Raw genomic sequence first — 56,821 nt, 5'->3', positions numbered from 1 at the left:
ACCGGCGAGCCGCCGAATCGGCGAATCGACGCCAGCCGGCGACGAATCAACAGCCGGGTTCGCGAATGTCGGAAAGGAGAAAGCCCGGTGCACTTGCGCCGGGCAAAGAAAAAGCCCGGTGCGGGTGCACCGGGCTTTCGGGAGGCGAGAGCCTGAGGATCAGGCGGCGCGCTTGGCGGCGCGGGTCGCGGTCTGCGTGGCCTTGACGGCTTGGCTGGTCGCGGCCTGGAAGTTGGACTCGGCCACTTCAACGGCTTGCTTGGTGGCCTTCTGGACCGACTCGAAAGCGTTGTTGGCGGCAGCGACAGCCGACTTCACCAGGGCGACGGCGTTCTCGGTGCCGGCCGGGGCGTTCTTGGCGGCGTTGTCGACAACAGCGGTGAAGCTCTTCTGCACGTCGGCGAACTTGGCTTCTGCAGCCTTGGCGACTTCGGCGCCGGTGGCGGAGGCGATGTCGTAGATGTGGCGGCTGTAGGAGGCGGCCTTCTCGGCGGTCGGCTGCAGCAGGGCGGCTTGCAGGGACAGCAGCTCTTGTGCGTCCTTGACGGACAGGGCGGCGGCGGTGGTGTCAGCGGCTTCGCTCAGCGCGGTGCGAGCGACTTGCAGGTTCAGCTCGACGAGCTTTTCGACGCCTTCGAACGCCTTGTTCGTCAGGCCGAAGAGGGTTTCGACATTGGCCTTGTGGGCGGCGAGGACTTGTTCAGCGGTCAGCATGGTGAGACTCCGATTTCAGGTGGTTGAACCGTTTGCTGTGCTTCTTTTGCTGCACTGCAACATGAACTGAATGATAGGGGCCGGGCGCCAGATTGCAAGGACTATTTTGTGCAGTGCAGCAAACTAGGGGTGTCGGGGTGTGACAAAGGTCCACGGCTATCGTGGCGGCCATGCAGGCCTTCCATTCCGATGCCCACAGCCTGGCCCTGCCGCCGGGGCACCGCTTCCCGCAATCTAAGTACCGCTTGTTACGGGAGCATTTCGAGCGCGAGCCGGGGTTGCTGCGCATGCAGCCGGCGCCGGCCGCCAGCGAGGGTGAACTGGCCCTGGCCCATACGCCGGACTATGTGGATGCGGTCCTGCTCGGCCACCTCAGCGCCGCCCAGCAGCGCGAGATCGGCTTCCCGTGGAGCCCGTCCATGGCCGAGCGTTCGCGGCGCTCGGTGGGCGCCAGCATCGCGGCCGCCCGGGCGGCCCTGGTCGAGGGCGTCGCGGCCAATATGGCGGGTGGCACCCACCATGCCTATGCCGACAAGGGCTCCGGCTATTGCGTCTTCAACGACGTTGCCGTCGCTGCGCGCTTGATGCAGGCCGAGTGGGCAAGAAGCCACCGCAGCCTGTTGCGCGTCCTCGTCATCGACCTGGACGTGCACCAGGGCAATGGCACTGCGGCCATCTTCCGCGACGACGACACGGTGTTCACCTTCTCCATGCACGGCGCGCGCAACTTCCCGTTTCGCAAGGAGGCGAGCGATCTGGACGTGGATCTGGCCGACGGCTGCGGCGATGCGGACTACCTGGCTGCGCTGGACGCGGCACTCGGCGAGGTCTGGCGTCGCATTGATCCGGGCCTGGTGTTCTATCTTGCCGGCGCCGACCCCCACGAAGGCGACCGCCTGGGTCGGTTGAAGTTGACCTATGAAGGTCTGGCCGAACGCGATCGGCGCGTACTGGCGGGCTTAAGCGAACGCCGCATCCCCGTGGTGCTGAGCATGGCCGGCGGCTACGGTCACGACCTGGCAACGACGGTCGCCGTGCAGATCAACACGCTGAATCTGGCCGCCCAGTCCTGGGCCGCCTGGGCCGCTATCGCACGCGGAACTGGCTGACCACCTGGGCCAGTCGCTGCGCCTGCTCGCGCAGCGACTCGGCCGCCGCGGCGCTTTCCTCGACGAGGGCGGCGTTCTGCTGCGTCATGTCGTCGACCTTGGTGACGGCGCTGGTGACATCGTCGATGCCGCGGCTCTGGGCGGCGGCGCTGGTGCTGATCTCGCCAATGATGTCGGTCACGCGCTGCACGGCGCCGACGATGTCGGTCATCGTCGAGCCGGCGTCCTGCACCAGGCGGGCGCCGGATTGCACGCGCTCGACGCTCGCGCCGATCAGGGTCTTGATTTCCTTGGCCGCCGCGGCGCTGCGCCCCGCGAGGCTGCGGACCTCACCGGCCACGACGGCAAAGCCGCGGCCCTGCTCGCCGGCGCGGGCGGCTTCCACCGCCGCGTTCAGCGCCAGGATGTTGGTCTGGAAGGCGATGTCGTCGATGACGCCGATGATGTCAGCGATGCGCTTGCTGGACGCGGTGATGTCATTCATCGTGTCCACCACCTGCTGTACGACGCTGCCGCCGCGGTGGGCCACGGTGGCGGCGCTGGTGGCGAGCTGGTTGGCCGTCTGCGCGCTGTCGGCGCTCTGGCGCACGATGCCGGTCAGCTGCGCCATGGACGAGCTGGTGATCTCCAGGCTCGAGGCCGTCTGCTCGGTACGCTGGCTCAGGTCCTGATTGCCCGAGGCAATCTCGGACGACGCGGTGCGGATGGAGTCGGCCACCGTCATGACTTCGCCCACCGTCTGGCCGAGTTGCTCGCACATCTGGTTCAGCGCCCGCATCAGGCCGGCCAGTTCGTCCTGCCCCTGCGGGTTGGCGCGCTGGGTCAGATCACCCGCGGCGACCGATTCGGCCAGCGACAGCGAGGCGTTGACGTCGGCTGCGATCTTGCGCTGGTTGGCGAGCAGCAGGCCCATGCCGGCGCCAGCGGTCAGCAGAGAGATCAGGGCGAAGACCCAGGCGCGCTGGCGGGCCGTGGCCTGCTGGGATTCCGACGCGGCTTGCTGATCGGCCCCCATGCTCTGCACGATCTTGCCCATCAGCGTCGCGACTTCCTTGTAGCGGGCCTCGGCGTCCTGCATCGCGGCAACGCCGGTGTTGGGGTCGACCGAGGCCAGGTCGACGGCGGCGTCGGCCTTGGCCAGGTAGGCTTTCAGCAGCGGCAGGGTCGCGTTGATGTGGGCGTCGGTCTCGGCGGGCGTGGCCTCCATCTCGGCCAACGTGGTCAGTGTGCGCGTGAGGCCCTCAACCTGGGTCTTCAACTGCCCCCGCAGGGCCTTTACCTTGGCGTCGTCCAGCGAGCCGATCAAAGCGATGGTGCGATAGACGCCGCCATGCATCTCGCCCACCTGCGTCTGCACGGACACCGTGGTCATGAAGACCTCGTTGCGCTGCTGGCCGGCCTCGTTGGAGGCGACGACCTCACGCAGGGACAGCATGCTGTTGCCCAGGCCGATGGCCAGCACGACGGCCAGTGCCACCATCGGCGGCAGCAACATCTTTGAAGCCAGCTTCATCGGCAACCTTCAAGAGTAGCAACCGGCGCGAGCCGGCGGCAGGGCAGGGGACGGCCAGCCATCCGCGCTTTACTTGTAGATGCCGCCGCAGACGATGGTGTCGTCCAGTCGCTCGCAGTACATCTGCTTGGGTTCGATCTTCTTGCTCGCCGGGTTGGTGAACTTGTAGTCCTGCCAGAAGCCCTTGGGGCTGGACTTGCCCAGTTCGACGCGCTCGCGGATGAAGGGCTTGCCATCGATGTCCTTGAGGTCGATCAGGTCGCGGCCGACCTGCTTCTCGTTGGCGCCGTGGGCCAGGCATTTGCCGTCCATGCCGTAGACGACGATGTAGAGGTCGGCCTTGACGAACTGCGGGTCCTTGGCCGTGATCGTGGCATAGGCCTTGTCCTTGCCGTTGGCCTTGATGAAGGTCACAGCCTTCTTGACGGTGGCGACCGCGTCATCCTTGGTCGCGTTGTCGGCCAGTGCGGCCTGGGCGCCGAAGACGGCCGCCAGTGCAAATGCAAAACTCACTACTCGGGATCGGTTCATGCGAGCTCCTTGCCAGCCGTTGTGAAATCGTTGTCTGCGGCCCAGTGTCGCTCCGGAAAAACAGATCGTGCAAGTGCATAAGCCGCAATCAGCCCCGTAAAGCGGGCTCGGCGGACGTGCATGGAAGAATGCCGCCATGACGACCCGCCCCCAGCCCGATGGCCGCGAGACATACCCCCGCTTCGTGCCGCTGACGACGCGGTGGATGGACAACGACGCCTACGGCCACTTGAACAACGTCGTCTACTACAGCCTCTTCGACACGGCGGTGAACAGCCTGCTCATCGAGGCCGGCGCGCTGGACATCCATGGCGGCGAGGTCATTGGCCTGGTCGTCGAGACGCATTGCAACTTCTTTGAGTCACTCGCCTTTCCGCAGCGCATTGAGGCCGGCGTGCGCGTGGCCCAGCAAGGACGCTCCAGCGTGCGCTACGAGATCGGCCTGTTCGCTGAAGGCGCCGCCGCGTGCGCAGCGCGGGGTCATTTCGTGCATGTCTACGTCGACCGCCTCAGCCGCCGCCCGGTGGCCGAGCTGCCGGCCTCCTATCTCCAAGCCTTGAAGACCCTGACGCCATGAGCCGTTTCGCCACGCCCACGCCCGAGCAGACCGCCGCGGTCGATGCCGCCATCAAGACCCGGCACTCGCTGCGCGCCTTCCTGCCGAAACCGGTGCCGCGCGCGACCATCGAGGACATTCTTGAGGTCGCCTCCTGGGCGCCCTCTGGCACCAACACCCAGCCGTGGCAGGTGCATGTGATGACGGGTGCGGCGTTGACGCGTGTGGCCGGCCGCATCCAGGCCGCCTACCTCGACCCCGAGCAGAACGCCGGCCACAAGGAGGAATACGCCTACTACCCCACCGAATGGCGCAGCCCCTATATCGACCGCCGCCGCAAGGTGGGCTGGGATCTCTACGGGCTGCTGGGCATCGCCAAGACCGACAAGTCGCGCATGCAGCACCAGCATGGCCGCAACTTCATCTTCTTCGACGCGCCGGTCGGCCTGATGTTCACCATCGACCGCGTCATGCAGCAGGGCTCCTGGCTGGACTACGGCATGTTCCTGCAGAACATCATGGTGGCGGCCCGTGCGCGCGGCCTGCACACCTGCCCGCAGGCCGCGTTCACGCAGTTCCACCGCGTCATCGCCGAGGAGTTGCAGTTGAGCAGTGAACAGATGGTGGTCTGCGGCATGTCCATGGGCTATGCCGACCCGGATGCCATCGAGAACAGCCTCGTCACCGAGCGCGCGCCGGTGGCCGAGTTCACGCGCTTCATCGAATGAGTTTCTCCGGCGCCGAACTCGGCCTGACCTGGGCCGCGCCGTTCGCGGGCCTGCTGTTGTCGATTGCCGTCATGCCGTTGGCCGCGCCGGCCTTCTGGCACCACCACTTCGGCAAGATCGCCGCGGGCTGGACGCTGGCCTTGCTGATCCCGTTTGCGCTCGCATTCGGGGCGGCAGAGACCGGCGGCGTGCTGGTGCACACGCTGGTCGAGGAATACCTGCCTTTCACCATCCTGCTCGGCGCGCTGTACACGACGGCCGGCGGCATCTTCATCCGCGGCAATCTGCATGGCAGCCCGACGCTCAACTCGGGCCTGATGCTGCTGGGCGCCGCACTGGCCAGCTTCATGGGCACGACGGGCGCCTCCATGCTGCTGATCCGCCCGCTGATCCGCGCCAACGACAACCGCCGCCACAACGCCCATGTCGTCGTCTTCTTCATCTTCATCGTCAGCAACGTCGGCGGGTCGCTGACGCCGCTGGGCGACCCGCCGCTCTTTCTCGGCTTCCTGCAGGGCGTCAGCTTCTTCTGGACGGCCGGGCACCTGTGGCAGGAAACGCTGTTCCTGCTCGCCGCGCTGCTCGCCGTGTTCTGGGGCATCGACGCCTGGCTCTACCGCAAGGAAGGCATCACGCCCGCTGACCCGACACCCGACGCGCCCCGGCCGGGTCTGGAAGGTGTCATCAACCTGCTGCCGCTCGTCGTGGCCATCGGCCTGGTGCTGATGAGCGGCACCTGGAAGCCGGGCATCGTCTTCGACCTCTGGGGCACGCCACTGCCGCTGCAGGCCCTGGTGCGCGACGTGGGCCTCGTCGTCGTGACGTTCGCGTCGCTGTGGCTGACACCGGCCGGTGTGCGCGAGAAGAACCAGTTCAGCTGGGCGCCGATGCAGGAAGTGGCCAAGCTCTTCATCGCCATCTTCCTGACCATGGTGCCCGTCATCGCCATGCTCAAGGCCGGCCCGGCCGGTGTGTTCGCGTCGCTGGCCGCCATGCTCGATTCGCCGATGGCCTATTTCTGGCTGACGGGCGGGCTGTCGTCGGTGCTGGACAACGCGCCGACCTATCTCGCCTTCTTCAACCTCGCCGGCGGCAATGCAGCCCAGCTGATGAATGAAGGTGCATCGGTGCTGGCGGCCATCTCAGGCGGCGCCGTCTTCATGGGCGCGATGACCTATATCGGCAACGCGCCCAATTTCATGGTCAAGGCCATTGCCGAGGAGCGAGGTGTCAAGATGCCGAGCTTTGGTGGCTATCTGCTCTGGTCTTGCGCGGTGCTGCTGCCGCTTCTCTTCGTGATGGGCTGGATATGGATGCGATGAAGAAAGTCCTGATCGCGCGCAGGGCGCCAGCGGCCGTCGTTGAAAAACTCGCGGCCCAATTCGACGTGGACTTCCATCAGGGCGAGGCGCCGCTGACCCCCGACGAGTTACGTGCCCGTCTGCAAGGCAAGGCCGGCGCCTACATCACCGGCACCGAGCGCATCACCGCCGAGCTGCTCGACGCCTGCCCCGATCTGCGCGCCGTCTGCACGATGAGCGTGGGCTACAACCACATCGACCTGGGCGCCTGCACGGCGCGCGGCGTCCTCGTCACCAACACGCCCGATGTGCTGACCGAATCGACGGCCGACTTCGGCTTTGCGCTGCTGATGGCCACGGCCCGACGCATGAGCGAGGGCGAGCGCCTGCTGCGAGACGGGCGCTGGAAGAGCTGGGCCTGGGACTTCCTGGCCGGTTCCGACGTCCATGGCGCCACGCTGGGCATCCTCGGCATGGGCCGCATCGGCCAGGCCATTGCGCGGCGTGGCCGCTTCGGCTTCGGCATGAAGGTGATCTATCACAACCGTTCGCGGCTGCCGGCCGACATCGAGGCTGAACTTGGCGCAAGCTATCTGACCAAGGAAGCGCTGCTGCGCCAGGCCGATCACCTCATCCTCGTGCTGCCTTATTCGGTCGAGTCCCACCACTGCATCGCCGCGCCCGAGCTGGCGCTGATGAAGCCGACGGCGACTCTCGTCAACATCGCCCGCGGCGGCATCGTCGACGAAGATGCGCTGGCCGCGGCACTGCGCGAGAACCGCATCGCCGCTGCCGGCCTTGATGTCTTCGAAGGCGAACCGCGTGTGAATCCAGCGTTGCTGACGCTGCCCAACATCGTTCTCACGCCGCACATCGCCAGCGCCACCATGCCCACCCGCCTGGCCATGGCCGATCTTGCTGCCGACAACCTCGTCGCCGCGCTGACCGGTGCCAAACCCCTCACGCCGCTGAACCCTGAAGTCATTTCCGCATGAACCGCCGCCTGATCTGCCTGCTTTCCTTGCTGCCCGCGCTGGCCTTCGGCCAGTCCGTCAAGAACAAGGGCGCGCCGCCACCGCCCGCGCCCGTCGTCGAGGACAAGGCGCCGCGAGACCCCAACAAGTTCGCAGTCCTGTCCCTGCTGGGCGACAACGTGCAGCTCATCTCCTTGAGCCCGGCGCGTGGCGACACCGTGCAGTCCGGCGACTGGACGTCCACGCCCGCCGGGGGCCTGGACAACGCGGTGCTACAGGCCTTGAACGGCGCCATCACGGCCTCGGCCAAAGGTCGCGAGGTCAAGCTCTATACCTCGACCACGCGCAGCCTGTTCGGCGACCCGGCCCTGCTGTTCGTTGACGGCAGGCTCAGCCTGCCTGGCAAGCTCGGCGACGCGGTGCGCCAGAGCGGCGCGGCCCAGCTGCTGCTGGTCACGCGCAGCCGCCAGGAGCCGGCCCTGGCCGCGGCCTTGCCGGGCCGCATCCTTGCGACGCTGGAGGGCCCAGGCTTTGTGCTGGACCAGCGCCCCAGCGGCCAGATCAGCTTTGATGGCCAGGGCGCCCTGCCAGTGTTCGCGTCCTATATATCCATCCGCGTCGCGCTGATCGACCTCAGCGATCTCAAGCTCAGGCGCGAGCAGTCGCTCGCCGTGGCGGCACGTCTGCCGGTGGACCGCGAGGCCGCTGCCAACCCCTGGGCCGCCACGACGACCGAGCAGCGCGTGAAGGCGCTGGAGGCCCTCATCGAGGCCGAACTCCCGCGCGCCGTGGCCGGTCTCGTCGCCCCCTGACTGCAGGCCCTGCCACCGCGGGCGACAATGACCCGCATGAGCCTGATCGACGTGTTGCTGCTGGGCCTGCTGGCCCTGATCCTTGTCCTGCTGGTCTTGATCTGGGCTCGTCAGAAACCTCAAACCGGCGTGGCGCCGGAGCTGCTGCTGAGCAACGAGAGGCTGGAGCGCGAACTGCGCGACGAGCTGGGCCGCAGCGCCAGCGGCACGCGCCAGGAGTTGGTGCAGGGCCTGGCCCAGTTCCAGCAGGTGCTGGCGCAGGGGCTGCAGGGCAACAACAACTCGTTGGCTCAACAAGCGCTCGCTGCCCGCGAGGCGCAGGATGCCGCCGCGCTGCGCAGTGCACAGGGCCAGGCCGAGTCCATGCAGCGCCTGGCCGACGGCATGCGCGATCAGCTGCAGGCCATGTCCCTGGGCAACGAGCAACGCTTTGCCGAGCTGCGCCATACCGTTGAGCTGCGCCTGACCAGCATCCAGCAGGACAACGAGAAGAAGCTCGAGCAGATGCGGGCAACGGTGGACGAGAAGCTGCACGCCACGCTGGAACAGCGCCTGGGCGAGAGCTTCAAGCAGGTGGCCGAGCGGCTGGAGCAGGTGCACAAGGGCCTGGGCGAGATGCAGAACCTGGCGCGCGACGTGGGCTCGCTCAACCGCGTGCTGACCAACGTGAAGACGCGCGGCATCTTTGGCGAAGTGCAACTGGCGGGCCTGCTGGAGCAGGTTTTCACGCCGGAACAGTACGCAGCCAACGTGGCGACGCTGCCCGGCTCGTCCGAACGCGTGGAGTTTGCGATCAAGCTGCCCGGCCAGCGCGACGATGGCCAGCCACTCTGGCTTCCCATCGACGCCAAGTTCCCGCGCGAGGACTACGAGCGCCTGCTCGACGCCCAGGAAAAGGGCGACCCCGTGGCCGCCGAAGCCTCGGCCAAGGCCATCGAAATGCGCCTGCGGATGGAGGCGCGCACCATCCGCGAGAAATACATCGCGCCGCCGCATACAACCGACTTCGGCATCCTCTTCGTGCCCACCGAGGGCCTGTACGCCGAGGCCCTGCGCCGCCCGGGTCTGATGGAGAGCCTGCAGCGCGAACACAAGGTCATGCTCTGCGGCCCCACCACCTTGCTGGCCACGCTGACCAGCCTGCAGATGGGCTTTCGCACGCTGGCGCTGGAGAAACGCTCGGCTGAGGTCTGGGAAGTGCTGGGAGCGGTCAAGACCGAGTTCGGCAGGTTCGGCGAGGTGCTGGCCAAGACGAAGAAGAAGCTCGAAGAGGCCAGCAACACCATCGATCTGGCCGAGACCCGCACGCGCCAGATGACGCGCAAGCTCAAGAGCGTCGAGGCGCTGCCCGACGACGCAGCCCAGCGCATGTTGCAGCTCGACAAGCTCGTTGAGCTCGGCGAGGACGCCGAGTGACCGACTCCGCCCCAGCGGGGAAGAAGGCCAATCTGCGCCACGCCTTCGTGTGGCTGATCGCCACGATGATCTGCGTGCATGCCTGCATGGCCACCACGCGCGTGACCGCCAGCCTGTGGGTGCTCAACCGCGGCTATGGCGAGGCCTCGGTGGGCCTGCTGCTCAGCCTCTTCGCCGTCGCGCCCATCGTGCTGTCGCTGTGGGCCGGGCGGCTGGCGGACCGGCACGGCTTTCATCGGCCCGTGGGTGTGGGTGTGCTGATGGCCGGCTGCGGCGCGCTGCTGGCGTTGGCCGTGCAGCAGCTCTGGGCCATCGCCGTCGGCTGCCTGCTGTGTGGCGGTGCGGTCGCCGTCGCGGCCGTGGCGCTGCAGCGCGAGGCCGGGTTGATGGCCGACGAGCCGGGCGAGCTCAAGCGCATCTTCAGCTGGATGGCCCTGGGCCCGGCCCTGTCCAACGCGCTGGCGCCGGTGATTGCCGGGATTCTCATCGATCAGTTCGGCATGACGGCTGCCTTCGGCTTCGCGACGCTGCTGCCGCTGCTGGCCTGGGGTTTTGCGCAGAAGGTACCGCGCCATCAGCCCGAGCCACTGACCAAGAGCTTTCGCGAGCGCGCCGCCTGGCAGCTGTTCCGGCTGCCGGCCTTTCGCCGCCTCATCCTCGTCAACCTGGTGCTGTCGGCCTGCTGGGATGCGCACAGCTTCGTCGTGCCCGTGGTGGGCCATGCGCGCGGCCTGTCAGCGGTCAGCATCGGCATCGTGCTGGGCAGCTTTGCGGCGGCCGCCACCTGCGTGCGCCTGGCCATCGTGCGCTTCGCCGACGAACTGGACGAGGTCAAGGCCCTGCGCACGGCCATGGTGGTCGCAATGCTGACCTTCATGGCCTATGCCTGGCTGCCGGGCACCGTTGGTCTGATGTGCGGCTCCGCTTTGCTGGGCGTGGCGCTGGGCTCGGTGCAGCCCATGATCATGGCCATGCTGCACCACGTGACGCCGCCCGGTCGCCATGGCCAGGCGCTGGGCCTGCGCATGTTGACGGTCAACGGTGCGACGGTGGCCATGCCCGCCGGCTTCGGCATCCTCGCCGCGGCCACTGCCCTGGTAGCGCCGATGTGGCTGATGGCCTCGCTGTTGCTTGTGGCCCAGCTGCCGGCCAGACATCTGCGTCAGCAATAGCTCTCTGGCGCCGGTTGGCGCAGGCTCTAGCATCCGCTACAGGAGGGTGGGGCGATGAGATTTCTGATCTGGCTTGCCGGTCTGCTGTTGGCTGCATCCACGGCGGTAGCGCAGGTGGAGGATGACGACGGCGAGGCGCTCGTCGTCATGGCTCAGTCCGAAGCCCAGGCTCTGCTCGCTGAAGTGCTGCCGGCCGAACCCGCGGCGCGCTACGCGCTGCTGCAGCGCCAGGCTCGTGCCGCCCAGGCGCTGGAGCAGCGCGGCAAGTACGTCGAGCTGCTGCGCGAGCTGGCCACCTTGGGCCGCAGCCAGCCCGGCGGCGAGATCTGGATCCGCCAATACCTGAGCGCCGAATTCATCTGGGGCAGCTCGGGCCAATCCCTGGCTGCGGCGGATGCCTTTGCCAGCGACACGACGTTGTCACCAACCGCGCGTGCCGAGGCCGCGCTGCGCCAAGTCTATGCGCTGTCCCAGGCGCGTGACCGCTCAGTGCTGGAGCGCATGTGGTCGCGCGCTCAAGGCCTCGTCAAGCAGGCCCAGGCGGCCCTCGGTGACGGCGACCCCGCTGCGACGCTGAGGCTGCGCGTGCAGCATCTGCAGGTGCGCTCCGAGATCGAGCGCTGGGACGGGCGCCTGGCCGATGCGGTGGCCACGATGCGTGAGGCTGTGCGCCTGGCGCAGAAGGGCGTCGAGGACGCGCGCAGACTCCCCGGCGGAGGCCAACGGCCGCTGCGCGACCCCGCCGTGCAGGACGCCTATGGCTGGTACGACGGCTCGCAAGGCATGCTGGTCTATGCCCTGGTGCGACACGGCCGCGCACCCGAGGCCATCCAGATTGCCCAGGGCAATCTGGCGCTGTGGCGGGCCGGCCAACTGAGTGATGCGTTGGGTGCGCGCTGGAGCTACCGCCTTGGCCAGGCTCAGGTGGCTGCGCGGCAATATGCCGCCGCGCTGGAGAACGCCCAGCGCGCCGACGACATGCTGCAGCGCTCGGGCGCCAGTGCCGCCAGCCACACCCGCTGGCTGGCGCGCCAGGAGCAGGTGAGGGCGCTGATCGGCCTGCGCCGCTGGCCCGAGGCCGATGCCTTCTACCGCGACTTCCTGGCCAGCCTGCCCGCCGACAGCCTGGCCAAGGACCGCGCCAGCGACTGGCGGCTGCGCGCGTTGCTGGCCGCCAAGAACGGCCGCTTCGACGAGGCCTTGGACGCCGTCGAGCGCGTATTGCGCTATCGCCAGCGCCTTTACGGCGAGACCCATCCGCAGACGCAGGAGGCCAGCGGCGTGCGCGCCTTGGTGCGCATGCTCAAGGGCGATATGGCCGGCGCCTGGAGCGACTACCAGCCGCTGTTCACGGCCCTGCTGGACAACCCTGGCGGCTGGCAGGACCTGGACCTCAACGGCGCGCGTGGCTTCGTGCTGGGCCTGGCGTTTGACGAGTTCCTGCGCGAGATCGGCGCGCGAGCCCTGCGCGGCGAGGCGTTGGAGCCGGCCTGGACCGACCGCGCCATGCAGGTGGCCGACCGCCTGCAGGCCGGCGCCGCCCATCGCGCGCTGACCGACGCCACGGCACGCCTGCTGGCCGCGACGCCAGCCCTGCGCGCGCTGCTGGAGGAGGAGGCCAACCTGCGCGCCGCCGCCAGCTCGCGCAATGGGGCTCTGGCCACCCAGCTCAACGAAGAGGACCGCCTGCGCCGGCGCAACAGCAGCGAGGAGACCAAGGCCGAGCTCAAGGCCCTGCCCGACGCCGAACGCAAGAAGAGGCAGAAGGCCCTGGCCGATGAACTCGCCGCCGTGCGCGAGCAGGTGCGCCAGGGCCGGGAGCAGGCCCAGGCCGCGCGTGAGGTCTTGAACGCCCAGCGCGAACGCGTCGCCAAGGCCTACCCGGCCTATGCTGACCTCGTCACGCCTGCACTTCCGCCGCCCGCAGCGCTGCAAAAGCTGATGTCGCCCGGCGAGGCCCTGCTCGTCGTGCAGCCGCTGGAGGGGGCGACGCTGGCCTGGTGGGTCACGCCCGGCGCGCCGACGCGCTTTGCCGCGTCCAGCATCGGCGCGGCCGGCTGGGCCGACAAGGTGGTGCAGATCCGCACGGCGCTGGACCTGAGCACCGGCCGCCCGCCGACGCTGCCGACGGCCGCCCTGCATGAAGTCTGGCGCGAACTCATCGCGCCGCTGCAGCCCGGTGCCGATGTGAAGAGCCTGCTTGTCGCCGCCGACGGTGCGCTGGCGGCCCTGCCGTTTGCGGCCGTGCTGACCACACCCGAGCCCAGCGCCTTCGTTGCCCGCCGCATGGCCGTCACCCAACTGCCCTCGGCCGGCGCACTGTTCGCGCTGCGCCGCGCTGCCGCGCCGGCGCTGGCAACCAAGCCGCTGTTCGGCGTCGGTGACCCGCAGTTCAAGTCCAACGCAAAAACCACGATCCCTGCCGGCCGCGCCGCGTTGAACAGCAGCGCCGCCAGGTACGACGCCGCCTGGGGTTTCAGCTATGGCGACATCCCGCCGCTGCCCGAAACCCGCATCGAGCTGACGGCGCTGGCCAAGGCCCTGGGCGCCAACCCGCACACCGATCTGCTGCTCGGCGCCGCCGCCACGCGCGAGGCGGTGCTGGCCGCGCCCCTGCAGGACCGCCGTGTCGTTGCCTTCGCCACGCATGGGCTGATGCCCGGCGAGCTGCCAGGCGTGTCCAAGCCCGCGCTCGCATTGGCGCCTGGCCCCGACGCCACGGCCTCGCCGCTGCTCGAACTCGACGACGTGTTGACCTTGCGCCTGAACGCCCAGGCCGTGCTGCTGTCGGCCTGCAACACGGCTGCGGGCGAGCAGGGCGGGGCGGCCATGTCGGGCCTGGTGCGCGGCTTCTTCTTCGCCGGCAGCCGCTCGGTGCTGGCCACGCATTGGGCGGTAGAGACCTCATCCGCCGCGGTGCTGACGGCCGCCACCTTCTCGGCCAAGGCGCCGCGGGCCGAGGCACTGCGCCTGGCTCAAGTGGGGATGATCGAGGGAACTCTCGGTGGCGGGCGCTGGACGCATCCGTTCTACTGGGCGGGATACGCCTTGTTCGGCGATCCATCTCGATAGGAGTCTGAAGAAATGCGTTTGCTGGTGTTGTGCCTGTCCCTGCTGAGTTCAGCCGCCTTGGCCCAGCAGGCCTGCGAGGTCATGGCCGTCAGCGGCGAGGCCCAGCGCGTCGATGGCAAGGCGCTGGCGGTGGGCGACAAGCTCGACGTCGGCACGACGCTGCGAACTGGCGCGGCCGGCCGCGTGCGGCTGAAGTTCGTCGACGGTTCCGTCGTTGTGCTGGCCGACAAGAGCCAGCTGCGCATCGAGGCCTTCAGCGTGGCGCCTGCCCAACCGCGGGCCGCCGAGTTGCTGTTGGAAACGGGCCTGATCGGCCAGCGCGTGACGCCGTCGGGCGGCGGCAGCTGGCGCGTGCGCACGCCCACCGCCGTGACCGCCGTGCGCGGCACCGAGTTCAGCGTCGAGGTCGGCGACGACCGCGCGACCGCCGTGCTGGTGAAGACCGGCGAGGTCGACGTCGAGCCTGCCGGCCCGCAGACCCGCGGCATCAAGCCACGCTACCCGGTGCGCCTACAGAAGAAGCTCAACGGCACGCATTGCGATGGCAGCCAGTGCGTGGCGGCCATGGCTTGGGCGGCCGACAAGGTCGCTCGCGTCGAACAGCGGCTGGGGTCGCTGGATTGAGATCCCGTATCGGCTATGTGCTGATCGGCCTGGCGGCGGCCCTGCTGGGCCTGGCGATGCTGGCCTGGCGGGCCGACGTGCCTGTGCTGGAACGCCCCGACCAATGGGCGCTGGATTGGCAGACGCGCTGGCGCGGTGAGTTGGCGCCGGGCACCGAATTGCCGCTGCTGCTGGTGCGCGTGGACGATGCCGCACTGGAGTCCCTGGGCGGGCGCGTGCCCGACCGTGCCGAGATGGCGCGTGCCGTGCAGGCCCTGCAGGCGGGCGGCGCGCGCGCCGTGGCGCTGGACATCCTGCTGCTGCCCGGCGGCGGTACGCCCGAAGGCAGCGCCGCCCTGGCCGCGGCGATGAAAGCCTGCGCTTGCGCCCTCATTCCCTTCTCCCTGCCCGATGACGGCAAGGCCGACGCCGCCGCGGCGCCCGCGCCCGTGCTGGCCCAGGCCCTGCTGCGCTATGACGACGAAGCCGCGCTGGCGCGCAGCGAGAGCTACTACCGGCCGCGCCGCCTCGTCGCCCCGGAGGCCGTCCTGGCCGAGGCCGCCGCAGCCCTGGGCCACATCAGCGTGCGGCCGGAACCCGACGGCAGCATGCGCCGCGACCTGCCGCTGCTGCGCCTGAACGGCGAGGTCTATCCCTCCCTGCCGCTGCGCCTGGCCGCCTTCGCGCGCGGTGTCGACTGGCCTGCAGCCCGAGCCCGCTTCGGCGCGGAATTCACCGCCGGCAAGGGGCTGCAGTTCCGCCTGGACGAGCTGTCGCGCCTCGGGGTGAACTACTACGGCCCCGGCGGCCCGGCCAGCAGTTTTGACAGCGTGGGTTTTGCCGACCTGCTGGCCGGCCGCGTCGAGCCGGCGCGGCTGCAAGGCCGCGTGGTGGTCCTGGGCGTGTCGGCCCTGGCCGCCGGCGACCACGTGCCCACGCCCTTCGACGCCCGCCTGCCGGGCATGGAGAGGATCGCCACCGTCACCGACAACCTGCTGACGGGCCGCAGCCTGGTGCGTCCGGCCTGGGGCGGCGCGGCCGAACTGGCCGCCGTCTTCCTGCTGCCCTTTGCCGCCGTGGCGCTGCTCGCGCGCCGCTCCCTGGGTGTCGCCTTGGCGGCCATCGTGTTGGGCACGCTGGCCCTGCTGGCCGGCGTGCAGTGGGCCTTCGAGAGCCACTACTTCGTCTTCGCAGTTGCGCCGCCGCTGCTGGCCCTGGCCATCGCGACGCTGGGCGGCAGCGCACTGCGTGCCGGCATCGAGCAGGGCCGGCGCCGGGTGGCCGCGCGCCAGCTCGCCGCGAGCGAGCAGCGCTATGCCCTCGCGGCCCAGGGCGCCAACGACGGCCTGTGGGACTGGGACCTGACGACGGGCGAGGTCTATTACTCACCGCGCTGGCTGGCGCTGATGGGCCTGTCTGCCGCCGAGGCCGGCCATGCCATCCAGGCGTGGACGCAGCCCCTGGAGCCTGCCATGCGCCACGCCTTCGAGGCCGAGCTGCAGGCGCATCTGGACGGGCAGAGCCTGCAGTTCCACCAGGTGCTGCATTTCCATCAGGGTGGCCAGGAGCGCTGGCTGCTGGCGCGCGGCCTGGCCGTGCGCGAGGGTGAAGGAAAGAGCGGCAAGCCGGTGCGCATGGCAGGCTCGCTGACCGACATCTCCGAGAGCCAGCGCCTGCAGCAGCAGATCAGCTTCGACGCCCTGCACGACCGCCTCACCGGGCTGGCCAACCGCGTGCTGTTCCGCGAGCAGCTGACGCAGCTGCTGTCCGGCGTGCTGGCGCCCGAGACCGGCCTGCTGCTGCTCGGCCTGGATGGCTTTCGGGCCCTGAACGAGACCCATGGGCCCGTCGTCGGCGATACCGTGCTGACCGAGCTGGCCAGCCGCCTCAAATCGAATTTCGGCGCGCGTCATTTGGTGGCCCGCATGGGCCCCGATCAGTTCGCGCTGCTGCTGGCCGGTGGCGACAGCGCGGCCGACTTGGGCCGCCGCGTGCAGGCCCTGCTGCAGTCGCCCTTCAATGTCGCGACACCCATGCTGCAGCTCACCGCCGGCATCGCCTGGGCCCAGCGCCGCCATGGCCCGGCCACGGCCGACGAGCTGCTGACGGCGGCTGAAGGGGCGCTCGCTCGCGCCAAGGCTGGCGGCCCTGGCCAGACGCATGAGTTCGATCCGGCCGAGCAGCTCGTCGAACAATCGCGCCGCTGGCTGCGCGACGCCATCGACGCAGCCCTGGCCAGCGGCACGCAGTTCGAGCTGCACTACCAGCCCTTTGTGCGGCTGTCGGACCGCGCCCTGCTCGGCTTCGAAGCGCTGATCCGCTGGCGCCATCCCGAGCGCGGGCTGATCATGCCGGGCGACTTCATCCCCGTGGCCGAGGCCAGCGGCCAGATCTGCGCCATCGGCCGCTGGGCCCTGCTGGAGGCCGCGGGCCAGCTGCGACGCTGGCAGCCGCTGGGCTTCACCGGCGAGGTGGCCGTCAACCTGTCCGGCGTGCAGCTGGAGCGCGACCTGGAACTGCTGGCCGACGCCCGCGCCACGCTCGCGGCGCTGGGCGACGTGCCCACGCACCGACTCAAGCTCGAAGTCACCGAGAGCATGGCTATGGCCAACCCGCAGCGCAGCGCCGAGGTTCTGCAGGAGCTGGCGCGCATGGGCTTCAAGCTCAGCATTGACGACTTCGGCACCGGCTACTCATCACTGGCCTATCTGCATCGCTTCCCCTTCGACACGCTGAAGGTCGACCGCAGCTTCGTCATCCGCCTGGCCGCCGGCCGCGAGGCGCAAGAGATCGTCCGCACCATCGTCGGCCTGGCGCTGGCGCTGGGCAAGCAGACGCTGGCCGAGGGCGTCGAGGACGAAAAGCAGGCTGCGCTGCTTGAGCAGCTCGGCGTGCAGGTGGGGCAGGGCTGGTTGTTCGCCAAGGCGCTGCCGCAGGCGCAGGCGACGGAGGCGATCAGGAGCGCGCCGTGGCGGCGGTAGTGGCAGGTGGGCCTATGACTGGAGGTCGCCGCTCTGATCGGAAATTTGATGACTGTTTAGCTCCGGCAGATTTGGGAGAAGACTTCAATGAATCAAGCGCTTGCACCTTTCAAATCGCGTCGATCTAGGGTGCAGCCTGCATGCCTAAGAGGCGCTGACGGTCTGTCGAGAATGCACTAGCCGGTCATGAGCGGTAGCACTTGGCAGTTCTGTGCTTCAGTCGACAGTTCGCGCGCGAGCACGCTTCACTCCTACCTCAGCTTCGATGCCGTTGTCGGGCTCCTCGAATCGGCATTGGTCGAAGGTTTCTGCTGGGAGCAATTCTCTGGGCAAGCCATCCGCGGCTGTCATCGTGCCTCCTTCCTGATCCGCGTTTCCGACACAAGCGAAGGTGTGGATCCGCGAGACCGAAGTTGAAGCACAACTCGGCAGTACCTTGTCGGCGATCACGTACGCCCCGTGGGAGCAAGCATCTGAAAGTGGCGTCGGCCTGCTCGCTCCCGTCGGTTCGCTGTTGGAGGTCAAAGGGGGTTGGGTCGCGCCAAGTGGTGAGGAACGGTTCAACCCAGGTAAGTCAGGCCGCAGCGCAGACATTCATCAAACAGGCTTTTCGTAGCTTCGAACGTTGAGCGACTGCATCGAACAGATCAGTCTGTATGCGGCTGAAATTGGCGCCCCCGTATGTGCCGACGAAGTCGCGCGTGACGGCGGTGATGCCATCGCGCACTCCTCCTCTCAAACTTGTAAGTCAGCGTCGCCCATTACGAACGGAAAGGTCGCGGCCGATGGGCAGAATCGGCGCCTTTCTTGAAGCCGGGAATGATTGAAATGCGTGTGAAACATCTGCTCGCCGGCCTGCTGGCACTCTGCTGCGCGGCCAGCGCCGTCGCCGCCGACCCGCATTGGGTGACTGGCTGGGCGGCCGCACCGGACTCGCCCGGCCCGTCGCTGCAGCCGCAGACGATACGCCAGGTCGTGCGCAGCAGCGTCGCCGGTACGCAGGTGCGCATACGCCTGTCCAATCTGTTCGGCAGCGCGCCGCTGAACCTCGGACCGGTCCATCTGGCGCTGCACGCCGCCGGCTCGGCCATCCAACCGGGCAGCGATCGGGCACTCAGCTTCCAAAAGCTGCCGACGGTGACGATCGCCCCCGGCGACAGCGTCCTGAGCGATCCGGTTGAGCTGCGCGTGGCCGCGCTGCAGCAGCTGGCGCTGAGCCTGTATCTGCCGCAGGAGACCGGACCATCGACGCTGCATGGCGCGGCGCTGCAGACCGCCTGGCTGTGGCCGGGCGAGGACGCCGGCGCGGCGACGCTGTTCCCGGCCGGCGCGACCACCGACGACAGCCGCTACTTCGTCACCGATCTGGAGGTGAGCGCCGCCGCCCCGGCACGCACCTTGGTGGTGGTAGGTGACTCCATCACCGATGGTGTCGGCTCGGCCGACGACCGCAATGCGCGCTGGCCGGATTTCCTGGCCGCGCGTCTGCAGGGCGACCCGCAGCTGGCGACTATCGGCGTGGCCAATGCGGGCATCGCCGGCAACCGCATCCTCAACGACGGGCGCGCTCCCTTCGTCGGCCCGAGCGTGCTGGCGCGCTTCGAGCGCGATGCGCTGAGCAAGCCGGGCGTGCGCTGGATCGTGCTGATGCAGGGCATCAATGACATCACCGCGGCGAAGGCGCCGGCAACACCGCAGGACGACGTTAGCGCGCAGCAGATCATCGCCGGCATGCGCGACCTGATTGCAAAAGCGCATGCGAGCGGCCTGAAGATCTGGGGCGCGACGCTGCTGCCCTGCGGCGAGGCCAAGGGGTTGTTGCGCCCAACGCCGCAGAGCGAGGCCAAGCGCCAGGCGGTCAACCGCTGGATCAGAACCGCCGGCGCCTTCGATGCGCTGCTCGACTTCGACCGCCTGCTGCGCGACCCGGCCCGGCCCGATCAGCTGCTGCCGGCCTTCGACAGCGGCGATCATCTGCATCCCAACGAAGTCGGCTACCAGGCGATGGCCGCTGCCGTCGATCTGCGCTGGTTGAAGTGATCAGCCGGCGAGAGCGCTGCTGATCGCCATGCGGGCGCGCCCGCCCTGTTTGGCCTGGTACCGCGCGCATCGCCAAATTCTTCCCCAAACTCAGGCAACTCGTTGCCATCGGGCGGCACCCTCAGGGTGCGGGGCTACAGAGGTAAGGTCACGGATTCAGGAAACTGCCTTCCTCGGCGACACCGGCAGCAGTACAGCGCCGCTGTCAGCGACCGCCTGGAATCTGCAGATGCTTCAGGTGTCCGTGCGCCGCCGCACCGACACCAGCGCTCCCAATGTCTAAAAGCAAGACCTTGCGACACGCTGTGCTCGCTCCCTCAACGAAAGATCCCATGTCCAAAGGTCAACGCGGCAACAAGGAACAGAAGAAAGCGAAGAAGGCCCATGCGCCAGCGCCTGTGATTCCCGCCACCTCGGCTGAGAAGGCTGCGGAGGCGATTTCTGTCGCTCCGCGCAAGAAATAGGCTTGGCAACTGGCCGGCCGTCCGCACCGGGCAGGAGAACCTGCAGGTGATGATGGCCTTCGGCCGCCAGCTGACGGGCTTTGCGGGCATCGTCCTTGTCGTCAGCAATCCGGTCGACGCGGGTGATGACCGAGGCTGGGTTGGAAACGCACCGTTGGTGCGGCAGCGCACGGAACGCCGCTGGGGCTTCGGGAATGCTTGAGCCGTCGATATAGCGGCTGCTCACCATGAACTCGCAACACCCTCCATTCGGCATGACGGTCGCGCCCCAGGGCGCGGCGATCCTGACCGGCACGCACGGCTCATTTGGCTCGCACGTCGGTTGGCGGGATGTGACCGGTGATCCGGGGCCCGACCCCCACGCGCAGGCCTCCGAGCTGTGGCAGCAAGCCGTCCATGACCTGCGCGGCAAGCTCAGCGTGGTCACGGCGGTCACTGCGCTGTTGCAGAAGCCGCGCAGCGACTTGCGCCGTTTGGAATTGATGGCCGTGCTGGATCGCAACGTTGCCGGCCTGCGGGAGCTGCTGAACGGCGTGGCTGACCTGGCCCGGCTCGACACCCAGCAGGAGCGACCGGTGATTCGCACAGTGGACGTCGCCACGGCGCTCGACGACATGTGCAACAACCTGCGCGTCGTGGCGAATTCGCGCGGGCTGAGCCTGGAGATCAGCGGCCCGGCCAGCCTCGTCGCGGAGAGCGACCCGCTGATGGTGGCGCGCATTGCGCAGAACCTGATGCTCAATGCGATCCAGTACACGCGCGCCGCCGGCGTGGTGCTGACCTACGGCCACTGTGGCGCTGGGGAGGCTGGCCATTGGTACTTCGATGTCGGAGACGCCGGCCGCGAGCTGTGCAGCGGTGAACCCATCGGGCTCATCCGAACAGCGGGCGCGTCCGCAATCGCGGCTTCGGGCGAGGGCATCGGCCTGTCCATCGTCGGCCGCCTGTGCAGGCTGCTGGGCGGAACGATGGAGATCACGAGTGCTGTCGGGGCCGGCCGCGTCACCCGCATCAAGTTGCCCCGGCGCTACGTTGGTGCGCTGCAAGAGCTGATGATCGCTACCGTCGCGCGCGGTGGCGTCCCGGCTGCAGGCCTATGGGCTCCCGCGGCATTGCAAGCCGGCCAGCCGCAGCAGCTTCCCTTGCTGCCCGCGGTTCCTGCAAAGCCGGCGCGCTTCGCTGCATGCAATGTTTCGACATTGCCTCAGTCACGCTCAAATCATCTGGATCTCAGCAACGCCGTCGCGCCGCACTCAGTGCCATACAGCGTCGAACTCAAGCGCGCACCGTAGCCGCGCCAGGCCGCGGGCGCGGCGGTTCCGGTTTGGTGTCAGGTGCAGGTCTTTGGCTGGGCCGGCAGGATCAGCAGCCCACGGATTCGGCCCCGGCGCGCGCCCGTGGCGTCGTTTTGCACCGAGCCAAAGATGACGACCTGTTCACCGCTGCTGCGCTGTTCAAGCACCAGCACGATGTCGGAATCCTGTGCGTAACCGGCGGAGACCCAGGCCTGCCGGAGTTCCGTCAGTTGGCCGTCCGCGCGGTATCGATCCAGGGTGCCGAGCCGACCTACCCAGGCGGGCGCCAGTTCCTCCGGGTTTGCGGCGAACAGCTTGACGAACTCGAGTGCGAACGCCCGGCCTGGGAGCCGCTCGAAGGATCGAGTCATCAGTGCCGGCTGGCCGAGGTTGGACGGAAGGACGAATCTGTCGGACCAGGTGTCAGACTGGTAAAGCGCCTCCTGCACGACCGCGGGCGCCGCGTCGAGATTGAACCCGCTGGCCCTCAGCCTGGCCAGTGTTTGCAACATGGCCTGGCCATCGGGCGTGTTGACCTCGCTGCTCGGATAGTTCTTGGGAATTGCGTCGCCTGCGCAGGACAGGAAGTAGCGCTTCAGATAGCGGTGCGGCGTGTCCTGCAGCGACACCGGCTTGACCATGCTGCTGTGGTCGAACTGCTCCAGCACATCGACGCCGTCAGGTCGACGCTGGCATAGCGCGGTCGCACTGTCTTTGGGCACCACCAGCACCCCGCCGCCCAGAGCGGAGGCAAAGGAAAAGAAGCCCATCTTCTGCCCTTCCGCCAGGCAGTACCAGTGAAACGGCCAGGCGACTTTCTGCCACTGGTCGATCAGGGCCTGCTGGTGGCCGTCGGGCCTCATGCCGGCGAACTGGAGGCTGTCAGAGACGTAGCTCGCCACGTTGGCAATGTCGGCGCCCGTCGCCGGCGTGCCGAAGAAACTGACGAGCTTGATGCGGCGGAGCTTGTCGCGCATGTCCTCCTTGGCATGCATGCGTAGCAGCATCTGGGCCGTGACCAGGCCGCCCATGCTGTGCGCCACGATCGTGATGTGGGCGTGGTCCAGCACGCCGTCGTTCTGCAGGTCCTTGCGCAGCTGCTCGGCGACCTTGTCGACTTCGGGGCTGCTGCCCAGCAGTTGGGTGTCGTAGCGGTAGAGGTAGATGTTGCTGTTGTCGAAGGCAGGTTCGGCCCTCAGCAGGCAGGGCCAGGACTGATCTTCCTTGCCGCTCCAGGCGGTCCTGGCGCTGCTGAGCACACCGTGGACAAACACCACGACCGAGGTCCGGCTCGGGTCCTTGCCGCCCAGGAATGCCGGCCCTTCGATGGGCAGGCAGGGTGCAGGCGCCGCTGCCTGTGCTAACGCCGGGACGGCGCAGCCAAGGCAAGCCACGACAGCAAGCACCAGCCCGCGGACTGTGGAATAGAAAACAAGGCGTTGAATGGTGCGCATTTCGAGTCCTCCGCATGCCAGCAGGTTCAGCCCACAGGACGGCCCTGGGTCACCTGCGCGCGTGCCATGCACTGTGATGCGATGGCGTCGGCTCGACATCCTCAGTACAGAGGACTGTTGCGACAGAAGCAGAAGTTCAGGTGGCGGGAACCGCCGTGGCTAGCGTGGGTGCGACGCGGTCCGCTTGATGCGGTACATGGCCTCGTCCGCCTTGCGCATCAGCACGCCGGGCGACTCGCCGTCGTCGGGGAAGACGCTGTAACCGATGCTGGCCGAGATGGACATGGGGTGGCCGGCGAGCATGCAGGGCTCGGCCAGTGCGCGAGCGATCTTGTCGGCCACTTGTGTGGCGTCCTCGCGCCGGGCCGCGGCGACCAGCACGACGAACTCGTCGCCGCCCATGCGGCAGACCGTGTCGCTGTCGCGAACCGTGGCCTGCAGCACGCGCGCCGCACGCTGCAGCAGCAGGTCACCGACGGCGTGGCCGAACTCGTCGTTGACCTGCTTGAAGCCGTCGATATCGAGGAAATAGATGATCAGGCGTTCACCATGCCGGCGCGCGAGGGCGATGTCGTGGCTCAGCCGGTCCCACAGCACCTCGCGATTCTTCAGCCCGGTCAGCGAGTCGGTCTGGGATGCCTTGACGGCAACTTCCAGCGCTGCATGGGCGGTCTCCACTTCCTGCGTCGCCAACTGGTTTTCCGCCTGCAGGCGCTTGTTCTCCAGGCGGGCGTCGTGAGCGGCCGACAGGCCTCGTTCGCTGCGGGCTTCGAGGATGGCGGCCTGCAGTTCCAGCAGCGTCGCCTCGGCGGCGGCGATCTGCCGCTCCAGCGCAACGAGCCGGCTTTGCGCGCCGTCGCTCCCTGAGCTCAAGGCGAGGCCTTTGCGGCCGGCTCGGGTTTGGATGGGGGTTCGCGGCGCGGCGAGGGGTCGGTCAGGGTCGCGAGGATGTCGGGATACCAGGCCGCATTCAGGCCCAGCGACTCGTCGGCCTCGAGGTCGCGGTTGCCGATGTCGAAGCGCGTCGAATGGATGCCCACCAGCAGCCAGGGCAGGGGCTTGCGGCCCGGCGCCCGCATGACGACCGGCGCGCCGCTGATACCGCGATGAGTGCGCGCATCGGTCAGGAACCAGCCCTGGCCCTGGAAGCGCCAGCCATAGGGCGAAGCGATGGCGCCCTGGCGCACGACCGGGAGATGGTGCAGGTCATCGTGAAAGCCGAGCGGGAAGCCGGTGATCAGGATGGGCTGGCCCAGCGGCACGTCGTCGTCCGCGCCGGGCAGGCTCTCAAGCGTGAAGGCAGTGAGCTGGACCGTCTCGGGCAGGGCGCCCGCGTCGATCTCCAGCACCGCCACGTCGATGCCACCGGCGTCGTCCCGGCCCTGGCGCCAATTGGCGCGGCCGTCACGGTAGAGCAGCACCGACAGCACGATGGCATCGGTCAGGTTGTCGGCGTCGGCATGCAGTTCGAGTTCGACGCGGTCGGGGTGGTGGTCGGCCTCTTCGTCGATGAAGACGTGCCGGCTGGTGACCAGGTAGAGGCGGGCGTCGCGCCGGAAGAAGAAGCCGCTGGCGCCGGTCAGCGCGCGCTTGCCGTCGAAGGTGCCGATGCGCGCAATGGCCAGCAGCAGGGGATCGGGTGCCGACATCGTGGGGCCGGGTGGGCGCCGCGCGTCAGTACGCCGGGCGCGGGGTGATGCGGTCCAGCTGCGAAGTCAGGTGCCTGCACATGTTCTCGCCCGTCGTCGTCAGGCGCAGTGAGCCGCCATGCCACTCGAGCCAGTGCAGGGCGACGTACTCCTCGATGGTTTTTTCGGCGATCTCGGCGGCGCGGCGGCGCTTGAGCAGGTCGACGGTGGCGAGCAATCCATCGCGGAGCGCGTCACGTTTGGTATCGGGTGCAAGGGGGACCGGCTTCATCAGCATCTCCAGGGCGTGGGCATCGGGCGCCGTCGGTGCGAGCGGCGGCCCTGTCACGCAGGTCGTCAATGGGGGCGGGGCCGCGTTTGGCGCGCTCCGGGAAGGGGCGGGCCGCGGTGCCGGGAGGGGCGCCTCGAAGAGTCTTCGAGGAGTGGAAGTGGGGCTCGCCGCTGCAAGCAGATGACAACCAAAGCCGACGGCGGGAGCCGGCGAGCATGGGAACGCAGAAGTGATGCGTGGCGCCCGGTCTGCTAGGGCCGCCGCGGCAGTGAGCAGACGCGCGACGGCCGGGACAGTGTACGCCTGGGCACGATGTCCCTGACCTCCAGTTCGCACGCGCAAACCCGACCCGAACCCGACCCGAACCCGGCCGTTTGGCGGACATACACTGGCTGTCACCTGTGCATGGCGGCCTGGCATGAGGCCGCATTTCCTGACTGGAGATTGGCGATGACTGGGAACAGATCGCGTTCCGCAAGCGGCGTGCCCGGCCTGGATGAAGTCCTGCATGGCGGGCTGATTGCCGGGCAGCTCTATTTGGTCGACGGCGAACCTGGCGCCGGCAAGACGACGCTGGCGCTGCAGTACCTGATGCAGGGCGTTCGCGAGGGCGAGCCCTGCCTGTACGTGACGCTGGGCGAGACGGCGGCCGAATTGCGCGCCGGGGCGGCGTCGCATGGGTGGACGCTCGACGGCATCGAGGTCGTCGAACTGGTGGCTGGTGAAAGCGACCTGTTCGGCGACGCCGAGTTGACCATGTACCACCCGTCGGAGGTGGAGTTGAGCGAGACGACCAAGCGCGTGCTGGAGGCCGTCGAGCGCTGCAAGCCGCGCCGCATGGTGCTGGATTCGCTGTCGGAACTGCGCCTGCTGGCCCAGTCGTCGCTGCGTTACCGGCGCCAGATCCTGGCGCTGAAGCAGTTCTTCGTCGGCCGCGGCTGCACCGTGCTCTTCCTGGACGACCGTTCGAGCGACCGCGTCGACACCCAGTTGCACAGCATCGCGCACGGCGTCATTGCGCTGGAGCGCCATGTGCCCCCCTACGGGCCAGCACAGCGCCAGCTGCGCATCACCAAGTTCCGCGGCAGCGACTTCATCAGCGGCCAGCAGGACATCGTCATCCGGCAGGGCGGCCTGGAGGTGTTCCCGCGCCTGAAGCCCAGCCAGCATGGCTCGCCTTACCCGCGCGAAGTCGTGCCCAGCGGTATCGCGGCGCTGGACGAACTGCTTGGCGGCGGCACCGATCGCGGCACGGCGACGCTGCTGGTCGGCCCGGCGGGCTCGGGCAAGTCCACCATCGCGTCGCAATATGCCGTCATGGCGGCCAAGCGCGGCGGCCATGCCGTCATTTTCACCTTCGAGGAGGGCCGCACGCTGCTGCTGGACCGTCTGGCCAACTTGGGGTTGAGCGTCGAGGAGGGTGTTGGCCCCGGCAAGCTCCATGTGCGCCAGCTCGACGCTGCCGAGGTGCTGCCCAGCCAGTTCGCCAACCTCGTGCGCCGTTCCGTCGAAACCGATGGGGCCCGCGTCGTGGTCATCGACAGCCTGAACGGCTACCTGAACGCCATGCCCGAGGAGCGTGCGCTGGTCGTGCAGCTGCACGAGCTGCTGACCTACCTGAACAACCATGGCGTGGCGACCTTCGTCGTGGCGACGCAGTCCGGCCTGATGGGCCCCAACATGCGCAGCCCGGTCGACATGAGCTATCTGGCCGATGCCGTCGTGCTGTTCAGGATGTACGAGCATGCCGGCGCGGTGCGCAAGGCCATCTCGGTCATCAAGAAGCGCAGCGGCCGGCATGAGGACACCATCCGCCAGCTGTGGTTCGACGGCCAGGGCGTGCACCTGGGGCCGCCGCTGGTGCATCTGCGCGGCGTGCTGGCGGGCGTTCCCGTCGAGTTGCCGTTCCAGCACGAGGGTGAGTCTGGCGATGATCGAACGGGACGACGCTGACCGCTCCTGCAGCGAGCGCGTCATCGTGCTGGCGCCGACGGCACGTGACGGCGACGTCACGCGCAGGCTGCTGGCCGAGGCGGGCATCGATGTCGCCGTCTGCCAGGGCTGGCGCCATGCCGAGGAGCTGATGCACGAGGGCGCCGGTGCATTGATGGTCACCGATGCCGCCTTTGCCGACGCGGGCTTCGCAGTGCTGCTGAACGTGCTGGAGCGCCAGCCCGCATGGTCCAACCTGCCCGTGGTGGCCCTGTGCCGCCACGGCCTGGAGGCGCCGGGGCTGCGCGAGGCAAGGCTGCGCAACCTCACGGTGCTGGACCGGCCGACGTCCACGCGCGTCATGGTCAGCGCGGTGCGAACGGCCCTGCGCGGGCGGCGCTGGCAGTACCAGATCCGCGACCAGATCGACTCGCTGCTGCGCGCGGACCACTCGCTGCGTCAGGCCGATCAGCGCAAGGACGAGTTCCTGGCCACGCTGGCCCACGAGCTGCGCAACCCGCTGGCACCCATCCGGACTGGCCTGCAGCTGCTGGGCGCCAACCCGCCGAGGGAGGAGGCGCAGTACAAGGGTGTCACGGACATGATGGACCGGCAGATGAGCCATTTGCTGCGCCTCATCGACGACCTGCTCGAGGTGTCGCGCATCTCGACCGGCAAGCTCATCCTGCAGCGCGAGTCGCTGGACATGCGCCGCGTCGTTGAGATGGCGCTGGAGTCCTGCCAGCCGCTGATCGAACGGGGAGGGCACCAGCTCAGCGTCACGCTGCCGGACGAGGAGCTTTGGGTGGACGGCGACCTGACGCGGCTGGCGCAGTCGCTGAGCAACCTGCTGAACAACGCGGCCAAGTACACGCCCGATGGCGGCCGCATCTGGGTCACGCTGGCTCGCGCCGGCGCGCAGGCCGTGCTGACCGTGCGCGACAGCGGCGTGGGCGTGCCGCAGGACATGATCGGGCGCGTCTTCGACATGTTTGCCCAGGTGAACCGGTCGCTGGAGCGCGCCCAGGGCGGGCTGGGCATCGGCCTGGCCCTGGTCAGGAGCCTGGTGACGCTGCACGGTGGCCAGGTCAGCGCGGTGAGCGCCGGGCCGGGCCTGGGCAGCACGTTCACCATCGAGCTGCCGCTGGCGGCCGAAGATTCCGCACCGGCGCCACTGCCAGCCAGCGAGCCCGAGCCAGCCCCGCCGGCGCGCATCCTGGTGGTGGACGACAACGACGATGCGGCCACGTCGCTGGCCATGCTGTTGTCGCTGTCGGGCCACGAGGTCGAGGTCGCGAACAGCGGCCCGGCCGCGTTGCAGACGGCCGCCAGCTTCCTGCCGCAGGCCGTCTTCTGCGACGTCGGCATGCCCGGCATGGATGGCCACGAGTTCGCGACCCGATTGCGCCAGGACCCGCGCTTTGCGTCCACGCTGCTGGTGGCGCTGACGGGCTGGGGCTCGGAGGAAGACAAGAAGCGCTCGCGCGCCGCCGGCTTTGACGAGCACCTGACCAAACCGGCCAGCGTGGATGCGGTTTCCGCCCTGTTGGCCCGTTTGCAGGCCGGTTGACGTGTTGTTGGGGAAGCGAGCGCGGACGCTCGGCCGGGGGGCGTCACGTCTGCATTGGAATCTGACGAACCCTGACCGATGGCCGGGCCTGTAAAACCGCGCAGAATCCCCGCCAAGCCGAAGATGCGGCTGCCTGGAGAGAGACAGATGATGAGAGTGCTGGATGGGTGGATGCCGCGAGCCCTGGGCGTCGCCCTGATGAGCCTGGCCCTGGGGGCGGCGCAGGCCCAGCCTCAGCCGGTGCCCAAGGCCAAGCCCGCCGTGGCGGCGCATGCGGCCAGCGTTGCAACACCCGAAAAGGTGCGCGAGCTGGGCGGCATTGAGGAATACCGCCTGCCCAACGGCCTGCAGCTGCTGCTCTTCCCCGACGCGACGCAGACCACCACCACCGTCAACATCACCTACCGCGTCGGCAGCCGCCATGAGGCGCCCGGTGAATACGGCATGGCCCACCTGCTGGAGCACATGCTGTTCAAGGGCACCGAGAGGCAGAAGGACATCCCCGGCGCGATGGCGCTGCGCGGCGTCAAGTTCAACGGCACGACGACGGTGGACCGCACCAACTACTTCGCGAGCTTCAACGCGAATGCCGACACCCTGGCCTTCCTGCTCGACCTGGAAGCTGATCGCATGGTGAACAGCCGCGTCGCCAAGGTCGACCTGGACACCGAGATGAGCGTGGTGCGCAATGAGTTCGAGCGCGGCGAGAACCAGCCGTTTGCCGTGCTGAACCAGCGTGTCAATGCGGCAGCGTTTGCCTGGCATCCCTATGGCCACGCCACCATCGGCCCCAAGAGCGACATCGAGAATGTGCCGATCGAGAAGCTGCAGGCTTTCTACAAGCGCTATTACCGGCCCGACAACGCGACGCTACTGATCGCCGGCCAGTTCGACAAGGCCGCTACGCTGGCGCTGATCGCCAAGCACTTCGGTGCTACGCCCAAGCCCGCCGCGCCCATCCCGCAGCCCTACACGGTCGAGCCCGCCCAGGACGGCGAGCGCACCGTCGTCGTGCGCCGTGTCGGCGGCCAGCCCATCCTGCTGGCGGCCTATCACGTGCCGGCCATCACGCATCCGGACACGCCGGCGTTGGTCGTTTACGGCCTGTTGATGAGCCTGCAGCCCAGCGGCCAGCTCTACAAGCAACTGGTCGAGCCCAAGCTGGCGGTCGCCGCGGGTATTGGCGGCGCGGGCGGAGCGGAGCCAGGCACCGTGGGCGCATACGCGGTGCTGCCGCCGGGAGCCGATGTCGACAAGATCGAAACCCTGCTGCTGGACCTTGCCGAGGGCCGCGCGGCCAAGCCCTTCGAGGAGAGCGAACTCGGGCGCGTGCGCGACATCGCCGTCAACAGCTACCGCCAGCAGATGAAGAACCCCGAGGCGCTGATCCAGCAGATCTCCGGGTTGATCGCTGCAGGCGACTGGCGGCTGCTCTTCCAGCTGATGGAAGACATTCCCAAGGTCACGCTGGCGGACGTCGAGCGCGTGCGCTCCGCCTATTTCAAGCCGGCCAATCGCACGCTGGGCCGTTACCTGCCGGTCAACGCCGTCGAGCGCGTGGACATCCCCGCCGCGCCGTCGCTGGCGCAGCGCCTGGCCGAACTGAAGGGCCCGCCCAAGGTGGAGGAGGGCGAACAGCTCGAGCCTGTGCCAGCGGTGCTGGAGACGCGCATGTCGCGCACGGCCTTGCCCAGCGGCATCGCACTGCACACGCTGAAGAAGCAGACGCGCGGCAACACCGTCGTGCTGCAGATGCAGCTGCGCTGGGGCGAACGCGACGCGACCTTCGCGCGCAACGGCACCGGCATGGTCGGCGCACTGATGGACGAGGGCAGTGCCGGCTACACCAAGCAGCAGTTGCAGGACGCGCTGATCAAGCTGCGCGCCAACCTCAACATCACCAGCTATGACCAGGGCGCGAGCATCTTCATCAGCGCCGAGCGCGACACGCTGCTGCCGGCCCTGCGCGTGGCAGCCGATGCGCTGCGCAAGCCGCTGTTCCCTCAGGATGCCTTCGACCGCGACATCAAGGCCAACATTGCCGGCATCGAGGCTTCGCGCCAGGAGCCCAGCGTGCTGCGCCAGGAAGCCACGCGTGGCCACTACAACAAGGCTCGCGGCGTCAGCCTGGGTCACCCCGACTATGTGATGGGCGTGGACGAGCGCATCGCCAACCTGAAGGCGACGACATTGGACGAGGTGAAGCGCTTCTATGCCGACTACTGGAGCACCAACGACGCCCAGGTCAGCGTCGTGGGCGCCCTGCCGGACGGCCTGGGCGCCGAGATCGACAAGCTCTTCGGCGACTGGAGGAAGCCTGCCGCGCCCAAGTTCGTGCGCCACATTCCCCAGCACCTGGCCGTGCCGCCGGCACGCTTCGATGCCATTGCGCGCGACAAGGCCAATGCCATCGTGCGCCTGCACCAGACGCTGCCGCTGAACGCCGAGGAGCCCGACTATCCGGCGCTGGAACTGGCCGTGCACATCTTCGGCGGCGGCGGGCTGGAGAGCCGGCTGTCCGAGCGCGTGCGCCAGAAGGAAGGGCTGACGTATGGCATCGGCGCCTCCTTGAACGCGGGCTACTGGGGCAATGCCGGGAGCTTCGCCATCCAGGCCAGCTATGCGCCGGACAAGCGCGAGCGCGTCATTGCCGTCGTGCAGGAGGAAGTGGCCCGCATGGCCAGGGATGGCGTCACGGCGGCCGAGCTGGAGCGCGCCAAGAAGGACATCCTGGAAGGCCGCAAGCAGGGCCGCGCCGACCCCGGTGCCCTGGCCGGTGGCTTGACCAGCCTGGCCGAACGCGGCGAGACCTGGGCCGCGGCGCAAAAGCGCGACGATGCGCTGGCGGCCGTCAGCGTCGAGCAGGCCAATGCGGCCTGGCGAAGGCACATCGTGGCCGACAACTTTGTCATCTCGACGGCGGGAGACTTCAAAACGCCCTGACACAAGCTGCCGGCACCCTCCCGGCCGGCGGCGCTAGAGTCCCTCATCTCTCTGAACTGAAGGAGACTCGCATGAAGATCGACCCCTACCTGTTCTTCAACGGCCGCTGCGAAGAGGCCATCGAGTTCTACAAGAAGGCCCTGGGCGCCAAGGTGGAGTTCCTGATGCGCAACTCCGAGAGCCCCGAGCCGCCGCCGCCGGGCACGCTGCCGGCTGGCTCGGAGAACAAGATCATGCATGCCTCGGTCCATATCGGCGGGGCCCTGGTCATGATGTCCGACGGCATGTGCGACGGCGACACGGCCTTCAAGGGCTTCTCGTTGTCGCTGGACTGCCCCGACGCCGATGCCGCGCGGGAGGCGTTTGCGGCTCTCGCCGAAGGTGGCCAGGTCAAGATGCCGCTGGCCAAGACCTTCTGGGCGCCGCTGTTCGGCATGGTCGATGACCGCTTCGGCGTGGGCTGGATGGTGGGCGTGTCGGACAATGCGGCGTAGTGACCACGCCAGTACAGCTCCCCGCACATCTCAAGGCCGACTGCTCGGCCTGCGTAGCGCTGTGCTGCGTGATTCCACCCTTCGATGCGAGCCAGGGCTTTGGCTTCGACAAGCCGGCCGAGACACCCTGCCACCACCTTTGCGCTGACCACCGCTGCGGCATCCACGATGAACTGGTGCCGCGCGGCTTTGAGGGCTGCGTGGCCTTTGACTGCCTGGGCGCGGGCCAGCGGCTGACGGCCTTGGCCACCGAACGCTTCGGCAGCGCCGACTGGCGCGCGCGGCCCGAGGTGGCGCGCTGGCTGTTCCAGGCCTATCCGCGCGTGCGCCAGACCCAGGAGTGGCTGGCCCGGCTGAGCCTGGCCGCGCTGCTGACCCAGCATGTGGCGCTGCAGGCCCTGGCCACCGAGCTGGAGGCCGACGCGCAGCGCTGGCCGGACTGGACGGCGGCCGAGCAAGCCGGCTGGCAAGGCCGCGTACAGGCGGCGCTGGCGCCGTTGGCCGAAAATCGGCGTTCAAGGAGCTGATGCAATGTTTGGATTGATGGGCGGCTTTGGGGCTGCCGAAGGCCGGCTGCTGACTGAAACCGGTGCGACGAGTGACCATGCTTTCTGATTGGGTGGAGCCGCAGTGGCGCCGGCGCCGTGGCGTTCGCACCGTTCAAGTCGTGGCCGTGCTGGCTGCGTTGCTGGCGGTCTTGAGCCTGCTCGGCATGTTCAACCAGTTCGGCGCTTCCGACGGCGACGTGGTCAAGACAGAACGGCAGTTGGTCGCGTCCGTCGACTTGCGCGTCGGCAATCCCGCCGGCGCGGTGGAGCGCGGTGAAGCCAAGGCACGTGCGGACATCAAGGCAGGCCTTCTGCAACTGCAGATATTCGGGCCCCCGAAGACCAAAGCTGAAGCGGCCAAGGCCCAGCGGCTGGAGAAACGCTACGGCGTCGACTGGGTCTACAAGGGCGAGGAGGGCTCGCTGCTCGCACTTGCCTTCGCTGACGGCTACAACGGCGTGATGCGAGCCGAGATTGAACGCCGTCACGGCGGCGAAGCCCTGGAGCAGCTGATGCGCGAGCATGGCATTGAATCTCCGAAGCAGAAGGAAGGCCCATGAAGCTCATCGGCATGCTGGACTCCCCCTATGTGCGCCGCGTCGCGATCTCGATGCGGCTGCTCGGCCTGCCCTTCGAGCACGCGGCCATCTCGGTGTTCCGCGGTTTTGATGCCTTCCGGCAGATCAACCCGGTCGTCAAGGCGCCGACGCTGATCTGCGATGACGACGTTGGCGGCAGCCTGCTGATGGATTCGACGCTGATGCTCGAGTACGTTCAGGCCCTGGCCGGCCGCAGCCTGCAATCGAGCGAGCCGGCCGAGCTGCTGCGCGAACTGCGCCTCACCGGCCTGGCGCTGGCGGCCTGCGAGAAGACGGCCCAGATCGTCTATGAGCGCGGCCTGCGCCCGGCCGAGAAGCGGCATGAGCCCTGGATCGAGCGCGTCACTGGCCAGCTGCTGGCAGCCTATGGCGAGCTGGAGAAGGAACTGAGCCACCAGCCGCTGGATGCCAGCGAAGGCGGCATCCGCCAGGCGGGCATCACGGTCGGCGTCGCCTGGACCTTCACGCAGTTCCTGCTGCCCGAGGTGGTGGCAGCAGACGGCTTCCCACATCTCGTCGCGCATGCAGCGGCGACCGAGGCGCTGCCGGTCTTTCGCGCCATTCCCTGCGACGACGCGGTACAACTCAGCTGATGGCTAAGCGCCCCTCGCAAACCGTCTACGTCTTCCAGGGTGGCGGCGCCCTGGGTGCCTACCAGGCCGGCTTCGTCGAGGCGCTGGAGGACGCCAGCCTGCCGCCTGACTGGTTGGTCGGTACCTCCATCGGCGCCATCAACGCGGCGCTGATCGCCGGCAACGCGCCGGCTGAGCGCCTGAAGGCGCTGCGCACCTTCTGGGACCGCGTGACGCGGCCCGGCTTTGCGCCACATCTGCCGGCCAGCCCCTTCACGGCGATCTGGCAGCAAGGGCTGCAGACCTGGCAGACGCTGACGAGCGGCATCCCGGGCTTCTTCAAGCCGCGCGGCCCGCAGGCCTGGGACATGAACCGGCGTGCGCCGCTGACCGAGCTGGGCTTTTATGACACCGCGCCACTGGAGGAGACGCTGCGCGAGCTGGTGGACTTCGAGCGCATCGCCGCGGCCGAGACGCGCCTGACGTTGTGCGCCGTCAATGTGCGCACCGGCGGCCTGGCGCTGTTCGACAACCGTGACGGCCGCACCCGCATTGCGCCCGAGCATGTGATGGCCAGCGGCGCACTGCCGCCGGGCTTCGCACCGGTGCAGATCGGCAAGGACGCCTACTGGGACGGCGGCATCTACTCCAACACGCCGTTGGATGTCGTGCTCGACGACAGCGAGCGCCGCGACACCCTGTGCTTCATGGTCGATCTGTGGGACGCCAGCGAGGCGGCGCCCAGCACCATGGCCGGTGCACTGACGCGCTACAAGGACATCCAGTACGCCAGCCGCATCTTCGAGCACCTGGACGACCACGAGCGCCTGCAGAACCTGCGCCGCGCGCTGCGCCTGGTGGGCCGCAAACTCGACGCCAAGACGGCGGCAGACCCGGCCATCAAGGAACTGTTGGCGCTGGGCTGCGACTCGCGCATCGACGTTGTCCACCTCGTCATGCAGGCCCTGCCCGGCGAGGACTCCTGGCGCGACATCGACTTCAGCGACGAGCGCCTGCGCGCGCGCTGGGCCGCCGGCCTGAAGGACGGGCGGCGCGTGCTGCAGCGCGCGGCCTGGCGCGAACCCATACGGGACCGTGTCGGCATGCGGGTGCACACGCTGGACGGCGGGGCCTGAGCTGCCGCGTCTGACATGACGGCGGACCTGCCGCGGTGCTGAGGCTTCGGGTAATTGCCTGTCGATCTTTTTGACAATGAGCGGGGCGGCCGCCGCTAGCAGTTCCTCGCCCCTGCCGCTGTAGCCTTGTTTACAGAGCAAGGCGGCGCGCTGGTATGGATCCTGCTGCGTTGGACTGTTCATAACTATGGGAGGTCGGACATGCGAATCAGCAAGACTCTGGTTGCCAAGGCAGCAACCGCGCTGGGGGCTTTGGTGTTGGCATCGACGGGGGCTCATGCAGCACCCGTGGTTGACCAGGCCAATGACGTGATTGGTACGGTCAGCTTCAACGGCGGCGCCCCGACCTTGACCTGGCAGCAAGGCGTGGTGGCGGGGCAGACGGGCCAGTTGACGGCGATCGAGGTGTATTTCAATGCAGCCAATCTGGGCGCGGGTATCCAGTTCTTCGTCAACCAGGGTGCGGGTTGGCAAAGCGATGCGAACGACTTCGACGCGGTGCTGAATGGCCTGGTTGCCGGATGGAATCTGATCGACGTGTCGTCTGCCGGTATTTCGCTGAGCGCTGGTGACCAGTTGGTCTTTGGCTTCAAGGGGCAGAGCCCCGGCAATTTCAGCCCGTCGTTCACGGGGACGAGCGGCGATGTCTATAGCCAAGGCCAGCTGTTCCTGAACGGTGCGGTGTATGCCGTCCCTGACTACGACGTCAACTTCCGCACCTATGTCGAAGCAGGGCGCCTGCCCGAGCCGGGTTCGGCTGCCCTGGTGGTGATCGCCTGTCTGGCCACTGGCCTGGCGCGGCGTCGCGCTCGCGCCTGACGAGCGCTTGTCTGGTCGCGCTGGCCGGCGATCAGCCGTTCGCCAGCGCGTTCAGCTTCTCGACCGTCGCCCAGTTGCGAGTCGTGCAGTCTTCGCCGAGATTTTTCAGCAGCGCAACGGCGGCCTTGCTTTCCAGGATGCCGTGGGCGCACCACAGATAGGCTGCGTGCTCGGTGACGACGAAGCGCTCGGCGCCCTGCGCTGTGATGGCAGCTGCGGCCTGCAGCGCGGCCGCATCGGTTGTCATCGCGACGAGCAGGCGGCTGGGGTCGTCTGCCTCGTCAATGCCATGCCCCGCCGCGATGGCGGCCCATTCGGCCGCCGTCTTCAGGATGACGGCGGCATCGACGCCCAGCTGCTCCCGCACGGCGGTGCGGATCTTGTCGGCGCTGAGCTTCTTCTTGACGTCGAAGACGGCATTGCCGCTGTTCAGCAGCGTCGAGACCTTGGTCGCGCCCAGCTCGGTGAGCAGGGCCTTGAGGTCGGCCATCGCGAGGCGCTTGGCCTTACCGACGTTGATGCCGCGCCAGAGGGCGATGTAGCGCATGTCAGTTCTCCGTTTGATGCACGAGCTTGCCATCGACCCAGGTCTGCAGCACGCGTGTCTTTAACAAGGCAGCGGGCGATGAGGTCAACGGGTCGCGGTCGACGAGGATGAAGTCGGCACGATGGCCGGGCATCAGCACGCGGCCGCCGGCGTCGATGCGCCGCGCATCGCCGGCCGGCAGGTCGTTCAGCTTGCCGATGGCGAGCACGCGGCCATCGGCGCCGACCTGCATCGCGTCGAAGCGGATGACGCGGCCCTGCTCATCGAGCGTGAGGCCGCGGGCGTTGTGGACGAGGAGGCCTTGGGCAGAAACGGCACCGCCGCTGAACGCCAACAAAGGGGCGAGCAGGGCAGCGGTGAAAAGGATCTGGCGTCGCATGCCCGCAGTCTCGGCGACGCGGGCGATCAGGGCATCAGCTCATGCCCTGATCCGAAGCGCTACTTGCCCAGGCAGCTGGCGTTGTAGGCGTCTTCGGCGGCGCGCTTGTTGAGGCGCTCGGTCTCGTTCTCGACGCGGCGGTTGCGCAGCGAATCGCGCAGCGCCATGCATTTCTCGCGCAGGCGATCGGCCTCCTCGCGCGAGCGCTCGGCCTCGGTGCGCATGGCCTGCAGGCCGTCGCGCTCCTTGCGCCTGGCATCGCTCGCCTGGCGGCGCGCGTACTGGTCGTCATCGGCGCAGTCGCGCGAATACTCGCGGCGCAGGTCGTTCGTGGTGCCCGAGTTGACGCCGCGGGACGGCGCGGTGCGGATGGCGTCGCTGAGCTCGGCGCAGCGCTGGCTCAGGAAGCGGTGATGCTCGGGGGCCTGTTCCATCGACGGCAGGCGCGGCTGATAGGACGTCTGCGTGCGGGCCGGTCCGATGGAGCCCATCGGCGGCGGGCTGGCGCCGACGCAAGGCTTGTCGGTCAGCTGGACGGTGCCACCCACGTCGCAGCGATAGGTCGCCGCGAGGGCGGCAGGCGGGAGGCAGGAAAGCGCGAAGATCGCCGTCAGGATTCGAATGCTCATGATTCAGGGGTTGTCACGAGCCTCGAATTCTCACGAGCCACGCCGTGGGGCGGCCACCCTCAAGCGGGTGGAATTCCCATCTCCACCTCGTGGCGGTGAGACTTTTTTCGCGTTCAGCTCATGCCTTGATGACGCAGCAGTGCGTCGATCCTCGGCTCGCGGCCGCGGAAGGCCTTGAAGTTGTCGATGGCATCGCGCGCTCCGCCTTGCTCCAGCACTTCATTCAGGAAGCGCTTGCCGGTGGCGGCGTTGAACACGCCTTCCTCTTCGAACGCACTCCAGGCGTCGGCGCTGAGCAGCTCGGCCCACTTGTAGCTGTAATAGCCCGCCGCATAGCCGCCTGCGAAGACGTGGGAGAAGCTGTGCTGGAAGCGGTTGAAGGCCGGCGGGATCAGCACGGCGACCTCGGCGCGCACCTCGTCCAGCACCTTCTGCACGTCGGCCTCAGCGCCCGGCTCGCCATGCAGGCGCATGTCGAACAGCGCGAACTCGATCTGGCGCAGCGTCATCAGCCCGCTCTGGAAGTTCTTGGCCGCGGTCATCTTGTCGAACAGCTCGCGCGGCAACGGCTCGCCGCTGTCGACGTGGCCGCTCAACTGCTGCAGCACGTCCCATTCCCAGCAGAAGTTCTCCATGAACTGGCTGGGCAGTTCGACGGCGTCCCATTCGACACCGGAGATGCCGGAGACGCCGAGGTCGTTCACCTGCGTCAGCATGTGATGCAGGCCGTGGCCGAATTCGTGGAAGAGGGTGATGACGTCGTCGTGGGTCAGCAGCGCCGGCTTGTCGCCGACGGGGCTGGCGAAGTTGCAGGTCAGCAGCGCCACTGGCGTCTGCTGCTCACCCGTGGGCTTGAGCCAGCGGCTGCGCACCTCGTCCATCCAGGCGCCGGGGCGCTTGCCGTTGCGCGCGTAAAGGTCGAGATAGAACTGGGCGATGAGTTGGCCACCGCGGCGCATCTCGTAGAACTTGACGGTCTCGTGCCAGACCGACGCCGTGGCCTCGCTGATGGACACGTCGAACAGGCGCTCGATGATGGAGAACAGGCCCGGCACGACCTTGGTGGCCGTGAAGTACTGCTTCACCGTCTGGTCGCTGAAGGCGTAGCGGGCTTCCTTGAGCTTCTCGCTCCAGTAGGAGACGTCCCAGGATTCCAGCGGTTGCCCCTTGGAAAACTCGCGCAGCTCGGCCAGGTCCTTTTCGGCGAAGGGCCGGGCGCGCTTGGCGAGGTCGCGCAGGAAGGTCTTCACCTCCTCCGGCGTCGAGGCCATCTTGGGCGCCAGCGACACCTCGGCGAAGCTGGCATAGCCGAGCAACTGGGCCTCTTCCTGGCGCAGGGCCACGATCTCGCGCATGGCGGCGGTGTTGTCCCATTCCGGCTTGCCCGTCTCGCTGGCGCGGGTCACGTAGGCGCGGTAGAGCTTCTCGCGCAACTCGCGACTTTCCGCGTATTGCATGACGGGCAGGTAGACCGGGAAATGCAGCGTGAGCTTGTGGCCGCCGTCGTCGAGCTTGGTGGCATCCAGCACATCCTGCGGCACGCCGGCCAGTTCCTCGGCGCTGGCGATGTAGCTCCAGCCGTCGGTCGCGTCCAGCACATGCTCGCTGAACTGCTGCTGCAGTTCAGCGCTGCGCTCCTGGATGGCGGCGTAGCGCTCGCGGGCCGCGCCCTGCAGTTCGGCGCCGGACAGCACGAAGTTGCGGATGGCGTGCTTGAGCACCTGCTGGCGCGGTGCGCTCAGCGTTGAACCTTGAGCGGCGACCACGGCCTTGTACTTGGCGAACAGCGCCTCGTTGGCGCCCATGGCCGTGCTGAACTCGGTGACGGCCGGCAGCATCGCGTTGTAGGCCTCGCGCAGTGCCGGCGTATCGGCGACGGCGTTCAGATGGCCCACGGCACCCCAGGCGGCGCCCAGGTGCTCGGTGCTGGTATCGAGGATGCGCGACAGCGCGTCGTAGTCGCCCGGCGTCTCGGGCTTGGTGGCCTCGTCCAGTGCAACCTGCGCGGCGGCCAGCAGTTGCTGGATGGCCGGCTGCACATGCTCGGGATGGATGGCCGCGAAGTCGGGCAGGGCGGCAGTGGAGAGCAGAGGATTTGTCATATCAAGCAGACTTGGCGACGCGTTCCGCAGATTCAAGCGTGTTGACCAGCAACATGGCAATGGTCATAGGACCCACGCCGCCGGGCACGGGCGTGATAAAGCCAGCCACTTCCTTGACGCCGTCGAAGTCCACGTCGCCGCAGAGCTTGCCCTCGTCGTTGCGGTTGATGCCCACGTCGATGACGACTGCACCGGGCTTGACCATGTCGGCGGTCAGCATGTTGCGCCGGCCGACCGCGGCGACGACGACGTCGGCCTGGCGGGTATGGTGGCCAATGTCCGGCGTGGCGCTGTGACAGACGGTGACCGTGGCATTGGCCTGCAGCAGCAGCAGGGCCATGGGCTTGCCCACGGTGTTGCTGCGGCCGATGACGACGGCATGCTTGCCGCGCAGATCGAAGCCGGTGCTCTCGATGAGCTTCATGCAGCCGTAGGGCGTGCAGGGCCGAAAACCCGGCAGCTGGGTCATCAGCTCACCGGCGCTCAGTGTCGAATAGCCGTCGACGTCCTTGCTCGTCGCGATGGCTTCGATGACCTTGTGCGGGTCGATGTGCTTGGGCAGGGGCATCTGCACCAGGATGCCGTGGATGCTGGGGTCGTTGTTGAGCGCATCGATGCGGGCTAGCAGTTCGGCTTCGCTGAACGTCGCTTCGTACTTCTCCAGCACCGAATGCAGGCCGGCGTCGGCACAGGCCTTGACTTTGTTGCGCACGTAGACGTGGCTGGCCGGATCGTCGCCGACGATGACGACGGCCAGGCCGGGCTGGACGCCCTTGGCGGTCAGGGCCGCGGCGCGGGTGGCGACCTCGGCGCGGATGGATTTGGAGAGGGCGAGGCCGTCGATCAGTTGGGCGGTCATGGCAGTGTGGGTCCGTTCAGAAACTGCAAAACAAAGCCACAGAGCCACAGAGACACAGAGAGAAACCTTGAATTTCTCTGTGTCCCTGTGCCTCTGTGGCCGTGTTCAAAATTCAGAAAGCAAAAAGCCGCTGAGAGTTCAGCGGCCTTCCGGTAGTCAGTGGAGGTCAGGCCTTCGCCGTGGCACCCAATGCGATCTTCAGCAGATCGGCCACGGTGTTGGCGTTGAGCTTTTCCATGATGTTGGCGCGGTGCGCCTCGACCGTCTTGATGCTGATGCCGAGGTCGTCGGCGATCTGCTTGTTCAGGCGGCCGGCGACGATGCGTTCCAGCACCTGCGCTTCGCGCGTCGTCAGGCGCGCCAGCAGGGCGTCGCGGCTGGCGGCTTCCTGGTGGCTGGAGAAGGCTTCGCGGGCCTGGTCGAGCATGCGCTCCACCAGGGCCAGCAGCTCTTCTTCCTTGAAGGGCTTCTCGATGAAGTCCATCGCGCCCTTCTTCATCGTCTGCACCGCCATGGGCACGTCGCCGTGGCCGGTGATGAAGACGATGGGCAGGGGGCTCTTGCGCTCGATGAGGCGGTCCTGAAGTTCCAGGCCCGTCATGCCATCCATGCGGATGTCGGCGATGAGGCAGGCAACCTCGCGGGGGTCGTAGCGGGCGAGGAAGGATTCGGCGGAATCAAAGCACTTGACCCGGTAATCCTTGCCTTCGAGAAGCCACTGCAGGGAGTCGCGGACCGCTTCGTCGTCATCGACAACGTAGACGTTGCCCTTCTTGGGGATCAAGCTCATGGTGCTGTGGGTTCTGTTCTCTGAGCGCTGCCGGGAGTGCCTGGTGAGGCTTCCTGACGCAGGTGTTCTGAGGTGATGGTGACCGGAATCGTGAATGCAAATCGGCAGCCGACGACCAAGGAGCCATTGTAGAGGTTCTCGGCTTTTATCCGGCCCTGGTGGGACTCGACGATAGACCGGCATAACCCTAAGCCGATGCCCAGGCCATCGGCCTTGGTCGAGAAGAAGGCCTCGTACATGCGCGACAGAACTTCATCGGGCAAACCCGGCCCCATGTCGGTGACCGAGAACTCGATCTGGCCGCCCAGCTCGGCGCTGTGCTTGGGGATGACGCGCAGCTCGATGTGGCGGCGCGACGTCGGGAGCGAGGCGTTGTCGATCGCTTCGGCGGCATTCTTCAGCAGGTTCATCAGCACCTGCTCGACGAGGATCGGGTCCACCATCAGCTGCGGCAGGCGCTGGGCGACATAGGTATGGATGGCCACGTTGCGCCGGCGCAGCTCAATGCCGGCGAGCTCGACCGCGTCCTCGACGATGTCTGCGGCGTTGGCGGGCTGGCGTTGCGGCTCGCTGCGCTTCACGAAGTTGCGGATGCGGTGAATGATCTGGCCGGCGCGCTCGGCCTGCTTGGCCGTCTTGGTCAGTGCCGCCATCAGCGCATCCTTGTCGATGCTGTCATTGCGCACGCGGCTGACCATGCCGTTGCAGTAGTTGGTGATGGCGGTCAGCGGCTGGTTCAGCTCGTGGGCGACGCTGGAGGCCATCTCGCCCATGGTCATCAGCCGGCTCGTGACCTGGGCCTTGTCGGCCTGCAATGCGGCTTGCGCTTCGGCATGGCGGCGCATCGTGATGTCGGTGGCGATCAGCATCTGCGCCAGGCGGCCGTCGGTCCATTGCAAATAGCGCGCGCGCACGTCAAACCACATGGCCAGGGACTCGACATAGACCTCGCGCGGGTCGGAGCCGGTTTCGGTCAGCGCCTCGGCGGGCAGGCCGGAATAGTCATCGACTTCGTCAGTGCCGTCGTCCAGGCCGCCGCGGCGGCTGGTCGTGCCCAGCAGATGGCCGCCGGCCAGCAGTGCGTGCCCGGCCGGGTCTGCGCCGAACCACAGTCGGTAGCTGCGGTTGGCGAACAGCAGCTCGGGCGGCTGCACAGACAGCACGGACACGGCGGCGTCCAGCCCTTCCAGCACGGTGGTGAAGCGTTCGTGCGAGGCCGAGAGCTGGTCGCGCACGCGCTTGGCCTCGGTGATGTTGGTCATCGAGGTCATCCAGCCGGTCTGCTTGCCCTTGGTGTCGACCAGCGGCGACACATAGACGCGGGCATCGAACTGGCTGCCGTCCTTGCGCTGGATCTTGACCTCCACCCCACCCGACGGGCTGCGGCCCTGCAGCTCTTGCTGCAGCAGGCGGGCGTTCTCCTCGCGGCGGTCCACGGGCCAGAACGGGTAGGGTGGTGTGCGGCCGACGAGGTCAGCCTCCGAGAAGCCGGTCATCGCGCAGAAGGCCGGGTTCACGTAGGTGATGCGCGTGTCCATGTCCATGGCGCGCATGCCGGTCAGCATGGAGTTCTCCATGGCGCGGCGGAAGTTGGTTTCCAGCGTCAGCGCGTTCTGGATCTGCGTGCGCCGGCGCATGTGGCGCCAGGTGCCCAGCAGCATCCACACCGTCATGCCCGCCAGCGCCAGCACCAGCCAGAACAGTGCGTTGTTGATGAGGCCGATGGAAGTGCGCCAGCCCTGGCCGCGCAGCACCAGGCCATTGAGTGCCGGCGCCAGCGGCACGTCGTGCAGCAGCGAGGCGCGGCGCAGCACCTGGCCTGGCATGGGGGTGACGGTGCTGCTGACGACCTGGTCGCGCGAATCCAGCACGGCGATGCTGTGGCGGGTGGCGACTTCGCTGGGCACGTAATAGCGCAGCAGCGATTCGACGGTGTACTCGGCGATCAGCACGCCGGCGAAGCCGCCGCGGTCGATCAGCGGGATGTGCAGCTGAAAGACGGTGACGCCGTTGGCATCGGCGAAGGGCGGCGAATAGACCGGCTGGCGGCGGTCCTTGGCTGCTTCGAAAGCGATGGCCGCGGCGTTGGACTGGTTGGCCATGGGCATGGACGGGTCGCCGCCGTCCGCCGACATCAGCCCGTCGGCCTGAAAGCCCGCCGCGCCGACGCTGCTGCGGCGCTCGCGCTTGGCGCTCAGCCAGGTCACGTGCGTCAGCTCGGGCCGCTCGCGCGCAAAAGCCTGGGCCTGGGCCGAGAACTCGTGCGCGTCGATCTGCCGTGTGACGACCTCGCGCGCGATGCGCACGAGCTGCTCCTGGTTCTCGATCAGGCGCAGGCGGATCTGCTGCTGGGCGATCTCTGTGTCGCGCTTGACCGACTCGGTCTCGCGTTCGATTTCTTCGTTGCGCAGGTACCAGAAGGCCGAAATGATGGCCGCCAGGAAGAGCAGCACCGAGATCAGCGGGCCCAGCGTGGCCAGGCGGTCCTGGCGTGACGGCGACTGCTTGAACCACCAGGTGGCGACCAGGCGGCGCGTCGTGGCGAGCCAGCGTTGGCTGCGGTTGGGCGAGGCAGAGACAGGGGGCATGCGCAATTATCCGGGCCGACGCCGGCCTCGTTGATTTCATAATAAGAAATCACCTCGCACCATTTGGGAAAGTGCTCGAGCCTGTGAGACACTCCGCCCCGCTCGCGGGCCTGGGTCCGCACCTCGCACCTGTTAGAACTGCCACTTTCGCCCGCAGAGGCGGATTTATTAGGAGACACGGCCATGTCAGCCCAGCCGCAAGACTTTCTCGGCGCCGCCGCGAACGACCAAGACCCACAGGAAACCCGTGAGTGGCTGGATGCCCTTTCGGCCGTCATCGGCGAAGAAGGTGGCGACCGCGCCCACTTCCTGCTCGAGACCCTGATCGACCACGCCCGCCAGGCCGGCATCGAGGTGCCGTTCTCGGCCAACACGGCCTACGTCAACACCATCCCGCCCGACCAGGAAGAGCGCTTCCCGGGCAATATCGAGATCGAGGAACGCCTGCGCGCCTACATGCGCTGGAACGCGATGGCGATGGTCGTGCGTGCCAACAAGCACAACCCGGAAGACGGCGGTGACCTGGGCGGCCACATCAGCTCCTTCGCATCGCTGGCCACCATGCTGGGCTGCGGCTTCAACCACTTCTGGCATGCCGACGACGGCGTGCACGGCGGCGACCTGCTCTACATCCAGGGCCACAGCGCCCCCGGCATCTATGCCCGCGCCTTCATGGAAGGCCGCATCACCGAAGAACAGCTGATCAACTTCCGCCAGGAAGTCGACGGCAAGGGCCTGTCCAGCTACCCGCATCCGAAGTTGATGCCGAACTTCTGGCAGTTCCCGACCGTCTCGATGGGCCTTGGCCCCTTGATGGCCATCTACCAGGCCCGCTTCCTGAAGTACCTGCACGCCCGCGGCATTGCCGACACGAGCAAGCGCAAGGTCTGGGTGTTCCTGGGCGACGGCGAGATGGACGAGCCGGAATCGCTGGGCGCGATTGGTCTCGCCGCGCGCGAGAAGCTGGACAACCTGATCTTCGTCGTCAACTGCAACCTGCAGCGTCTGGACGGCCCGGTGCGCGGCAACGGCAAGATCATTCAAGAACTTGAGGGCGAGTTCCGCGGCGCGGGCTGGAACGTCATCAAGCTGATCTGGGGTGGCTACTGGGACCCGCTGCTGGCGCGCGACAAGGACGAACTGCTGCGCAAGGTCATGATGGACACCGTCGACGGTGACTACCAGGCCATGAAGGCCAACGATGGTGCCTTCGTGCGCAAGAACTTCTTCGGCAAGCACCCCAAGCTGCTGGAACTCGTCTCCAAGATGAGCGACGAGGACATCTGGCGCCTGCAGCGCGGCGGCCACGACCCGCAGAAGGTCTACGCGGCCTATCACAAGGCCGTCAACACCGTCGGCCAGCCCACCGTGCTGCTCGTGAAGACCGTCAAGGGCTTCGGCATGGGCAAGATCGGTGAAGGCAAGAACACCGCCCACCAGACCAAGAAGCTGCAGGACGACGACATCCGCGCGATGCGCGACCGCTTCAACATCCCGGTGTCGGACGAAGACCTGCCCAAGATCCCGTTCTACCAACCGGCCGAAGGTTCGCAGGAACTGAAGTACCTGCACGAGCGCCGCAACGCGCTGGGCGGCTACCTGCCCAAGCGCCGCGCCAAAACCGACGAAAAACTGAACGTGCCCGACCTGGCCACCTTCCAGGCCGTGCTGGACCCGACGGCCGAAGGCCGCGAGATCTCGACGACCCAGGCCTATGTGCGCTTCCTGACGACGCTGCTGCGCGACAAGGAACTGGGCCCGCGCACGGTGCCCATCCTCGTTGACGAGGCGCGCACCTTCGGCATGGAAGGCCTGTTCCGCCAGATCGGCATCTACAACCCCGCGGGCCAGCAGTACACGCCGGTCGACCGCGACCAGGTCATGTACTACCGCGAGGACAAGGCCGGCCAGGTGCTGCAGGAAGGCATCAACGAGGCCGGCGGCATGGCTTCGTGGATCGCCGCGGCGACGTCGTACTCGACGAACAACCGCGTGATGATCCCGTTCTACGTCTACTACTCGATGTTCGGCTTCCAGCGCATCGGTGACCTGGCCTGGGCCGCCGGCGACATGCAGGCGCGCGGTTTCCTGCTGGGCGGCACGTCAGGCCGCACGACGCTGAACGGCGAAGGACTGCAGCACGAGGACGGCCACAGCCACATCCTCGCCGGCACCATCCCGAACTGCGTGAGCTACGACCCGACCTTCGCCCACGAAGTCGCCGTCATCATGCAGCGCGGCTTGAAGCGCATGGTGGAAGACCAGGAAAACGTCTATTACTACATCACCCTGCTGAACGAGAACTACCCGATGCCGGGCCTGAAGGCCGGCACCGAGGAGCAGATCCTCAAGGGCATGTATCTGCTGGAAGAAGCCGACGCCAGCAAGCCGGTCAGCGTCAACCTGCTGGGTTCGGGCACCATCCTGCGCGAAAGCCAGGTCGCCAAGATGCTGCTGGAAGAGGAGTGGGGCGTGGGCGCCAATGTGTGGAGCTGCCCGAGCTTCAACGAGCTGGCCCGCGACGGCCAGAACGCCGAGCGCTGGAACCTGCTGCACCCCACCGAGCTGGCCTGCGTGCCCTTCGTGACCCAGCAGCTGGGCCACACCAAGGGCCCGGTCATCGCGTCGACCGACTACATGAAGAACTACGCCGAGCAGATCCGCGCCTTCATCCCCAAGGGCCGCTCCTACAAGGTGCTGGGCACGGACGGCTTCGGCCGCAGCGACTTCCGCTCCAAGCTGCGCGCGCACTTCGAGGTCAACCGCCACTACATCGTCGTCGCTGCGCTGAAGGCACTGGCCGATGACGGTGCGATCCCGGTCGAGCGCGTGGCCGAGGCGATTGCCAAGTACGGCATCGACGCCAACAAGATCAACCCGCTGTATGCATAGCCCACCCCCGAGGCGCTGACGCGCCTCCCCCTCGAGGGGGCGCACCCAGTGGCCTGGCAAAGCCAGTTCCACGGGTGCCGCTTGGGAAGGCACTACATCCGCAAACATTGGAGATATGGGTTATGGCATTGGTTGAAGTCAAGGTTCCCGACATCGGCGATTTCGATGAAGTCGGCGTCATCGAGGTGCTCGTCAAGGTCGGCGACACCGTCAAGGTCGAGCAGAGCCTGATCACCGTCGAAAGCGACAAGGCGTCGATGGAGATCCCGTCGTCGCAGGCCGGCGTGGTCAAGGAGATCAAGGTCGCCGTGGGCGACAAGGTCAAGGAAGGCAGCGTGCTGGTGATGGTTGAAGCCGAGGGTGCTGCCGCGCCTGCGGCCGCTGCGCCGGCGCCTGCCGCTGCAGCCCCCTCCCCGGCGGCCGAGCCTGCCGCAGCACCCGCGCCGGCACCGGCGGCCCCTGCGCAAAGCAGCGGCCCGGTCACCATCGAAGTGCCGGACATCGGCGACTTCGACGAGGTGGCCGTCATCGAGCTGCTGGTGAAGGTCGGCGACGCCGTCAAGATCGAGCAAAGCCTCATCACGGTCGAGAGCGACAAGGCATCGATGGAGATCCCGTCGTCGCACGCCGGCGTCGTCGAGGAACTGCTCGTCAAGGTCGGCGACAAGGTCAAGAAGGGCTCGCCGCTGGCACGCGTGGCCGCAACCGGTGGAGCGCCTGCGCCTGCGCCGGCCGCCGCAGCGCCCGTGGCCGCGTCGGCGCCTGCCGCAGCAGCCCCAGCTGCCGCACCGGCTGAGACCAAGACCGTACCGACGGCGGCGTTGCCGCCGCACGAGCCTGTTGCTCCGACTGGCAAGCTGCCCCACGCCTCGCCCAGCATCCGCAAGCTCGCCCGTGAGCTGGGCGTGCCGCTGGCCGAAGTGAAGGGCACGGGCGCCAAGGGCCGCATCGTCGAGAGCGACGTGCAGGGCTTCGTCAAGGCAGTCATGTCCGGGCAGCTCCAGACTGCCGCGCAGAAGGCCGCCGCGCCCGCCGGCGGTGGTGGCAGCGGTTCCGGCCTGAACGTGCTGGCCTGGCCCAAGGTCGACTTCGAGAAGTTCGGCCCCGTCGAGCGCAAGGAGTTGTCGCGGATCAAGAAGATCTCGGGCGCCAACCTGCACCGCAACTGGGTGGTCATCCCCCACGTCACCAACCATGACGACGCGGACATCACCGACCTCGAAGCCTTCCGCGTCCAGCTGAACAAGGAGAACGAGAAGGCCGGCATCAAGGTCACGATGCTCGCCTTCATGATCAAGGCGGCCGTCGCGGCGCTGAAGAAGTTCCCCGAGTTCAACAGCTCGCTGGACGGCGACACGCTGGTGCTGAAGAACTACTTCCACATCGGCTTCGCGGCCGACACGCCCAACGGCCTGGTCGTGCCCGTCATCAAGGACGCCGACAAGAAGGGCATCTTCCAGATCACCCAGGAAATGGGCGATCTGGCCAAGAAGGCCCGCGACGGCAAGCTGGGCCCGGCCGACATGAGCGGCGGCTGCTTCTCGATTTCGTCGCTCGGCGGCATCGGCGGCAAGTACTTCACGCCCATCATCAACGCGCCCGAGGTGTCCATCATGGGCGTCTGCAAGAGCTCGATCGAGCCCGTGTGGGACGGCAAGGCCTTCCAGCCGCGCCTGATCCTGCCGCTGTCGCTGAGCTGGGACCACCGCGTCATCGACGGCGCTGCGGCTGCTCGCTTCAACGTCTACTTTGCTTCGCTGCTCTCCGACTTCCGTCGGATCGCGCTCTAAGTCGGGAGCTGAACACATGGCAATCGTGGAAGTTCAAGTTCCTGACATCGGCGACTTTGACGAAGTCGGCGTCATCGAGGTGCTGGTGAAGGCCGGCGACACCGTCAAGGTCGAGCAAAGCCTCATCACCGTCGAGAGCGACAAGGCGTCGATGGAGATTCCGTCATCCGCCGCTGGCGTGGTGAAGGAGCTGCGCGTCAAGATCGGCGACAAGGTCAAGAAGGGTTCGGTCGTGCTGACGCTGGACTCGGCTGAAGCCGCTGCGCCCGCGCCGGCATCGGCTGCGCCTGCCCCGGCACCCGTGGCCGCCGCACCCGCCCCGGTCGCCGCGACCTACTCGGGCAGCGCCGACCAGGCCTTCGACCTCGTCGTCCTCGGCGGCGGCCCCGGTGGTTACTCGGCCGCTTTCCGCGCCGCCGACCTCGGCTTGAAGGTTGCTCTCGTCGAACGTTACGCAACGCTCGGCGGCGTCTGCCTGAACGTCGGCTGCATCCCGTCCAAGGCGCTGTTGCACGTCGCGGCCGTCATGGACGAGGTCAGCCACATGGCCGACCTTGGCGTGGCCTTCGGCGAGCCGGAAGTCGACATCGACAAGCTCCGCGCCCACAAGAACAAGGTGACAGGCAAGCTGACCGGCGGTCTCGCGGCGATGGCCAAGATGCGCAAGGTAACCGTGCTGCGCGGCGTCGGCTCGCTGATCGACGCGCAACATCTCAAGGTCGAAGCGACCGAAGGCGCCGTGGGCCAGGCCAAGACCGGCGCGGCCCAGACCGTGGCCTTCAAGCGCCTCATCATCGCGGCCGGTTCGCAGGCTGTGCGCCTGCCTTTCCTGCCTGACGACCCGCGCATCGTCGACTCGACCGGCGCGCTGGAGATGCAGGTCGAGGCCGAGAAGATGCTCATCGTCGGCGGCGGCATCATCGGCCTGGAAATGGGCACGGTGTACTCCACGCTGGGCTCACGCCTGGACGTCGTCGAAATGCTGCCCACGCTGATGACCGGCGCCGACCGCGACCTCGTCAAGGTCTGGCAGAAGTTCAACGCGCACCGCTTCGACAACATCATGTTGAACACGAAGACGGTCGGTGCCGAGGCCAAGGCCGATGGCATCTGGGTCACCTTCGAAGGCGAGGGTGCCCCGAAAGAGCCGCAGCGCTACGACCTGGTATTGCAGGCCGTGGGCCGCACGCCCAACGGCAAGAAGATCGGCGCCGAGAACGCGGGCGTCATCGTCGGTGACCGTGGCTTCATCCCGGTCGACGTGCAGATGCGCACCAATGTGCCCAGCGTGTTCGCCATCGGCGACATCGTCGGCCAGCCCATGCTGGCCCACAAGGCGGTGCACGAAGGCCACGTGGCGGCGGAAGTCATCGCTGGCGAACTGCTGGGTGACGAGAAGCTCAAGAAGAGCCAGTTCGACGCCCGCGTGATTCCGAGCGTGGCCTACACCGACCCCGAGGTGGCCTGGGTGGGCATCACCGAGGACGAGGCGAAAGCCAAGGGCATCAAGGTCACCAAGGGCCTGTTCCCGTGGACGGCCTCGGGCCGCGCCATCGCCAATGGCCGCGACGAAGGCTTCACCAAGCTGCTCTTCGACGAGGAAAGCCACCGCATCATCGGTGGCGGCATCGTCGGCACGCATGCCGGCGACATGATCGGCGAGATCGCGCTGGCCATCGAGATGGGCGCGGACGCGGTGGACATCGGCAAGACCATCCACCCGCACCCGACGCTGGGCGAGTCGCTGGGCATGGCCGCGGAAGTGGCGCACGGCTCCTGCACGGACGTGCCGCCGGTGCGCAAGAAGTAAGCAGCGATGCGTCGTCTGTTGCTGGGGGCGGCGTTGCTGCTGGCGCTCTCGGCACAGGCCGAGGAACGTTCGCTGCGGGTCGCGCCGCAGGCCGCCGATGCGCGGCTCAAGGCCGATGAGTCGCCGCATTGGGTGGTCTACGACCCGGCGGTGACCGAGCCCCTGCTTGTCTGGTTGCCAGGTACCAACGGTCATCCCGCCAGCGGGCCGAAGGGCCTTTTCCAGGCGGTGCGATCCGCCGGCTTCCGGTTGGTCGGCCTGTCCTATCTGGACGATGTGGCCGTATCGCAGGTCTGCAAGGGACCGCGGCTGCAGGCCCATCCGACCTGCGCCGCGGCCTTCCGCCAACAACGAGTGTGGGGCGATGCGACCGCGGCGCCCATTGACGACCGGCCCGAGGATGCCATCGTGCCGCGGCTCACCCGGCTGCTGCGCCATCTGGCCGAGCAGGATCCGGCGGGCCAATGGGTCGGCTACCTTGATGGCGATGAGCCACGCTGGAGCCGCATCGTGCTGGCTGGCCAGTCCCAAGGCGGCGGCATGGCCGCCTTCATCGCCAAAACGCGCTCGGTGGCCGGCGTGCTGGACTTCTCGGGCGGCTGGGACCGCGAGGCCAGCGGCGACCTGGCCCGCTGGTATCGCCGTGCCAGCGTCACGCCGCCCGAACGCTGGCATGCGACCTACCACGTGCAGGAGACGGCCGCCGACCTGCTGGCGCAAAGCTATCGCCTGTTGGGGATCCCGCCGGCCCAGGTTCATGCGTTGGACCTGCCGTTGCGCCCGGGCGGCCAGCCGCATGGCGAAGGCATTGCCAACGCGGCCTATGCGCCGCTGTGGCAGCAGATGCTGAGGGCGGTGAGACCCGAGCCCTAGCGCGCGGCCTCCCGCACCAGCTCTTCATGCCGCCGCATCGCGGCGGCCAGTTGATGGCCGCCGTAGCGGGACAGGCCAGCGTAGGCGTCGGCCCGCGCATCGGCCGGGTCGCCCTGGCCCAGCTTGAACTGGGCGCGGGTCTCCATGATGCGGGCACTGAAGGGCACGATGTACTGCGCCAGTTGCTCCAGCCGCGGCCCCATCTCGGCCGGCCGCCAGGGCTTGGGGAAGGGCGCTTCGACATGGGCGCTCAACAGATCCAGTGCACGCAGCAGTTGCTCCGGGCTGTCCTCGATCCTGACGTCCAGCTCGAACTGGACGAACTCGTAGTTCCAGGTCGGCGCGTAGCGGCGGTTGCTCATCCAGCTGCTGGCGATATAGCCCTGCGCACCGGTGAAGGTGGCCAGCGCCCGCGGCTGGCGCTGCAGCATGGCGAACTGCGGGTTGCGGCGCGACAGATGGCCGATCAGCCGCGCTTCGCCGCTGGCCGCATCGCGCTCCAGGATCAACGGCAGCGGCGTGGCCAGCATCCGGCCCTCGTCGGCGCTGACGAGGGTGGCCAGCGGGAAGTCGGCCACCACGCGGTCGATCTCGCCACGGTTGGCGGGCTGGAAGGGAAGCTGTTCGTACATCGACATGGCGTGGTTTCTTGTTGTGCTGGGAAGGCCTGCAGTCTAGGAACGCACTGAGCCTCCTGCGTGTGCGAATTTGCAATTTGGCATTGCAAAATTGATGACCATGACAGCGCCCATCATCAACGACCTGAACTGGGACGACCTGCGCCTGCTGCAACTGATCGCCCAGCATGGCGGCCTGGCCAAGGCGGCCGGCGCGGGTGGCTTGAGCCATGCGACGCTGTTCCGGCGGCTGCGGGCGTTGGAGCAGAAGCTGGACCTGCGGCTGTTCGAGCGCCTGCGCGGCGGCTATGTGGCCACGCGCGCCGGGGCCGAGCTGGTCGAGCTGTCGCGCCGCATGGGGCGTGAGCTGCATGTCGTGACCGAGAGCCTGCGGGGGCGGCAGGCCTGGCCCGGTGGTCTGTTGAGGTTCAGCGCGGCCGATACCTGGATGCAGGCCCTGCTGCCGCCGCTGCTGGCCAGCTACCAGGCCCGGCATCAGGTTCAGCTGCAGGTGCGCAGCGGCAACGCGCTGCTGGACGTGCAGCAGGGCGAGACCGATGTCGCGCTGCGCTCCGGCGGCCCGCCGCCGGAGTCGCTGGTGGGGCGCCGCCTGGCGCGTGTCGAGGCGACGGTCTATGCGTCCCGCAAGCTGGGCGGCGTCAGCGCCGAGACCCTGGACCTGCAACCCTGGGTCGGTGTCGACGAGGACCTGGCCCACCTGGCATCGGCCCGCTGGCTGGAGGGCCAGGGACTGGGCCGCCAGGTGGCGGTGCGCACCAACAGCCTGGCCCAGGTTCGCCAGCTGGTGCGCGCCGGCATGGGCCTGGGTGCCTTGCCCTGCTATCTCGGCGATGCCGACCCGGAGCTGAAGCGCGTGTTCGATCCGCCGCGCGACTGGCGCAGCGAGCTGTGGCTGCTGACCCGCGTGGAGCTGCGCCAGGTGCCCCGCGTCAAGAAGCTGTTCGAGCATCTGTACGAAGGTACGCGAGCGCTGCTGCCGCTGATCGAAGGGCGCAGCCCGCAGCCGGACAAGCGCTGACCCATGCCGCGCGTCACGGACTTACCCACCGTGACGAATCGCCCTGGCAATCCACCGGTGCGCCAATCGCGCCATGACGGCGCTGACCTCACGACTGCAACGACTGGTGCTGCTGCGCCCTGTAGCACGAAGATGGCCTTCACGCCCGAGCAGGAGGCGGAGATCCTGAAGCGCTGGAAGGCGGCGAAGGCCTAGATATTCGACGGATACATCGCCGGGCAGTTCGCCGTGCCGAAGCGGTCCACCGGGATCCGAAAGCGCATGCCCACGCGCAGCTGCTTCCAGCGCTCGGCGTCGACGCGGCAGACCCAGGCATGGTCCTCGCGGTCGCGCAGCTCGATCTCGAAATAGGCTTCGCGCTTGCTCAGGCGCTCGCTGCCGGGCTGGCCGGGTGGCGCCATGCGCAGCGGCGGGCGCGGCCAGTCGGGGCGCTCGCCGGGGCCGCCCTCGTTCTTGACGATCCAGCTGCGGCGCCAGGCCAGGACGTTGTAGCGGCAATGCTCGCCCGGCTCGGCGCGCTTGCCGGTGGGATCGGCGATGGTGCGGCGGCTGATGTCGAAAGCGCCCTCGGGAAGCTCGTCGCACCAGTCCGAGCCGGACTCGGAACGCAGCCGCTCGACGATGATCTCCATGCGCCAGCTGCGTTTGGTCAACTCGACGGCGACGCCGGACGGGCCGAACGCCCACCAGCCGACGATAGCCAGTGCCGCCACCACCATGGCGACCAGCACGATGACACGCAGGCGCGGGAACCTAAGCCGCATCGAACTGCGCGCTAATGGCCTCTTCCCACTGGGCCAGCTCTTCCCAGTCGATGTGCAGCCAGGCCATCGCAGCCTGGTGGTGGCCGGCCCAGTCGGCGTCCTCGGGCAGGCCTTCGTGTCGGCGCATCAGATGCTCGGCGATCAGGCCGGCGGCGATCAGCGTGTGGATCTCAGGCTCAATGCCGTCGTGGCCGAGGGCCGCGAAGTCGTGGTGCAGGCGGATGGCCGACATCAGCGGCGCCGGCAGGTTCCAAACGCGCACGACCAGCGCGCCGACGACGGCATGGTCGGTCTTGTGGTTGGCGTTTTCCGTGGCGATATAGGGGCGGTCGATGCGAGCGCCGGCCTCCACCATGGTGGCTGCATAGCCGCGCACGCTCTGCATCAGCACCGGCATGCCAACGTGCAGGAAGAGACCAAAGCTGTGCGCCAGGTCAGGCGACAGGCCTGGCAGCTGCTGGGCAATGATGGCCATCGCGATGGCGCGCTTGGTGCTGCGCTCCCAGAAGCGCGCCAGCTGTGGCGCGTTGACGGGGATGGCGTGCTGGGCCAGGAAGCCCGTCATGACGGCCACGCTCTCGCGCAGGCCGATGCGCGTCATCGCCTGGCCGACGGTGGTGCAGGGCAGGCCGACGGGCTTGAACAGCGGCCCGTTGGCAATGCGCAGCAGCGTGGCGGCCATGGCCACGTCGCTGGAGGCGATGCGCGAGACCAGGTTGAGGTCGGGTTCCGGCTGGTTCATGGCCTGCTGCAACTGCGCCAGCAACTCGGGGCAGGGCGGGATCTGGATCTGCTGCAGGGGGCCACGGCGGCGCGACTGGTCGATGTCGTCGCGGATCTGCTGCGCACGAGTACGCAGGTCGTGGGAAGGTGCCGGGTTCTGCATCATCCAAAAATCTTATGGCGCTTCGGACATGTGCCAGCCGGGTACAGTGAATTCAACTGCAGCCCGCCGTCAATCTTGCCCACTTCCCCGCCTCGCGTCGCTTTCGCCCTTCGTCGGCATCGGTGGTGGTTGGCCGTCCTGGTGGCCGGGCCGGTGCTGGCGCTGGCGGCTTATGACGCGGCGCGTGTGCTGGAAGCTGCCGCCGCCCGCGGTCCCCGCGTCGTCGAGCAGGCCCAGGCCCTGGTGCAGCAGATCGAGCGCAGCGGCGTGAGCGAGGAGCTGCAGCGGCTCAAGGACATCAACGATTTCTTCAACCGCCGCCTGGCCTTCAAGGACGACGCCGTCACCTGGAACCTGCCGGACTACTGGGCCTCGCCGCTGGAAAGCCTGGAAAAGCGCGCCGGCGACTGCGAGGACTACGCCATCGCCAAATATTTCGGCCTGGCGGCCACGGGCGTGCCGACGGCCAAGTTGAGGATGGTCTATGTGCGGGCGCGGCTGCAGGGCCAGTCGCTCGCCCACATGGTGCTGGCCTACTATGCCCAGCCGGGCGCCGAGCCGCTGATCCTGGACAACCTGCGGCCCGAGGTGCTGCCCGCGTCGCAACGCACCGACCTGACGCCGGTGTTCAGCTTCAACACCGAGGGCCTGTGGCAGGGCGTGGGCCAGGTGACGGCGGGTGACCCGCTGGCGCGCCTGTCGCTGTGGCGCGAGCTGGTGGCCAAAGTGAGAGCAGAGGGATTCTTGTGAACGGGAGTGAGACATGTCGTTGATGCGGCAGATCGCCTGGCTGGTGCTTGGCGTGGTGCTGGCCGCGCTGGTGGGCGCGGTCGGCCTGTCCATGGTCTCCGCGCGGCAGTTGATGCACACCCAACTGGAGCTGAAGAACGCCGACAACGCCCAAGCCCTGGCCCTCGCCCTGTCGCAGCAGCAGGGCGACCGTGAGCTCATCAAGTTGCTGGTGTCGGCCCAGTTCGATACCGGCGCCTACGAATTCGTGCGCTGGCGTGGCGCCAATGGTGAGACCTTGTTCGAGCGTGCCGAGGCGCCGCGCCCGGGCCAGGCGCCGGCCTGGTTCCGCGCCATGCTGCCCATTGAAGCCGCGTCCGGTGTGGCCCAGCTGTCCAACGGTTGGAACGCCATCGGTGCGGTCGAACTGAAGAGCCATTCCAGCTACGCCCATGACGCGTTGTGGCTGACCTCGCGGCGCCTGCTGGCCTGGCTGCTCATCGTCGGCATCGTCGCCGCCGTGCTGGCCTGGGCGGGCCTGCGGCGCATCCGCCGCCCGCTGGACGCCGCCGTGGCCCAGGCCGAGGGCGTGCTTGCCGGCAGCTATGGCCAGGTCGTCGAGCCGCGCGTGCCGGAGCTGCAGCGCCTCACCCGCGCCATGAACGCGATGGTGCAGCGCGTGCGCGACCTCTTCGAGGCCCAGGCCGGCCAGCTGCTGGTGCTGCGCGAGCAGGTGCACCACGACCCGCTGACCGGCGTCTCCACCCGCAAGCATTTCCTGGCCGAGCTGGACGCGGCCCTGCGCCGCGACGACGGCCCGGCGGTGGCTGGCCTGGTGCTGGTACGCCTGCGTGACCTGTCCGGCCTGAATGCCCGCCTGGGCCGGGGCGCTGTCGACGATGTATTGCTGACCGTCGTCTCGGCCCTGCAGGCTTATCCCGAGTCGGTGGCCGGTTGCCGCGTCGGCCGCCTGAACGGCGGCGACTTCGCGCTGTGGCTGCCGGCCGAGGGCGTGGCCGCCGAGACGGCCCATGCGCTGGCCGATGCGCTGCGTGCCAGCCTGCCGGCCTTCGGGCCCGGTGTGCAGGTGGCGCTCGGCGCCGTCGAGCTGCCGCGCGAGCGGCCGAGCAACGTCTGGCTGGGCGAGGCCGATGCCGCGCTGGCCCGGGCCGAGCACCAGAGCGAGGCGCGTGGTGGCTTTGTCGTCGAGATCGTGGCCGACCCCGGCATTGGCCGCGAGCAGGGCGAGGGCCTGTGGCGTGCCCAGCTGCAGGAGGCCGTCAGCCAGCAGCGTGGCCGCCTGGTCGAGTTCCCGGTGCGTGACCGCGCCGGCCGCGTGCTGCATCTGGAGTGCCCGCTGCAGCTGCGCCTCGATGAAGATTTCCAGCCTGCCACGGCCTGGCTGCCGCTGGCCGTGCGGGCGCGCATGACGGCGCATGTCGACCTGCTCGCCGTCGGTCTGGCCCTGCAGGCCATCGCTGCTGATGGCAAGGCGCGCTGCATCAATGTGGCGCCGGTGTCGCTGGCCGACGCGGCCTTCCTGCCGCAACTGCGCGAGCTGCTGGCGCAATGGCCGCAGCCGGCGCGCTCGCTGTTGCTGGACCTGGCCGAGGCTGCCGCAACCGAGCATTTCGAGCGTCTGCTGGAGTTCGGCCGCCAGTTGAGGCCGTTGGGCGTCAAGCTGGGGCTGGAGCATGCCGGCGCGGGATTGGCGCAGGTGGAGAAGCTCTATCAAGCCGGGCTGGACTACGTGAAGCTGGATGCTTCGGTGCTGCTGGGGGTTGCCGGCGAGGCGGGGCGGGCGGCGTTTGTGCGGGGCATGGTGATCATGCTGCGCAGCCTGGCTTTGAAGGTGTACGGCGAGGGCGTGGTCGATGAGATGGATGCGCAGGCGTTGTGGGACTGTGAGCTGGATGGGCTGACGGGGCCGTGGGTGACTTCGAGTTTGGGTTGATCGGTGGTTTGTTATTGGTTGCTTTTGCGTAGAGCGTGTCTGCTCGCTGCATTGCCGGGAGTCCCGCCCGGCAGCGGGGTAACTTTCTTCTGCGGGGCCAGAAGAAAGTCACCAAAGAAGAGGCCCTGAACCGCACACCAGCACCACGTGCACGAGCTGCGCCGTGCAACACCGACTCGGTGATTGGGCAGACGCGACCCGCTGCGCTCTCGCTGCTGTCCCTGTCACCAGCACCGCCCATCGCACCACCTGCCCGCTTAACGCGCGGCTGCACGCCGGGCTCACCAGAAAACCAAATACAGCGT

Annotated in this window: 49 protein-coding genes; 32 read left to right on the top strand and 17 right to left on the bottom strand. The window is 67.9% G+C overall.

What is annotated here, in order from left to right; translation table 11 throughout:
• Positions 1-159: 159 nt before the first annotated feature.
• On the bottom strand, positions 160-714 hold the full coding sequence (locus ACXJLH_RS22990) for a phasin family protein (protein ID WP_457325672.1): 555 nt from the start codon (positions 712-714) through the stop codon (positions 160-162).
• Positions 715-884: 170 nt separating this feature from the next.
• Here ACXJLH_RS22990 and ACXJLH_RS22985 point away from each other — a divergent pair, with 170 nt between their 5' ends.
• On the top strand, positions 885-1,823 hold the full coding sequence (locus ACXJLH_RS22985) for a histone deacetylase family protein (protein WP_457446474.1): 939 nt from the start codon (positions 885-887) through the stop codon (positions 1,821-1,823).
• Here ACXJLH_RS22985 and ACXJLH_RS22980 read toward each other — a convergent pair.
• The gene (locus ACXJLH_RS22980) at positions 1,801-3,336 is read right to left on the bottom strand and encodes a methyl-accepting chemotaxis protein (protein WP_457446473.1); all 1,536 of its coding nucleotides are present in this window, start codon (positions 3,334-3,336) and stop codon (positions 1,801-1,803) included. The genes ACXJLH_RS22985 and ACXJLH_RS22980 overlap by 23 nt on opposite strands.
• Positions 3,337-3,405: 69 nt before the next feature.
• Complete coding sequence (locus ACXJLH_RS22975; RefSeq protein ID WP_056194935.1) at positions 3,406-3,867, bottom strand: cache domain-containing protein; 462 nt, start codon at positions 3,865-3,867, stop codon at positions 3,406-3,408.
• 136 nt (positions 3,868-4,003) lie between these two features.
• Between ACXJLH_RS22975 and ACXJLH_RS22970 the strand changes: the two genes are divergently transcribed.
• The 14 genes from ACXJLH_RS22970 (at position 4,004) to ACXJLH_RS22905 (ending at position 21,278) form a co-directional block, all read left to right on the top strand.
• Positions 4,004-4,444, top strand: a complete 441-nt coding sequence (locus ACXJLH_RS22970; RefSeq protein ID WP_457446472.1) for an acyl-CoA thioesterase — start codon at positions 4,004-4,006, stop codon at positions 4,442-4,444.
• A complete protein-coding gene (locus ACXJLH_RS22965; protein ID WP_056194940.1) occupies positions 4,441-5,151 on the top strand; it encodes a nitroreductase in 711 nt (236 codons plus the stop codon). The genes ACXJLH_RS22970 and ACXJLH_RS22965 overlap by 4 nt, the downstream gene beginning before the upstream one ends.
• Entirely contained in the window at positions 5,148-6,473 is a 1,326-nt protein-coding gene (locus ACXJLH_RS22960; RefSeq protein ID WP_457446470.1) for a sodium:proton antiporter, read from the top strand. The genes ACXJLH_RS22965 and ACXJLH_RS22960 overlap by 4 nt, the downstream gene beginning before the upstream one ends.
• Complete coding sequence (locus ACXJLH_RS22955) at positions 6,461-7,447, top strand: 2-hydroxyacid dehydrogenase (protein WP_457446468.1); 987 nt, start codon at positions 6,461-6,463, stop codon at positions 7,445-7,447. Before ACXJLH_RS22960 ends, ACXJLH_RS22955 begins: the two co-directional genes overlap by 13 nt.
• Positions 7,444-8,238 (top strand): hypothetical protein, encoded by a 795-nt coding sequence (locus tag ACXJLH_RS22950; protein ID WP_457446466.1) that lies wholly within the window; start codon positions 7,444-7,446, stop codon positions 8,236-8,238. Before ACXJLH_RS22955 ends, ACXJLH_RS22950 begins: the two co-directional genes overlap by 4 nt.
• Positions 8,239-8,274: 36 nt before the next feature.
• Entirely contained in the window at positions 8,275-9,654 is a 1,380-nt protein-coding gene (locus tag ACXJLH_RS22945; protein WP_457446465.1) for a DNA recombination protein RmuC, read from the top strand.
• The gene (locus ACXJLH_RS22940) at positions 9,651-10,826 is read left to right on the top strand and encodes an MFS transporter (protein ID WP_056194955.1); all 1,176 of its coding nucleotides are present in this window, start codon (positions 9,651-9,653) and stop codon (positions 10,824-10,826) included. The genes ACXJLH_RS22945 and ACXJLH_RS22940 overlap by 4 nt, the downstream gene beginning before the upstream one ends.
• Positions 10,827-10,880: 54 nt before the next feature.
• Positions 10,881-13,898, top strand: a complete 3,018-nt coding sequence (locus tag ACXJLH_RS22935; RefSeq protein ID WP_457446463.1) for a CHAT domain-containing protein — start codon at positions 10,881-10,883, stop codon at positions 13,896-13,898.
• A gap of 12 nt (positions 13,899-13,910) precedes the next feature.
• Positions 13,911-14,522 carry a FecR family protein gene (locus ACXJLH_RS22930; protein WP_457321902.1) on the top strand — a complete coding sequence of 204 codons (612 nt, stop codon included), beginning with the start codon at positions 13,911-13,913 and terminating at the stop codon, positions 14,520-14,522.
• Positions 14,519-17,482 carry an EAL domain-containing protein gene (locus tag ACXJLH_RS22925; RefSeq protein ID WP_457446461.1) on the top strand — a complete coding sequence of 988 codons (2,964 nt, stop codon included), beginning with the start codon at positions 14,519-14,521 and terminating at the stop codon, positions 17,480-17,482. Before ACXJLH_RS22930 ends, ACXJLH_RS22925 begins: the two co-directional genes overlap by 4 nt.
• Before the next feature lie 828 nt (positions 17,483-18,310).
• Positions 18,311-19,522, top strand: a complete 1,212-nt coding sequence (locus ACXJLH_RS22920; protein WP_056194967.1) for an SGNH/GDSL hydrolase family protein — start codon at positions 18,311-18,313, stop codon at positions 19,520-19,522.
• 332 nt (positions 19,523-19,854) lie between these two features.
• A complete protein-coding gene (locus ACXJLH_RS22915) occupies positions 19,855-19,986 on the top strand; it encodes a hypothetical protein (RefSeq protein ID WP_268795242.1) in 132 nt (43 codons plus the stop codon).
• A gap of 46 nt (positions 19,987-20,032) precedes the next feature.
• Positions 20,033-20,188: a hypothetical protein gene (locus ACXJLH_RS22910; protein WP_457446460.1), complete on the top strand. Its 156-nt coding sequence runs from the start codon at positions 20,033-20,035 to the stop codon at positions 20,186-20,188.
• 52 nt (positions 20,189-20,240) lie between these two features.
• Positions 20,241-21,278, top strand: a complete 1,038-nt coding sequence (locus tag ACXJLH_RS22905; RefSeq protein WP_457446458.1) for a sensor histidine kinase — start codon at positions 20,241-20,243, stop codon at positions 21,276-21,278.
• Between the two features lie 38 nt (positions 21,279-21,316).
• Here ACXJLH_RS22905 and ACXJLH_RS22900 read toward each other — a convergent pair whose 3' ends face one another.
• From ACXJLH_RS22900 to ACXJLH_RS22885, 4 genes are all read right to left on the bottom strand, one after another.
• A complete protein-coding gene (locus tag ACXJLH_RS22900) occupies positions 21,317-22,735 on the bottom strand; it encodes an esterase/lipase family protein (RefSeq protein WP_457446456.1) in 1,419 nt (472 codons plus the stop codon).
• A 159-nt stretch (positions 22,736-22,894) separates the two neighbouring features.
• Complete coding sequence (locus ACXJLH_RS22895; RefSeq protein WP_056194974.1) at positions 22,895-23,608, bottom strand: GGDEF domain-containing protein; 714 nt, start codon at positions 23,606-23,608, stop codon at positions 22,895-22,897.
• Complete coding sequence (locus ACXJLH_RS22890; RefSeq protein WP_056194977.1) at positions 23,605-24,384, bottom strand: S1 family peptidase; 780 nt, start codon at positions 24,382-24,384, stop codon at positions 23,605-23,607. The genes ACXJLH_RS22895 and ACXJLH_RS22890 overlap by 4 nt, the downstream gene beginning before the upstream one ends.
• A gap of 25 nt (positions 24,385-24,409) precedes the next feature.
• Positions 24,410-24,655, bottom strand: coding sequence for a hypothetical protein (locus ACXJLH_RS22885; protein ID WP_056197143.1), 246 nt, complete (start codon positions 24,653-24,655; stop codon positions 24,410-24,412).
• 450 nt (positions 24,656-25,105) lie between these two features.
• Between ACXJLH_RS22885 and ACXJLH_RS22880 the strand changes: the two genes are divergently transcribed.
• From ACXJLH_RS22880 to ACXJLH_RS22840, 9 genes are all read left to right on the top strand, one after another.
• Positions 25,106-26,608 carry an ATPase domain-containing protein gene (locus tag ACXJLH_RS22880; RefSeq protein WP_457391634.1) on the top strand — a complete coding sequence of 501 codons (1,503 nt, stop codon included), beginning with the start codon at positions 25,106-25,108 and terminating at the stop codon, positions 26,606-26,608.
• Complete coding sequence (locus tag ACXJLH_RS22875; protein ID WP_457356155.1) at positions 26,586-28,157, top strand: hybrid sensor histidine kinase/response regulator; 1,572 nt, start codon at positions 26,586-26,588, stop codon at positions 28,155-28,157. Before ACXJLH_RS22880 ends, ACXJLH_RS22875 begins: the two co-directional genes overlap by 23 nt.
• Before the next feature lie 147 nt (positions 28,158-28,304).
• A complete protein-coding gene (locus tag ACXJLH_RS22870) occupies positions 28,305-31,100 on the top strand; it encodes a M16 family metallopeptidase (RefSeq protein WP_457446455.1) in 2,796 nt (931 codons plus the stop codon).
• Positions 31,101-31,171: 71 nt separating this feature from the next.
• Complete coding sequence (locus ACXJLH_RS22865; protein WP_056194989.1) at positions 31,172-31,594, top strand: VOC family protein; 423 nt, start codon at positions 31,172-31,174, stop codon at positions 31,592-31,594.
• Positions 31,594-32,121, top strand: coding sequence for a hypothetical protein (locus ACXJLH_RS22860; RefSeq protein ID WP_157281324.1), 528 nt, complete (start codon positions 31,594-31,596; stop codon positions 32,119-32,121). The genes ACXJLH_RS22865 and ACXJLH_RS22860 overlap by 1 nt, the downstream gene beginning before the upstream one ends.
• A gap of 140 nt (positions 32,122-32,261) precedes the next feature.
• Entirely contained in the window at positions 32,262-32,702 is a 441-nt protein-coding gene (locus tag ACXJLH_RS22855) for a hypothetical protein (RefSeq protein WP_457446453.1), read from the top strand.
• Positions 32,699-33,334 (top strand): glutathione S-transferase, encoded by a 636-nt coding sequence (locus ACXJLH_RS22850; protein WP_056194997.1) that lies wholly within the window; start codon positions 32,699-32,701, stop codon positions 33,332-33,334. The genes ACXJLH_RS22855 and ACXJLH_RS22850 overlap by 4 nt, the downstream gene beginning before the upstream one ends.
• Positions 33,334-34,449, top strand: coding sequence for a patatin-like phospholipase family protein (locus tag ACXJLH_RS22845; protein WP_457446451.1), 1,116 nt, complete (start codon positions 33,334-33,336; stop codon positions 34,447-34,449). The genes ACXJLH_RS22850 and ACXJLH_RS22845 overlap by 1 nt, the downstream gene beginning before the upstream one ends.
• Positions 34,450-34,650: 201 nt before the next feature.
• Positions 34,651-35,268 (top strand): hypothetical protein, encoded by a 618-nt coding sequence (locus tag ACXJLH_RS22840; RefSeq protein WP_157281327.1) that lies wholly within the window; start codon positions 34,651-34,653, stop codon positions 35,266-35,268.
• Positions 35,269-35,299: 31 nt separating this feature from the next.
• Here ACXJLH_RS22840 and ACXJLH_RS22835 read toward each other — a convergent pair whose 3' ends face one another.
• The 7 genes from ACXJLH_RS22835 to ACXJLH_RS22805 all read right to left on the bottom strand — a co-directional run bounded on the left by ACXJLH_RS22835 (position 35,300) and on the right by ACXJLH_RS22805 (position 43,162).
• Entirely contained in the window at positions 35,300-35,815 is a 516-nt protein-coding gene (locus ACXJLH_RS22835; RefSeq protein WP_457446450.1) for a DUF1697 domain-containing protein, read from the bottom strand.
• A gap of 1 nt (position 35,816) precedes the next feature.
• Positions 35,817-36,194, bottom strand: coding sequence for an amidohydrolase family protein (locus ACXJLH_RS22830; RefSeq protein ID WP_457446448.1), 378 nt, complete (start codon positions 36,192-36,194; stop codon positions 35,817-35,819).
• A gap of 59 nt (positions 36,195-36,253) precedes the next feature.
• Positions 36,254-36,823, bottom strand: coding sequence for a hypothetical protein (locus ACXJLH_RS22825; RefSeq protein ID WP_457446446.1), 570 nt, complete (start codon positions 36,821-36,823; stop codon positions 36,254-36,256).
• A 113-nt stretch (positions 36,824-36,936) separates the two neighbouring features.
• Positions 36,937-38,925, bottom strand: coding sequence for a M3 family metallopeptidase (locus tag ACXJLH_RS22820; protein WP_457446444.1), 1,989 nt, complete (start codon positions 38,923-38,925; stop codon positions 36,937-36,939).
• Between the two features lies 1 nt (position 38,926).
• Positions 38,927-39,784, bottom strand: coding sequence for a bifunctional methylenetetrahydrofolate dehydrogenase/methenyltetrahydrofolate cyclohydrolase FolD (gene folD, locus ACXJLH_RS22815; RefSeq protein ID WP_457320876.1), 858 nt, complete (start codon positions 39,782-39,784; stop codon positions 38,927-38,929).
• Positions 39,785-39,950: 166 nt separating this feature from the next.
• Complete coding sequence (locus ACXJLH_RS22810; protein ID WP_056195018.1) at positions 39,951-40,574, bottom strand: response regulator transcription factor; 624 nt, start codon at positions 40,572-40,574, stop codon at positions 39,951-39,953.
• Positions 40,571-43,162 (bottom strand): PAS domain S-box protein, encoded by a 2,592-nt coding sequence (locus ACXJLH_RS22805; protein ID WP_457356159.1) that lies wholly within the window; start codon positions 43,160-43,162, stop codon positions 40,571-40,573. The genes ACXJLH_RS22810 and ACXJLH_RS22805 overlap by 4 nt, the downstream gene beginning before the upstream one ends.
• Positions 43,163-43,345: 183 nt before the next feature.
• Between ACXJLH_RS22805 and aceE the strand changes: the two genes are divergently transcribed.
• The 4 genes from aceE (at position 43,346) to ACXJLH_RS22785 (ending at position 50,527) form a co-directional block, all read left to right on the top strand.
• The gene (gene aceE / locus ACXJLH_RS22800) at positions 43,346-46,054 is read left to right on the top strand and encodes a pyruvate dehydrogenase (acetyl-transferring), homodimeric type (RefSeq protein WP_056195024.1); all 2,709 of its coding nucleotides are present in this window, start codon (positions 43,346-43,348) and stop codon (positions 46,052-46,054) included.
• Positions 46,055-46,176: 122 nt separating this feature from the next.
• A complete protein-coding gene (gene aceF / locus ACXJLH_RS22795; protein ID WP_457446442.1) occupies positions 46,177-47,844 on the top strand; it encodes a dihydrolipoyllysine-residue acetyltransferase in 1,668 nt (555 codons plus the stop codon).
• 16 nt (positions 47,845-47,860) lie between these two features.
• The gene (lpdA, locus tag ACXJLH_RS22790; protein WP_457446440.1) at positions 47,861-49,654 is read left to right on the top strand and encodes a dihydrolipoyl dehydrogenase; all 1,794 of its coding nucleotides are present in this window, start codon (positions 47,861-47,863) and stop codon (positions 49,652-49,654) included.
• A gap of 6 nt (positions 49,655-49,660) precedes the next feature.
• Entirely contained in the window at positions 49,661-50,527 is an 867-nt protein-coding gene (locus ACXJLH_RS22785; protein ID WP_457446438.1) for a BPSS1187 family protein, read from the top strand.
• Here ACXJLH_RS22785 and ACXJLH_RS22780 read toward each other — a convergent pair.
• On the bottom strand, positions 50,524-51,165 hold the full coding sequence (locus tag ACXJLH_RS22780) for an FMN-binding negative transcriptional regulator (RefSeq protein WP_457446436.1): 642 nt from the start codon (positions 51,163-51,165) through the stop codon (positions 50,524-50,526). The genes ACXJLH_RS22785 and ACXJLH_RS22780 overlap by 4 nt on opposite strands.
• Positions 51,166-51,265: 100 nt before the next feature.
• Here ACXJLH_RS22780 and ACXJLH_RS22775 point away from each other — a divergent pair, with 100 nt between their 5' ends.
• Together ACXJLH_RS22775 and ACXJLH_RS22770 are read left to right on the top strand one after the other, a co-directional pair.
• On the top strand, positions 51,266-52,183 hold the full coding sequence (locus ACXJLH_RS22775; RefSeq protein ID WP_457446435.1) for a LysR family transcriptional regulator: 918 nt from the start codon (positions 51,266-51,268) through the stop codon (positions 52,181-52,183).
• A gap of 30 nt (positions 52,184-52,213) precedes the next feature.
• Positions 52,214-52,378 carry a hypothetical protein gene (locus tag ACXJLH_RS22770; protein WP_457391607.1) on the top strand — a complete coding sequence of 55 codons (165 nt, stop codon included), beginning with the start codon at positions 52,214-52,216 and terminating at the stop codon, positions 52,376-52,378.
• Here the strand turns inward: ACXJLH_RS22770 and ACXJLH_RS22765 are convergent.
• Positions 52,375-52,947: a hypothetical protein gene (locus tag ACXJLH_RS22765; RefSeq protein WP_457323482.1), complete on the bottom strand. Its 573-nt coding sequence runs from the start codon at positions 52,945-52,947 to the stop codon at positions 52,375-52,377. The two genes, ACXJLH_RS22770 and ACXJLH_RS22765, sit on opposite strands and share 4 nt — an antisense overlap.
• On the bottom strand, positions 52,937-53,836 hold the full coding sequence (locus ACXJLH_RS22760; protein WP_457355960.1) for an HDOD domain-containing protein: 900 nt from the start codon (positions 53,834-53,836) through the stop codon (positions 52,937-52,939). The genes ACXJLH_RS22765 and ACXJLH_RS22760 overlap by 11 nt, the downstream gene beginning before the upstream one ends.
• 126 nt (positions 53,837-53,962) lie before the next feature.
• Between ACXJLH_RS22760 and ACXJLH_RS22755 the strand changes: the two genes are divergently transcribed.
• Together ACXJLH_RS22755 and ACXJLH_RS22750 are read left to right on the top strand one after the other, a co-directional pair.
• Positions 53,963-54,583: a transglutaminase-like cysteine peptidase gene (locus ACXJLH_RS22755; RefSeq protein WP_457323484.1), complete on the top strand. Its 621-nt coding sequence runs from the start codon at positions 53,963-53,965 to the stop codon at positions 54,581-54,583.
• 13 nt (positions 54,584-54,596) lie between these two features.
• Entirely contained in the window at positions 54,597-56,516 is a 1,920-nt protein-coding gene (locus tag ACXJLH_RS22750; protein ID WP_457446433.1) for a bifunctional diguanylate cyclase/phosphodiesterase, read from the top strand.
• Positions 56,517-56,821: the final 305 nt, after the last annotated feature.

Source organism: Roseateles sp. P5_E4, from assembly GCF_054049255.1.
The sequence above is the reverse complement of the archived record's forward strand: the minus strand, read 5'-3'. Positions and strand labels throughout refer to the sequence as shown.

Bases quoted from the DNA above. Each gene is read 5' to 3' on its own strand.
- ACXJLH_RS22955 (WP_457446468.1), top strand. From the start codon at position 6,461: ATGGATGCGATGAAGAAAGTCCTGATCGCGCGCAGGGCGCCAGCGGCC.
- ACXJLH_RS22920 (WP_056194967.1), top strand. From the start codon at position 18,311: ATGCGTGTGAAACATCTGCTCGCCGGCCTGCTGGCACTCTGCTGCGCG.
- ACXJLH_RS22900 (WP_457446456.1), bottom strand. From the start codon at position 22,735: ATGCGCACCATTCAACGCCTTGTTTTCTATTCCACAGTCCGCGGGCTG.
- ACXJLH_RS22830 (WP_457446448.1), bottom strand. From the start codon at position 36,194: ATGCGACGCCAGATCCTTTTCACCGCTGCCCTGCTCGCCCCTTTGTTG.
- ACXJLH_RS22975 (WP_056194935.1), bottom strand. From the start codon at position 3,867: ATGAACCGATCCCGAGTAGTGAGTTTTGCATTTGCACTGGCGGCCGTC.
- ACXJLH_RS22905 (WP_457446458.1), top strand. From the start codon at position 20,241: ATGACGGTCGCGCCCCAGGGCGCGGCGATCCTGACCGGCACGCACGGC.
- ACXJLH_RS22835 (WP_457446450.1), bottom strand. From the start codon at position 35,815: ATGCGCTACATCGCCCTCTGGCGCGGCATCAACGTCGGTAAGGCCAAG.
- ACXJLH_RS22785 (WP_457446438.1), top strand. From the start codon at position 49,661: ATGCGTCGTCTGTTGCTGGGGGCGGCGTTGCTGCTGGCGCTCTCGGCA.
- ACXJLH_RS22825 (WP_457446446.1), bottom strand. From the start codon at position 36,823: ATGAGCATTCGAATCCTGACGGCGATCTTCGCGCTTTCCTGCCTCCCG.
- ACXJLH_RS22930 (WP_457321902.1), top strand. From the start codon at position 13,911: ATGCGTTTGCTGGTGTTGTGCCTGTCCCTGCTGAGTTCAGCCGCCTTG.
- ACXJLH_RS22885 (WP_056197143.1), bottom strand. From the start codon at position 24,655: ATGAAGCCGGTCCCCCTTGCACCCGATACCAAACGTGACGCGCTCCGC.
- ACXJLH_RS22980 (WP_457446473.1), bottom strand. From the start codon at position 3,336: ATGAAGCTGGCTTCAAAGATGTTGCTGCCGCCGATGGTGGCACTGGCC.
- ACXJLH_RS22775 (WP_457446435.1), top strand. From the start codon at position 51,266: ATGACAGCGCCCATCATCAACGACCTGAACTGGGACGACCTGCGCCTG.
- ACXJLH_RS22870 (WP_457446455.1), top strand. From the start codon at position 28,305: ATGATGAGAGTGCTGGATGGGTGGATGCCGCGAGCCCTGGGCGTCGCC.
- ACXJLH_RS22840 (WP_157281327.1), top strand. From the start codon at position 34,651: ATGCGAATCAGCAAGACTCTGGTTGCCAAGGCAGCAACCGCGCTGGGG.
- ACXJLH_RS22750 (WP_457446433.1), top strand. From the start codon at position 54,597: ATGTCGTTGATGCGGCAGATCGCCTGGCTGGTGCTTGGCGTGGTGCTG.
- ACXJLH_RS22985 (WP_457446474.1), top strand. From the start codon at position 885: ATGCAGGCCTTCCATTCCGATGCCCACAGCCTGGCCCTGCCGCCGGGG.
- ACXJLH_RS22945 (WP_457446465.1), top strand. From the start codon at position 8,275: ATGAGCCTGATCGACGTGTTGCTGCTGGGCCTGCTGGCCCTGATCCTT.
- ACXJLH_RS22765 (WP_457323482.1), bottom strand. From the start codon at position 52,947: ATGCGGCTTAGGTTCCCGCGCCTGCGTGTCATCGTGCTGGTCGCCATG.
- ACXJLH_RS22990 (WP_457325672.1), bottom strand. From the start codon at position 714: ATGCTGACCGCTGAACAAGTCCTCGCCGCCCACAAGGCCAATGTCGAA.
- ACXJLH_RS22845 (WP_457446451.1), top strand. From the start codon at position 33,334: ATGGCTAAGCGCCCCTCGCAAACCGTCTACGTCTTCCAGGGTGGCGGC.
- ACXJLH_RS22970 (WP_457446472.1), top strand. From the start codon at position 4,004: ATGACGACCCGCCCCCAGCCCGATGGCCGCGAGACATACCCCCGCTTC.
- ACXJLH_RS22760 (WP_457355960.1), bottom strand. From the start codon at position 53,836: ATGATGCAGAACCCGGCACCTTCCCACGACCTGCGTACTCGTGCGCAG.
- ACXJLH_RS22850 (WP_056194997.1), top strand. From the start codon at position 32,699: ATGAAGCTCATCGGCATGCTGGACTCCCCCTATGTGCGCCGCGTCGCG.
- ACXJLH_RS22865 (WP_056194989.1), top strand. From the start codon at position 31,172: ATGAAGATCGACCCCTACCTGTTCTTCAACGGCCGCTGCGAAGAGGCC.
- ACXJLH_RS22780 (WP_457446436.1), bottom strand. From the start codon at position 51,165: ATGTCGATGTACGAACAGCTTCCCTTCCAGCCCGCCAACCGTGGCGAG.
- ACXJLH_RS22965 (WP_056194940.1), top strand. From the start codon at position 4,441: ATGAGCCGTTTCGCCACGCCCACGCCCGAGCAGACCGCCGCGGTCGAT.
- ACXJLH_RS22875 (WP_457356155.1), top strand. From the start codon at position 26,586: ATGATCGAACGGGACGACGCTGACCGCTCCTGCAGCGAGCGCGTCATC.
- ACXJLH_RS22960 (WP_457446470.1), top strand. From the start codon at position 5,148: ATGAGTTTCTCCGGCGCCGAACTCGGCCTGACCTGGGCCGCGCCGTTC.
- folD (WP_457320876.1), bottom strand. From the start codon at position 39,784: ATGACCGCCCAACTGATCGACGGCCTCGCCCTCTCCAAATCCATCCGC.
- aceE (WP_056195024.1), top strand. From the start codon at position 43,346: ATGTCAGCCCAGCCGCAAGACTTTCTCGGCGCCGCCGCGAACGACCAA.
- aceF (WP_457446442.1), top strand. From the start codon at position 46,177: ATGGCATTGGTTGAAGTCAAGGTTCCCGACATCGGCGATTTCGATGAA.
- ACXJLH_RS22935 (WP_457446463.1), top strand. From the start codon at position 10,881: ATGAGATTTCTGATCTGGCTTGCCGGTCTGCTGTTGGCTGCATCCACG.
- ACXJLH_RS22890 (WP_056194977.1), bottom strand. From the start codon at position 24,384: ATGTCGGCACCCGATCCCCTGCTGCTGGCCATTGCGCGCATCGGCACC.
- ACXJLH_RS22915 (WP_268795242.1), top strand. From the start codon at position 19,855: ATGTCCAAAGGTCAACGCGGCAACAAGGAACAGAAGAAAGCGAAGAAG.
- ACXJLH_RS22820 (WP_457446444.1), bottom strand. From the start codon at position 38,925: ATGACAAATCCTCTGCTCTCCACTGCCGCCCTGCCCGACTTCGCGGCC.
- ACXJLH_RS22810 (WP_056195018.1), bottom strand. From the start codon at position 40,574: ATGAGCTTGATCCCCAAGAAGGGCAACGTCTACGTTGTCGATGACGAC.
- ACXJLH_RS22880 (WP_457391634.1), top strand. From the start codon at position 25,106: ATGACTGGGAACAGATCGCGTTCCGCAAGCGGCGTGCCCGGCCTGGAT.
- lpdA (WP_457446440.1), top strand. From the start codon at position 47,861: ATGGCAATCGTGGAAGTTCAAGTTCCTGACATCGGCGACTTTGACGAA.
- ACXJLH_RS22805 (WP_457356159.1), bottom strand. From the start codon at position 43,162: ATGCCCCCTGTCTCTGCCTCGCCCAACCGCAGCCAACGCTGGCTCGCC.
- ACXJLH_RS22950 (WP_457446466.1), top strand. From the start codon at position 7,444: ATGAACCGCCGCCTGATCTGCCTGCTTTCCTTGCTGCCCGCGCTGGCC.